Source organism: Polaromonas sp. 39-63-25, from assembly GCF_002278925.1.
Classification (GTDB): Bacteria; Pseudomonadota; Gammaproteobacteria; order Burkholderiales; family Burkholderiaceae_C; genus Polaromonas.
Genome location: NZ_NCJH01000004.1, coordinates 1 through 53,575, shown reverse-complemented (window position 1 = coordinate 53,575; position 53,575 = coordinate 1). Strand labels below are relative to the sequence as shown.

The following is a 53,575-nucleotide window of genomic DNA, read 5'->3' as shown; positions in this document are numbered from 1 at the left end:
CCAACCGTTTTTTCTTTTTCATGACTCTCAAAATCTGCGTTGCCCAATTGAACTACTGCGTTGGCGACATGCCGGGCAACGCGCAAAAAATCATTGACGCCGCCCGTCTGGCCTATGCCGACGGTGTGCGCCTGTTGCTCACCCCCGAGATGGCGATCTGCGGCTATGCCGCCGAAGACCTGTTTTTGCGCCGCTCCTTCATCGCAGCCTGTGATGATGCCGTGAATCTGGTGGCCCGGGAGCTGGCCGGGTTAAAGGGACTGACGGTGGTGGTGGGCACGCCGACCCACGGTGACAGTGGCCGCGGCGTGCGCACCAGAAGTGTCGAGGTGCACCAGCGCCACAACGCCGCCCGCGTGCTGCGTGAAGGTGCGGTAATAGCCACTTATGCCAAGCGCGAGCTGCCCAACTACCAGGTGTTCGACGAGCGCCGCTATTTCACGCCGGGGCAGGGCGTTTGCGTGTTCGAAGCCGGCGAGGGCGCCGACGCGGTCCGGGTCGGCCTGCTGATCTGCGAGGACGCCTGGTTCGAGGAACCCGCGCGGCTGGCCAAAGAGGCGGGCGCCGAGCTGCTGGCCGTCATCAACGCCTCGCCTTTCCATGTGGGCAAGGGCGGCGAACGCGAACGCATGATGCGCGAGCGTGTGCTGGCCACCAGCCTGCCCATGGTGTATGCGCACCTGGTGGGCGGACAGGACGAAATTGTTTTTGAAGGCCATTCCTTTGCCCTGCAGGCTGACGGCGCGCTCGCCGGCCGGGCCGAAAGTTTCAGGGAAAATCTGTTCCTGGCCCAGGCGGAACGTTCGCCAGGTGCTATTAAATTGATAGCTAGCGAAGCGCCGCTGCGCAGCGCCGAAGCCGACTTGTGGGACGCGCTGGTGCTGGGCGTGCGCGATTACCTCGGCAAAAACGGTTTTCCCGGCGCCATCCTCGGCCTGTCGGGCGGCATCGACTCGGCGCTGGTGCTGGCGATTGCGGTTGATGCGCTGGGCGCCGACAAGGTGCGCACGGTGATGATGCCGTCGCCCTACACCGCCGACATCTCCTGGATAGACGCACGCGAAATGGCCGCGCGCATGAAGGTGCGTTACGACGAGATTTCGATTGTTCCCGAGTTCGAGGCCTTCAAGGCCTCGCTGGCCGGCGAGTTCAAGGGCTTGCCGGAAGACACCACCGAAGAGAACATCCAGGCGCGTATCCGCGGCGTGTTCCTGATGGCGCTGTCCAACAAGTTCGGTGCTATCGTGCTGACCACCGGCAACAAGAGTGAAATGGCGACCGGCTACTGCACGCTGTACGGCGACATGGCGGGCGGCTTTGCCGTCATCAAGGACCTGCTGAAAACCACGGTGTTCCGGCTGGCGCAGTGGCGCAACGAGAACGACCCCTACGGCACCGGCAGCAAGCCGATTCCCGAGCGCATCATCACGCGTCCGCCCAGCGCCGAACTGCGCGCCGACCAGACCGACCAGGACAGCCTGCCGCCTTACGAGGTGCTCGACGCGATCCTGCAGCGCTACATGGAAAACGACGAGAGCATAGAGGCCATCGTGGCGGAGGGGTTTGACCGTGCCGTGGTTGAACGTGTGACCCGGCTCATCAAGATCAACGAGTACAAGCGCCGCCAGGCACCGATAGGCATCCGGGTTACCCACCGGAGCTTCGGCAAGGATTGGCGCTATCCTGTCACCAATAAATTTCATGCATGAACTTGTTAGCCCCCACGCTCCCCACTGCGTGTGGTCGCTGCCCCCCGAGGGGGCGCTGCGCCTGCGGGCCGGCGGAGCCGGACCCGCGGCCCCTGCTGGACTTGGGGGGACATGGCCTCGCGCTTTTGACGATATTTAAAACCAACGGAGATATTCAGTGAAACAAATTACCGCCGTTCTCAAACCTTTCAAGCTCGAAGAAGTCCGCGAAGCCCTGGCTGAATGCGGCGTGACCGGCCTGACGGTCACCGAAGTCAAGGGTTTCGGCCGCCAGAAAGGCCACACCGAGCTGTACCGCGGCGCCGAGTACGTGGTCGACTTCCTGCCCAAGGTCAAGGTCGAGGTGGTGGTGAAAACGGAGGATGTGGAACGCTGCGTGGACGCCATCGTGCGCGCCGCCCGCACCGGCAAGATCGGCGACGGCAAGATTTTCATCACCAGCGTCGAGCGTGTGGTGCGCATCCGCACCGGGGAAGAGGACGAAGCGGCGGTCTGAGAATGTGGCCCCCACGCTCCCCACTTCGTGTGGTTCGCTGCCCCCCGAGGGGGCCGCTGCGCCTGCGGACTGGCAAAGCCAGATCCGCGGCCCTGGCTGGTGAAGACAGGGCCCCAATGGCCAGCTCGGAGCGACTGCCTTAAATCTGGTCCAGACGCAGCGCGTCGGGCGCCACGCCCGCTGATTGCACGAGTTGCTCCAGCAACTGTTCGGCATCATTGGCGACGTGAATCAGGTCCATCTGCCAGTCGTTCATGAAACCACTGGTCACCGAGGTCGCCAAAAAAGCCAGCAAGTGGTTGTAATAGCCGTTCAGGTTCAGCAGGCCGACCGGTTTGGCGTGGTAGCCCAGCTGGCGCCAGGTCCACACTTCAAAAAACTCTTCCAGCGTGCCTATGCCGCCTGGCAATGACAGGAAGGCGTCGGCGTGTTCGGCCATGATGCGCTTGCGCTCGTGCATGGTGTCCACGATGTGCAGTTCGGTGCAGCCGGTGTGGGCCCATTCCTTCTCCACCAGCGCCTTCGGGATGACGCCGACGACGCGCCCGCCCGCGGCCAGGGTGGCATCCGCGACGATGCCCATGAGCCCGTTGCGCCCGCCGCCATACACCAGCTGGCCGCCATGCTCGCCTATCCACTGGCCGACCTGGCGTGCGGTTTCGGAAAATCCGGGGTCCGCGCCCGGTCGCGAGCCGCAATAAACGCAGACCGAAAAAGCCGGCTTCATGCGAAAAACCTCTGAAACAATGCCATGACCCAGATGCCCGCGCACAGCAGCAGGCTCAGCAACACGGCGGCACTTCCCATGTCCTTGGCGCGTTTGGACAGGTCGTGCCATTCCGGGCCGATGCGGTCGATCGCGGTTTCTATGCCGGTGTTGAGCAGCTCGATGATCATCACCAGGATCACCGAGCCAGCCAGCAAGGCGGTCTCCACCCAGCTGCGGCCCAGCCAGACGGCGGCGGGAAGCAGCACCAGCGCGGCAATGGCTTCCTGGCGAAACGCCGTTTCCTGCCAGCCGGCGCGCAAGCCCGCCACAGAATAGCCGAAGGCATGCCAGACTCGGTTGATGCCTTTGCGGTCTTTTTGGGGATTGGCGGGAGGCGTGGCTGCCGGGTGGCCTTGAAGCGCAGGGGGGGAGGCGGTGGATACGTGTTCGGGCATGGGCCGATTGTCGCGCAGCTCTGTGACGGTGTGATGCGGCTCTTGCATGGCGAGGGCGCCGCGAGGCTTCAGGCGGCCCGGGCAGGCGCGCCAGCGGGCAGGCTGGATACCAGCCGGGTGCCGGCCAGCGCATCGTGCCAGAACTGCCGGTCCGGGTGAAAGCGCGACAGGATTGCCCAGATGGCGATCCACCCGCCGGCCAGCACGAGCGCCTGCCGCACGTCCAGCCCCAGCAGCCAGCTCACCGCCAGCGGCGGCAAAAACCAGAGCCAGCTCAGGGTGTAGCGCAGGAAGGCGCGCTTCTGGGTGACGGCCTGTCCCTGCAGGTCGGTCAGGCGGATGTTCCAGGTCTTCATGGCCAGGGTCTGGCCTTTGGCCCAGAACCAGACGAAGTAGATGCCGAACACGACAAACAGGAAGGCCTGCTGGGCATTGCGGTTGTCCATGGCGTTGCGCGTCTGGCTCAGGGTGCTGAACAGGTAGTCAGCGATGAACACCACGCCGAACATCAGCATGCCCTCATACAGCCAGCAGGCCATGCGCCGACGCAGGGAGGGAGTGGGAAGGCTTTTGGCTTGCAGGGCTGTCAATTTGTGGTCGCGTTCAGGTCAGGTCGGTTAAATGCGCCCGAAGGAGCCGCAGCCAGACCCGCAGGCGGATCGTGTCGGGCCGGCACGGAAGCCGGGCCTTGCTGGTTACGGTTTTTCCGGTGCCGCGCCAGGCGTGGCAGGCGGCGCGGTGGCGGACAGGAGGTCCGGCTGCCCGGCCGGGGGTGGCGTCACCACGATTTTAGTCGCTAGTTTGGCCTTTGGCTTGTCGGCGCGCGAAGGCACCGTCGCCAGCTTTTGCGCTGCAACCGGTTTGGCCGCCGGGGCGGCGCCCGCCGGCCTGGGCGGTGCCTTGGCGGCCAGTTTGCGCTTTTCCTCGGCGCTGAGGGCCTGGTAGGCCTGCCACTTGGCCTGTTTTTCTTCAGCGGTGAGCTCTTTGGACAGCTCTTTGGTTTTTGCAAAATTCAGCCGCGCCTGGGCGCGCTGCTGGGGGCTGAGCGCCACCCAGGCCTTCATCCGCCCCTGCATCTTGACCTGTTCTTCGGTGGAAAGCGCCGGATAACTTTTGGTCATCTGAAGCCATTTGCGCTTGTGGGTCTGGCTCAGTGTGTTCCAGGTGGACGCCAGCGGCTTGAGGATCTCGCGTTCCACCGGACTCAACTCGGTCCAGATGGGACTGGAAAACGCGGCCTGGGCGATCACGGTTTTGGCTGGCCGCGCTGGCGCTGCTGCGGAGACGGGCGTCTGGGCGTGGGCTCCGGTCGCCAGGGCACCCAGGAACAGGCAGAGCAGCCCCACCCATCCCGGCAGCGCGTGGGACAGGCGGGCATGGATCAAGGTACCGCGTACGGTTTGCAGACGCGCAGGAGGGCGGGACAGGGTCACAGGCATCGAAGTAGACGTCTTTCTGCGCAAGGGCAAACCCGGACCTAGCGGCTAACCTTGAGGAATTGCACAAATCCGGGATCGGAAAAGGCGTCGGGCGGCAGGTCGTCGGTCAGCAAGGCGGAATCGACCTCGGCCAGTTCCTCGACGAAGCTGTCGGTTTGCAGGGAGTTGATGACCAGCAGGCCGGCGACCAGGGCGATCAGGGGCAGCACCGATCCGATCCGGTACCACAGGCCGAACCTCTCGCCGGATCCCCAGGTCAGCACCGAACCTGTGCCGTTGGCTGCGGTGACCGGAGAGGTTTGAACCCTGGCCACCTTGCGGGCGGCCACGGCCTGCGCACGGGCGGCCCGCAGCCGCTCGGAAATGTCGTACGGCAGGTCCGCCGCGCCAGCGGAAAGGTAGGAAGCGGTTTTCAGGCCATAGCGGTCCTGCAGGATCTCGGTGCGTTTTTGCAGTGTATGGTTCATAGTTTGATTCCCTTGGCGGCCAAAGCCTTGCTGAGTGCGTGGACGGCTCTCGAACAATGCGTTTTCACACTGCCCTCGGAGCAACCCATGGCGGCAGCTGTTTCAGCAACATCCATTTCCTCCCAGTAACGCATCAGAAAGGCTTCCCGTTGACGGCCCGGCAGTTCCTTGATCTCGACCTCAATCTGTCGCAAGATTTGCGCCCGTTCGGTGGCTTCCTGGGCGCTTTCTGTTCCCTCTGAGTTGGTCGAGGACTCCAAAGTTTCAAGCAGATCGAAATCGCCATCGTCCCCGGCGGATTCAAAGTCGCTCATGTTGGAAAACAGGGCGTTGCGCGTCTTGCGGCGCCGGAACCAGTCCAGCGTGGTGTTGGACAGGATGCGCTGGAACAGCATGGGCAATTCGGCCGCAGGCTTGTCTCCGTAATGGTGGGCCAGCTTCATCATGCTGTCCTGAACGATGTCGAGTGCCGCCTCGTCGTCGCGGACATGGTAGACGCTGCGCTTGAAAGCGCGCTTTTCAACGTTTTTCAGGAAATCGGAGAGTTCTTGTTCAGTTGCCAAGGGGATGCATCCCGATTCGTCCCAGCGTCGTCATTGTTGTGTTTTTCAGGCGCAGTGAAGCGTCCAAAGCTGCAAAATTATCGCATCAAGCATGGTGCCGGCCGGACTTTTTTGCACGCTCCGCTGGCCACGCGCCGCCTGATGCCATAATATGCATTGCAATTCAAACAGCAAACGGGTCATGACCCGGCGGGATATGTTTCCGTCCATGGTTTTGGCCTCAAGTCTCGACGCTACTCCACAAGAGTGGGCGAAGAGGCACCCAAGGTATTTCGTTAGAGAAATTCACAAAGGTTCATCATGGAAATCACAAAGGCCGAACTCGCTTCGGCAGCGGCGGCAGCTTCTGCCCCAACAACCCCGCAAGAACTCCGCGGCGCGGAAATCCTCATCAAGGCCCTGCAGGCCGAAGGCGTCAAGCACGTCTGGGGTTACCCCGGCGGCGCCGTCCTGCATATCTACGACGCTTTTTACAAGCAGGACACCATCCAGCACGTCCTGGTGCGCCACGAGCAGGCGGCCGTGCATGCGGCTGACGGCTACGCCCGCGCCACCGGCGAGGTGGGCGTGGCCTTGGTCACTTCCGGCCCCGGCGTGACCAATGCCGTCACCGGGATTGCGACGGCCTACATGGACAGCATCCCGATGGTGATCATCACCGGCCAGGTGCCCACGCACGCGATTGGCCTGGATGCCTTCCAGGAGTGCGACACGGTCGGCATCACGCGTCCCATCGTCAAGCACAACTTCCTGGTCAAGGATGTGCGGCAGATGGCCGAGACGCTGAAGAAGGCCTTCCACATTGCACGCAGCGGCCGGCCCGGGCCGGTGGTGGTGGACATCCCCAAGGACGTCTCGTTCAACAAGACGTCCTACAGCGGTTACCCCCAGACCGTCGAAATGCGTTCCTACAACCCGGTGCGCAAGGGCCATGGCGGGCAGATCCGCAAGGCGCTGCAGTTGTTGATGACGGCCAAGCGCCCCTACATCTACACCGGCGGCGGCGTGTTGCTGAGCAATGCCTCGCAGGAGCTGCGCACGCTGGTGGACATGCTGGGTTACCCCTGCACCAACACGCTGATGGGCCTGGGCGCCTACCCGGCCACCGACAAAAAATTCCTCGGCATGCTGGGCATGCACGGCACCATCGAAGCCAACAACGCGATGCAGCACTGCGATGTGCTGCTGGCGGTCGGCGCGCGTTTTGACGACCGTGTGATCGGCAACCCGAAACACTTTGCGCAGAACGAACGCAAGATCATCCACATCGACATCGACCCGTCGAGCATCTCCAAACGCGTCAAGGTCGACATCCCCATCGTCGGCGACGTCAAGGATGTGCTGACTGAACTGATAGCGATGATCAAGGAGTCTGGTCTCAAGCCCGACGGCAATGCCCTGGGCGGCTGGTGGGAAACCATTGAAGGCTGGCGCAAGCGCGACTGCATGAAATACAGCCTGGGCAAGGGCGACGTGATCAAGCCGCAGTACGTGGTTGAAACCCTGTGGAACATGACCAAGGACGCCGACACCTACATCACGTCCGATGTCGGCCAGCACCAGATGTGGGCGGCGCAGTACTACAAGTTCGACGAGCCGCGCCGCTGGATCAACTCCGGTGGCCTGGGCACCATGGGTGTGGGCATACCGTACGCCATGGGCATCAAGCTGGCCAAGCCTGACAGCGAGGTGTACTGCATCACCGGCGAAGGCTCGGTGCAGATGTGCATCCAGGAGCTGTCAACCTGCCTGCAGTACAACACGCCGATCAAGATCGTCTCGCTGAACAACCGCTACCTGGGCATGGTGCGCCAGTGGCAGGAAGTCGAATACGCCGGCCGCTACAGCAGCAGCTACATGGACGCACTGCCCAATTTCGTGAAGCTCGCCGAAGCCTATGGCCACGTCGGCATGCTGATCGAAAAACCGCAGGACGTCGAACCGGCGCTGCGCGAGGCGCGCAAGCTCAAGGACCGCACTGTGTTCATGGACTTCCGCACCGACCCCACCGAGAACGTGTTCCCGATGGTGCAGGCCGGCAAGGGCATCACCGAGATGCTGCTCGGGTCCGAGGACCTGTAAGCGGCGTACGCCATTTCATCAACCGTCACCTGACGAATCTATTGCCTGCCGAGCCCGCGCATTACCGTGCGCGGGGGAGGGCAGCGAAAAGAGGAATCTTCACATGAAACACATCATTGCAGTTTTGCTGGAAAACGAGCCGGGCGCTCTTTCCCGCGTGGTCGGCCTGTTTTCGGCGCGCGGCTACAACATCGAAAGCCTGACCGTGGCGCCGACGGAAGACGCCAGCCTGTCGCGCATGACCATCCAGACCACCGGTTCCGACGACGTGATCGAGCAGATCACCAAGCACCTGAACCGTCTCATCGAGGTCGTCAAGGTGGTGGACCTGACCGAAGGCTCCTACACCGAGCGCGAGCTCATGATGGTCAAGGTGCGTGCCGTCGGCAAGGAGCGCGAAGAGATGAAGCGCATGGCTGATATATTCCGCGGGCGGATCATCGATGTCACCGAAAAGAGCTACACGATCGAGTTGACCGGTGACCAGTCCAAGAACGACGCCTTTCTGGAAGCGATTGACCGCAGCGCGATTCTGGAAACCGTGCGTACCGGCTCAAGCGGCATAGGGCGCGGCGAGAGGATTCTGAGAGTCTGATTTTCAGTGGTCCGTGCGCGCGTTTCGACAGGCTCAACGCGAACGGACGGAAGTGGCGATGTGTGTTTACCGTTCGCCCTGAGCCTGTCGAGGGGCATTTCGCCAGAACCATCAACGATATTTACGGAGAGAAAAATGAAAGTTTATTACGACAAAGACTGCGACCTGAGCCTGATCAAGGGCAAGACCGTCGCCATCATCGGTTACGGCAGCCAGGGCCATGCCCACGCGCAGAACCTGAACGACAGCGGCGTCAAGGTCGTGGTCGGCCTGCGCAAGGGTGGCGCTTCGTGGCCCAAGGTCGAAAAGGCCGGTCTCAAGGTCGCTGAAGTGGCCGATGCCGTCAAGGCGGCCGATGTCGTGATGATTCTGCTGCCCGATGAGCAGATCGGCAAGGTCTACGCCAATGACGTGGCCCCCAACATCAAGCAGGGCGCCTCGCTGGTGTTTGCCCACGGCTTCAATGTGCACTACGGTGCCGTGATTCCGCGTGCCGACCTCGACGTCTGGATGGTCGCGCCCAAGGCCCCCGGCCACACCGTGCGCAACACCTACACCCAGGGCGGCGGCGTGCCCCACCTGGTGGCCGTCCATCAGGACAAGAGCGGCAAGGCCCGTGACCTGGCGCTGAGCTACGCCATGGCCAACGGCGGCGGCAAGGCCGGCATCATCGAAACCAACTTCCGCGAAGAAACCGAGACCGACCTGTTCGGCGAGCAGGCCGTCCTGTGCGGCGGTACCGTCGAGCTGATCAAGGCTGGTTTCGAGACGCTGGTGGAAGCCGGCTACGCGCCGGAAATGGCCTACTTCGAGTGCCTGCACGAGCTCAAGCTGATCGTTGACCTGATTTATGAAGGCGGCATCGCCAACATGAACTACTCGATCTCCAACAACGCCGAATATGGCGAATACGTGACCGGCCCGAACATCGTGACCTCGGCCACGAAAGAAGCCATGCGCAAGTGCCTGAAGGACATCCAGACCGGCGAATATGCCAAGAGCTTCTTGCTGGAAAACCAGGCCGGTGCGCCAACCCTGTTGAGCCGCCGCCGCCTGAATTCGGAGCACCAGATCGAGATCGTGGGCGAAAAACTGCGCGCCATGATGCCCTGGATTGCCAAGAACAAGCTGGTTGACCAGACCCGCAACTGATACCCGGCGGGGCTTACCGGCCCCGTTTGGTCCAGTCCTCAAGCCGCGCAAGACATTTGCGCGGCTTTTTTATTTCTGATGGCCTCCGTTTGGTATCCTCACAGCATGAATCATTCACTATCGGCGCAGCGCGGTTGGCGCGAAAACGGTCCTGACACCGGGAGCACCCAGCATGCATGACGGTCACGACGCCGCGCAGGAGTCCGACGAACTCGTTCCGCGCAAGCGGCGCAAGGGTATTTACATCCTGCCCAACCTGTTCACGCTGGCAGCGCTGTTTGGCGGTTTTTACGCCATCGTGATGGCCATGAATGGCCGCTTCGACCAGGCCGCCATCGGTGTGTTCTGTGCCATGGTGCTCGACAGCCTGGACGGCCGCGTGGCGCGCATGACCAACACCCAGAGCGCGTTCGGCGAGCAGATGGACTCGCTGTCCGACATGGTGTCCTTTGGCGCAGCGCCCGCATTGATTGCCTACGTCTGGGCGCTGACGAGCCTGGGCCGCTGGGGCTGGATTGCGGCTTTTGTCTATTGCGCCTGCGCCGCACTGCGGCTGGCCCGTTTCAACGTCAACACGGCGGTGGTCGACAAGCGTTTCTTCCAGGGCCTGCCTTCACCGGCGGCGGCCGCGCTGGTCGCGGGCTTCATCTGGCTGATGACCGAGGCCGGCGTGCGCGGCGAGGAAGTTCGCTGGCTCATGTTTGCGCTGACCCTGTACTCGGGCCTGACCATGGTCACCAACGTGCCGTTTTACAGTTTCAAGGATGTGAGTCTCAAGCGCAGCGTTCCGTTTGTCGTCATCGTGCTGATTGCCCTGGGCATCGCCGTGATCAACATCGATCCGCCCACCGTCATGTTCGGTCTGTTCGTCATCTATGGCTTTTCCGGCTACGTGCTGTATGGCTGGCGCAAGGCCAAGGGGCAGCAGACCAGCGTGATCTCGACCTCAACCGACGAGCCGGATGAGCGCGGGCTGCACAAGTAGGCGTCGCCCCATTCCCTCCGGCCTGGGCCTGGCCACAATTTGTGGTACATTGATTTCCATGAAACGAATTTCGCTTGCACTATCGCTACTGGACCGACACGGGCACAGGCGATAGCGCACGCGCGCGATTCCAAACGGCCCGTATGCAAACGCAGCGGGCCGTTTTGTTTTGGGTTGCGTTTTTTGACTATCAGATCGACCTCTCAGGAGAACAAGCATGGCAGATAAATTGATCATTTTCGACACCACCTTGCGGGATGGTGAGCAGTCGCCCGGTGCCTCGATGACGCGCGATGAAAAACTGCGCATTGCCCGCCAGCTCGAGCGCCTGCGGGTCGATGTGATCGAGGCCGGCTTTGCCGCCAGTTCCAACGGCGACTTCGAGGCGGTGCAGGCGATTGCCAATGCCATCAAGGACTCGACCATCTGTTCGCTTTCGCGTGCCAACGACCGGGACATTTCCCGCGCGGCCGAAGCGCTCAAGGGTGCCAACAGCGCCCGCATCCACACCTTCATTGCCACCAGTGCCCTGCACATGGAAAAGAAGCTGCGCATGAGCCCGGAGCAGGTGCTGGAACAGGCCAAACTCTCGGTGCGTTTTGCACGCAACCTGGTGGCCGATGTCGAGTTCAGCCCGGAAGACGGCTATCGCAGCGATGTCGACTTCCTGTGCCGCGTCATCGAGGCCGTGATCGCCGAAGGTGCGACCACGATCAACGTGCCCGACACGGTCGGTTACGCCGTCCCCGAGCTCTACGGCAATTTCATCAAGACGCTGCGCGAGCGCGTCCCCAACAGTGACAAGGCCATCTGGTCGGTGCATTGCCACAACGACCTCGGCATGGCGGTGGCCAATTCGCTGGCGGGCGTGAAGATTGGCGGTGCGCGTCAGGTCGAGTGCACGATCAACGGCCTGGGCGAACGTGCCGGCAACTGCTCGCTCGAGGAAATTGTCATGGCCGTGCGGACACGCAAGGACTATTTCAACCTGGAGATGAACATCGATCCGGTGCATATCGTGGCGGCTAGCCGCATGGTCAGCCAGACCACCGGGTTTGTGGTGCAGCCCAACAAGGCCGTGGTCGGGGCCAACGCCTTTGCTCATGCCTCGGGCATCCATCAGGACGGCATGCTCAAGGCGCGCGAGACCTACGAGATCATGCGCGCCGAAGACGTGGGCTGGAGCTCCAACAAGATGGTGCTGGGCAAGCTCAGCGGCCGCAACGCCTTCAAGCAGCGTCTGCAGGACCTGGGCATCCAGATGGAAAGTGAAGCCGACACCAACACCGCTTTCGCCCGGTTCAAGGAACTGGCCGACGGCAAGAGCGAGATTTTCGACGAGGACATCCTGGCGCTGGTCAGCGACGAAAGCGTGACCCACGAGAAAGAGCAATACGGCTTTGTCTCGCTGTCCCAGCACAGCGAAACCGGTGAGCGTCCGCAGGCGACGGTTGTTTTCACTGTTGACGGCAAGGAAGTCCGCGGCGAATCGGATGGCAACGGCCCGGTGGACGCCTCCCTCAAAGCCATTGAAACCCATGTCAAAAGCGGGGCAGAGATGGTGCTTTATTCCGTGAACGCGATCAGCGGGTCCACGGAGAGCCAGGGAGAAGTCACGGTGCGTCTGCAAAACAGCGGCCGTGTGGTCAACGGCGTCGGGGCCGATCCGGACATCGTGGTCGCCTCTGCCAAGGCTTATTTGAGCGCCTTGAGCAAGTTACAAAGTAAAGCTGATCGGGTTGCTGCCCAGGGTTGAGGCCGGAAGGTTTCAAAAAAACCTTTTATATTCAACAGTTTAGTAAGTTTTTGTGGGTTGGCGTGGGCTGAAAAGCCGCATGGACCGATCTCTTCACTGTTGCGTTTAGGAAAGTCACGCAAGCTTTTGATATTGCGTGACTTTTTCTATTTGTATACACTGCGGTTTCGTACTAATCGCATCTGGAGACGAATCAATGTCCATCACGCTGAATTCGATTTTCAAACAGACCTTACAGGTCGTTGGAATTCTTACCTTTTCGGCGGCCTTGATTTCGCCCGCGGCAGACGCCGCCACGGCGAAGCGCCAGATCGTTAAAAAGTCACACGCCGCCAAGACGGTGTCGAAAAAGGTGATTTCCAGCCGGAAAAGTGCCCGCTTCGTCTCCAAATCCTCGCGCAGGTCCGTGGTGATCGTGGCCTCGCCGCCCCGGCTGTCATATGGCCAGCTGGCGGGCCTGCATGGTGCACAGGACCCGCTTGACCTGAAATCCAGCGTGGCCCTGGTGATTGACCAGGACACCCAGGAAGTGCTGTTCAGCAAAAACGACCATGCGGTGCTTCCCATCGCTTCGCTGACCAAGTTGATGACGGGCGTGATCGTCAGCGGCGCGCATCTGCCGATGGACGAAACCATCACCATCACCCAGGACGACGTCGACACCGAAAAGGGCAGCAGCTCCCGCCTGCGCGTGGGCGCCAGCCTGACACGTGGCGAGCTGCTGCATCTGGCGCTGATGTCCAGCGAAAACCGCGCCGCGCATGCGCTTGGCCGCACTTACCCGGGCGGCCTGGCTACCTTCGTGGGCTTGATGAACGCCAAGGCCAGAATGCTGGGCATGAAAGACACCCGTTATGTGGAGCCCACAGGGCTGTCCAGCCAGAACCAGTCGAGCGCTCAGGACCTGGCGACGCTGGTCAACGCGGCCCATGCCGATCCGGTTCTGCGCGAGTTGTCCACCTCGACCGGCTACCAGGTTGCTGTCGGCCGCCAGACCCTGCAGTACAACAACACCAACCGGCTCGTGAAAAATCCCGAGTGGGAAATCGGCCTGCAAAAAACCGGCTACATCTCCGAAGCCGGCCAGTGCCTCGTGATGCAGACCAAAATCGCAGGGCGCAAGCTGATCATGGTTTTTCTTGATTCGGCCGGCAAATTGAGCCGCCTCGGTGACGCAGAGCGCGTCCGCCGCTGGGTGGAGTCCCAACCGGTCAACGCCCCCAAAATCAGCGCAAGCACCCAGCCGAATAACGGCTGAGGCCCACTTTTTTCACTGATCGGTAGACCGGCCGGTCCGCTGAATTGCTATAAAAAACGTAGCTACCAGCGCAATAGGGACAAGGGCTAGGGCCCGTTTTTACTTGAAATTGTTGGGCTTGTAGCCCAGCGCCGCCGAGATCTCGCTCGCGGTGGACTGCAGTTTGGGCAGCCAGTTTTCATCCAGCCGGTCGGCCGGTGCAGAAATCGACAGTCCCGCCACCAGCTTGCTCTGGTCGTCGTAAATGCCGGCGGCCATGCAGCGCACCCCCAGCTCCAGTTCCTCGTTGTCGCGGGCAATGCCGTACTGGCGTGCCTTGGACAGTTCGCGCTCCAGAACCGCCAACTGGGTGATGCTGTTTTTGGTCTGGCCCGGCAAACCGGTGCGGGTGGCATAACTGCGCAATCGCTGGGGATCGTCAAAAGCCAGAAACAGTTTGCCTACCGAGGTCAGGTGCAGCGGTGCGCGCCCACCGATGGCGCGTACCACCTGCATGCCGGAGCGTTCGCTGTAGGCGCGTTCGACATAAATGATTTCATCGCCCTGGCGCATGCTCAGGTTGACGGGTTGCTGGATCAGCCGGTGGAGCTCGCGCATGGGCGTCAGCGCCGCGTCCCGCACGCTCAGGCGCGCCTTCACCAGGTTGCCGAGTTCCAGCAGGCGCATGCCCAGCCGGTAGCTGCCCGCCACCGGCCGGTCTACAAACCGGCCGGTGGCCAGGTCGTTCAGGATGCGGTGCGCTGTCGAGGGGTGCAGACCGGATTTTTCGCTGATTTCCTTGAGCGAGACGGCCTCCTCCCGGCCCGCCAGAATCTCCAGCAGGGTGAACATGCGTTCAATGACCTGAACCGTGGGTTTGGCGGGTGATGCGAGGGAATCTTGCTTTTTCATGGGGGTAACCTTCACCAGATTTTAGCTGGTGAAATCAGCACGCCGCTATTGGACGCCGCTTCGTCTTGACCTGCCTCACAGACGGTGCTCTCAGGCGGCGCTCGCTGGGCCCGGGGTGGCAGAGTTCACCCATTGCCCATCGACCAGGATCTGGTTCGGCAAAAACTTGGCCTTGTAGCTCATCTTCGGGCTTTCGGCGATCCAGTAGCCGAGATACACATGCGGCAAGCCCAGCTGCCGGGCCTGCTCAATCTGCCAGAGCACGCTGTAGGTGCCATAACTGGTGTGCACGTCGGGCTCGTAAAACGTATACACCGCCGACACACCGTCTTCCAGCACGTCGAGGATGGACACCATTTTCAGCGCCCCGGCCTCGCCATTGGGCAGGGTGTCGCGAAACTCCACGAGGCGCGAGTTGACCCGGCTTTGCAGCAGAAACTGCGTGTACTGGTCGATGCTGTCGTGGTCCATGCCGCCGCCCGCGTGCCGGCCATTCTGGTAGCGCAGGTAGAGCTGGTAGTGCTCGGGCATGAAACACAGCTTGAGCACGCGAACCTGCAGCGTCTGATGCTGCTTGCGGGCGCGGCGCTGGCTGCGGTCCGGCTGGAAAGTTGCCACCGGCACGCGCAGGGGCACGCAGGCCTGGCAGCCGTAGCAATAGGGGCGGTAAGTGAACATGCCGCTGCGGCGAAAGCCGTTGGTCACCAGCTCCGAGTAGGCGGCGTTGTGAATCAGGTGGCTGGGGGTGGCGACTTGCGAGCGGGCCTGCCTGCCCGGCAGATAGCTGCAGGGGTAGGGCGCTGTCGCATAAAACTGCAGCGTCTGGAGGGGCAGGTCTTTGAGGTGCGTCACGTCGTCAAGTCATTCTGCGGTCTGGCCGTCAATAGCTGCTGCCAGTATAGGGCGTCAAACTCCCAGCGGGGTGGCGCTTGAGCCACGAGGGTGGCCACCTGCCGGGCAAATTCCGCGCGGGGAATTTCCGCAGCGCCCAGCGAGGCCAGGTGCCGCGTGTTTTGCTGGCAGTCAATCAGGGGCAGGCCCTTGGCCCGGCAGAAAGCCACCAGTGCCGCCAGCGCCATCTTGGACGCATCGGTCTGGTGGGCAAACATCGACTCGCCAAACACCATGCCACCCAGGTTGACGCAGTACAGCCCGCCGACGAGCCGGCCGTTCACCCAGGTTTCCACGCTGTGGGCATGGCCCGCGCGGTGCAGGGCGGTATAGGCCTGAACCATGTCCGGCACGATCCAGGTGCCCGGCTGGCCGTCGCGCGGCGTGCTGGCACAGGCGTGGATCACCTCCGGAAAAGCCGTGTCAAAACGAATCTCATGACCGGCTGCGCCGATGAAACGCAGCAGGCTTTTGCGCAACGAGCGGTGCAGCTTGAAATTGTCGGTACGCAACACCATGCGCGGGTCGGGGCTCCACCACAGGATGGGCTGGCCGACCCCGAACCACGGGAAGATGCCCAGCGCATACGCCTGGCGCAAGGTTGCCACATCGAGCGAGCGCCCCGCAGCCAGCAGGCCGGGCGCCGGATCACCCTCGGCCCACGCCGTTTCCACCGGCGGAAAAAGTTCGTCCGCATCCAGCCAGGGCAGGGGGTGGGGTGACTTGCGCATGGCAGGAGGGTGGGGCAAGGGTGTGATTTGGCGTGCTGAGCGCATGCGCCGGTGGCGCAAGAACCGCACCCACAAATGGTAACCCCGCCAACGAAAAAAGCCTGGACGTTGTGCACGTCCAGGCTTCAAATCTTGGCTCCTCAACCTGGGCTCGAACCAGGGACCTACGGATTAACAGTCCGGCGCTCTACCAACTGAGCTATTGAGGAATACAGCCTAAGATTATAGCCTGACTTTTTCGGACTTCTGGCGCAGCTTTGAACTCTGGGCCGAGAATTCAGGCGCTGATCCCCGGGGCGCAAGGCGCCAAGCGGCTTCCCCGATAATCCGGCATCGCCTTCGCAGGGCCTGAACCACCGGGAAACACTTTTCTCCATGAGCAACGACACTTTTGAATTCGAGTACCCGCGCGTGTTGTCCATTGCGGGCTCGGACAGCGGCGGCGGGGCGGGCATCCAGGCGGACCTGAAGACTTTTGCCGCGCTCGGCTGTTACGGCATGACGGCCATCACCGCGCTGACGGCGCAGAACACCCAGGGCGTGCGGGCCATTCATGGCGTGCCGCCGGCCATGCTGCGCGACCAGATCGATGCGGTGGTCGAGGACATCGGTGTGGACGCCGTGAAGATAGGCATGCTGCATGCGCCCGAGATCGTGCTGGCCGTGGCCGAAGCCATTGACCGCCATGCGCTTGAAAAGATCGTGCTCGACCCGGTGATGGTGGCCACCAGCGGCGCGGTGCTGATTGACAACCCGGCCATTGAAGTGCTGGTGCGGGAGCTGTTTCCGCGCGCGGTGCTGGTCACGCCGAATCTGGACGAAGCTGCCCTGCTGGTCGGGCGGCCGCTGAACAATGCAGATGACATGGAAGCGGCCGCCCACGAACTTTTGGGTAAGGGCGCACGCGCGGTGTTGCTCAAGGGCGGGCATCTGCCGGGCGACACGGTGATGGACCTGCTGCTGACGGCAGCGGGCGAAAGGCACTGGATGCATGCGCCGCGCATTCACAGTGCCAACACGCACGGGACGGGCTGCACGCTTTCTTCCGCCATTGCGGCCGGACTGGCGTTGGGGCAGCCCTTGCGGGAAGCCGTGGAAATGGCCCGGGCCTACGTGCGTGCGGCACTGCTGGCCGGCGCCAAGGTAAAAACCGGCGCCGGCAGCGGGCCGCTGAACCACGGGCATGCGCCGCTGGCCATGCGGCTCAAGCCCTTGAAGCCGCTCAAGCCGCGGGGCTGAGTACGCGTTCTCCGGTAGCCGGCCCGGAATGGGCACGGGTCACACGGGCGAGCAAAAAGGTCAGCGCCAGCGTGGGCAGCGCCGCGCCCCACTCGGGCGCGAGTTTGGCGCACAGGTGGTAGGTGGCCACGCCCAGCACCCAGATCACGACCGCGCTGACATTGACTTTTTTCGTTCCCACCAGCGCGGCCACATTCTGCGCACCGCCCAGGCGCGCCAGGATCACGCCGTAGAGCGGCACAAACACCGAACTGAGCATCAGCAGAAACGGCTCCAGGCTGTGCATGGGCAGCACCAGCGCCAGGCCGGTGCACAGGACGGCGAGGGCCATGCCCCAGCGGCGCAGGCTCCAGCCGGGTTTCAGGCTGTGGCCCGCGACCGAACCGGAGTACAGGTCGCCATAGGCGTTGTCCACCTCGTCGATCAGGATCAGGCCCAGGGCGATCAGCCCGCCTTGCGCCAGCAGCAGGGCGGCAACCAGGTCGGTGCTTGGTGTGGTCAGCGCAATCAGCACGCCCAGGCCGTAACACCAGGTGTTGGCAATCGCGTAACCCAGCCAGGTGCCGCGCAGCGCGCTTTTGCCGTCGCGGCCATGGCGTGCGAAATCGGCCACCAGCGGCAACCACGACACTGGCATGGCAATCACCAGGTCCAGGGCCGACAGCGTGCTCATGCCGCCGGTGCCGGGGCGATTCCAGATGTCCTGCCAGCCTTGCGCGTGGGCGCGTCCGAGGAACTGCCAGGTCAGCCACAGCAGCGAGGCAATCACCAGCGGCAGGCCATAACGGCCTATGAATTTGCGCACCAGCTTGACCATGGAGCCCGAGAGCAGGGCAATCAGCACGCCGCCCCAGAGCAGGGTGGCCAGCACCGGCCAGAAGGACGCGACAAACGAGCCCGACTGCCGGGCGATGGCGACCGTACCGTCGCGCATGACCACCAGTTCAAACGTGGTCCAGCCGATCAGCTGCACGATGTTGAGCAGCACCGGCAGGCGCGCAAAGCTGCTGCCGTAGGTGGCATGCATCAGGCCGGCACTCGACAGGCCGCTGTCGCAGCCGATCTTCGCGGTCCAGGCCAGCAGGCCGGCGCCGAGGATGGATCCGACCACAATCACGGCCATGGCGGCTTTGGCGCCGAGCGCCGGGACCAGGTAGGCGCCGATCTGCATGACCAGCAGGCCGACGCCCAGGCTGAGCCAGAGTGCGGCGTGTTCGCGCCAGCCGAACAGGCGGTCTCCGGGGGCCAGGGGCGTGAGTGCGGTGTTGGGGGTAGCGGGTAGGGTGGCCATCAACTTTTCCTTGTGTCAATGGCAGGTCGGCTTGCGAGGGCGCGTGCGCGGTCGAAAAACCTGCAGCGCGCCTTGGACATGCTTCCCTGCGCGAGGATTACCTCAGTCAGGTTCAAAGGGACTTTCTCAGTCGCCACTTGCGTGGCAACACCCCCAGCGAATGCGCTCCTCCGGGAACGCGAGTTGGATTCTACGGCAGGACCCGCATGACGCGCCGCCGGCTCACAGCCGGCGGATCGGCTTGTGTTGCCACACCAGCCGGTAGTAAGCGGTCTGCATCACCAGCATGGCGGTGAACGCTACGGGGTAGGCCACCCAGATGCCGTTGAGGCCGATGGAGCGGCTCAGCAGCCAGGCGACGGGCACCTCGATTGCCAGAATGGCGGTGATGGAAATCGCGGTGGGCACCAGCACGGAGCCGCTGGCCCGCATCACACCCGAGATGGCCGCCGACATGCCGAAGATGACCGTGCTCCACAGCATGATGTGCAGCAGGGTCTGGGCCGTTTCGATGACCGGTGCGCTCGTGATGAACAGGCCGATGATGCTGCGCGAGAACAGGTAGGCCAGCAACACCAGACCGCCGGTCACCACCAGATTGAGCATGATGGCCGTGCGCGCGATGGTGCCCAGGCGCTCGGCATGGCCCGCGCCTATCGCGTGCGCCCCGAGGATGGAGGCCGTGATGGCGATGGAGATCGCCGGAAACTGCACATAGGCCACGATCTGGTTCACGGCGCCGTAGGCGGCGGTGGCATCGGAGCCGAAGCGGTTGACCAGGAACAGCACCGCCACTTCGGCAAGCGAGACGATGACCATCTGCATGCCGGTGGGCAGGCCGATGCGCAGGACTTTCCCGAGGATGGCGCGGTCGATCTTCATGTGCTGCAGAAAGCGGGCGTCGGGTGCCAGCGCGTGGCCCTTGCGCCGCAGGTACCAGGCCAGCCAGGCCAGCGCCACTGTGAAGGACAGCACCGCACCCCAGGCGCCGCTGGCGACCCCCAATTGCGGCAGGCCGCCCCAGCCACGGATCAGCGCCGGCGTCACGACCAGGCCTACCGCGGTGGACAGCAGCAGTGCCAGCAATGGCGTCAACGTGTCGCCCACGCCGCGCATCATGGAGGTGACCAGCAGGAACACAAACAGGCCGGGCATGGCGATCAGCATCACGCGGGCATAGGCGATGGAACCGGGCAGGATATCAGCCGGTGTTCCCAGCAGGGTGAGCAGCCGGCCGGTGAAGGTTCCGCCGAACACCGCGACGGCCAGCCCGGCCAGCAGGCCGACGCTCAGCGCGGTGCCTGCAATGGCCTTGACCCGGTCCGGCTCCTGGGCACCCCAGGCCTGGCCGATCAGCACCGAGGCCCCGGCGCCGAGTCCGATGACAAAGGCAATGAAGAAGAACATCACGGGAAAGAAGGCCGACACCGACGCCATGGCGCTGACACCAAGCATCTGGCCGAGGTAGACGTTGTTGATCGTGCCCGACAGCCCCTGCAGGATGTTGCTGGCCATCATGGGACCCAGGAAGACGAGGAAGGCCTTCCACATCAGCGGAGGTCGTGTTGTCATGCCACGCCCTTTTTTTCTTCCGGTGCCATGAACGCCTGCCGGGCCAGGCCTTGCGCGTGGCTGCGCAGGTCGGGCGGCCAGGCTTGGGTTTGCGCATCAAAGCGGTCGCTGTCTCCCGCGAACAGGGCGCGGGTGGCCTCTTCAAACCCTGGAAGACTGCTGGCGATGGCCGACATGAAACGGTAGGCCACCTCCTGCGCCCGGCGCGCGCGGTCCTTGCCCTCGTGGGTGCGGCGTGCTTCCTCGACCAGCTTGCGCAGGGCCACCGAAGCGCCGCCGGGCTGGCTGCCCAGCCACTCCCAGTGCCGCGGCAGCAGGGTCACCTCGCGTGCGATCACGCCCAGCCGGGGCCGGCCGGGGCCGCGCGGTGCGTCCTCCGGCTCCGGCGTGGCCGGGACATCGCCGCCCTCCGCAAGCCCGGGCGCTTGCAGGCGGTCCAGCACATCGGCGTCGCTGCCGCGCAGGTCCAGCTCGACCAGCTCGCTCGTCAGGTCGTCAAACACCAGAATGGTTTTCTGCCGGCCCTGGTCGGCGACGGCCTTGACCTTCAGGGCGACCTCGCGCAAGGGGCCGGTGGCGATACGGCGGCTTTCCTCGAAGGCCGTGCAACACCGCTGCGGGGAGGTGCTGGCCATGGGGCCGGACGATGGGGGCATGGTTTCTTTCAGTGTGAATGGAACACGGTGGCACTGGCCAGCTCCTGCTCCGTGGGCGGCTCGAACTCGCGTTCCATGAAATCGAACATGGGCGCGCTGACCTCGAAAGAAAAGGTGTCGCCCTTGTCACTGTTCCTCTGGAGCACGCGCTGGCGCCTGACATCGAGCGGGGCGTTGACAAAGTGAAGCTGCGCCGGATGCTGGCCGGCGCTGGCCAGCGACAGGAATTCAGTCCGGTTTCTGACCTTCATGAATCCGAGGTCCAGCACCACGTGGCCGCCCGTGCCGGCAATTTCTGCCGCGGTGGCCCAGATGCGCTTCTCGCACCTCTGGACGCGTTCCATGATCCACGCAAAGTTCATGGGTGTGGGCAGGTCGGGGCCATACAGCTGGCCCATCCAGTCGTCGATCGACAGGCGGACGCCCTTGAAGCTCGCTGCGAGTTGGCGCGCATAACTTGACTTGCCGGCGCCTTGTGGTCCGAAGACCAGATGAAGGGTTCCCATGATGTTCTCTCCTGACAGGACCAGATGGAAGAGATGCCTGACCTGCCGTGGTCGCCGGCCTGTCCTCTTTTTCAATGGACTGGATATTACCCGGGTAAAAATAGGCTGTCAATATTACCCGGATAAAATTGCATCGAAAAAACGACAGACAAAGAAAAGGCCCGCACTTGGCGGGCCTGACAGGGGGTTGTAGCCCGGTGTTCAGTCGAAAACGGGCGTCTCCACCCCGAGTACCTTGTGCAGTTTCGGGCTGGTGGTGGTGTACTGCAGGTGGATTTTCTTGTCCGGGAAGATGAAAGGCGCCGCGCCGAAAGCCGCCAGCGCGCATTCATGAAAGCCGCTGAGGATCAGCTTTTTCTTGCCAGGGTAGGTGTTGATGTCGCCGACCGCAAAAATGCCGGGCACATTGGTAGAGAATTTTTCGGTGTCGACCTTGAGCTGCTTGCGCTCGATGTCCAGGCCCCACTCGGCGATCGGTCCGAGCTTGGGCGACAGGCCGAAGAAGACCAGCATCACGTCGAGTGGCACCACGCGGGTCACGCCGTCGGCACCGGTGACCTTGGCGCCGGTGAGCTTGCCGTCCTTTTCCTCGTAACCTGTGACCTGGCCGACGATGAACTGCATCTCGTAGTTGTCGCACAGCTCCTTCATCTTTGCGACGCTGGCCGGGGCGGCCTTGAAACCGTCGCGGCGATGGATCAGGATCACGCTTTCGGCCTTGTTCGGGCCTTCCTTGGCGAAGTTGAGCGCCCAGTCGAGCGCGGAGTCGCCGCCACCGACGATCACCAGGTTTTTGCCGGCAAAGTCAGCCGGTGACTTGACGCGGTAAAACAGCTGCGTGTTGTCAAACTTCTCCAGGCCGTCGACCTTCAGCAGGCGCGGCTGGAAAGCCCCCACGCCGGCCGCAATAAAGATGGTTTTGGTCAGGAACTGCGTGCCTTTGGCAGTCTGGACGAAAAAGCGGCCGTCGTCCTGCCTTTCGACGGTGCTGACTTCCTGGCCGAAGTGGAAAGTCGCGCCAAAGGGCTCGATCTGCTTGAGCAGGGAGTCGGTCAGTTCCTTGCCGGTGCACATGGGCACGGCGGGAATGTCGTAAATTGGCTTGTCCGGGTAGAGCTCGATGCACTGGCCGCCGGGGTAGGCCAGCGAGTCGATGACATGGGCCTTGATTTCCAGCAGGCCGAGTTCAAACACCTGGAACAGCCCGACCGGTCCCGCACCGACGATGACCGCATCGGTCTCTATCGGGCCATCGTGCGCGACAGCCGTGTTGATCACTTCCTGGTTCAGTTGAGGTTCCATGGGGCTTTTTTGGGGGTTGCAGTTTGAAGAGGGCAGGCAGGCGCGTAATCCGCGGCGGGTACGTCTCAGCGAACGAGCTGGTCCAGTTTGCTGGTGACGTCTTTCCACTCTTCGGCATCGGGCAAGGCTTCCTTGCGCTTGGTGATGCTTTTCCAGCCCGGCGCGTTGCTCAGCTCGACATTGATCTTGATGAAGTTGACCTGGTCGGCCGGCACGTCTTCCTCGGCATAAATGGCATTGACCGGGCACTCCGGGATGCAGACCGCGCAATCGATGCACTCGTCCGGATCGATCACCAGCATGTTGGGGCCTTCGCGGAAGCAGTCCACGGGACAGACATCCACACAGTCGGTGTATTTACAGCGGATGCAGGATTCGGTAACGATGTGAGTCATGTTGTTCTTGCGGGATCGGTGGAAACCCTCAATTTTAAGAGGATTCCGTGAGCAGGGTTAAGTCGGGTGCTTGATCGGGGCTGATCCTGATCAAAGAATCAGCGCGGCGCCCGAGGTCTTGTTCGATGCCGTGTCCACCAGCACCAGCGAGCCCAGGACCCGCGAGCGGGCATATGGCAGGGTGGCCAGCGGGGCCTGCAGGCTCAGCTCGATGTGGCCGATGGCGTTGGGCGGCAGCTCGCTGGCGTCTTCCTCGGCCAGGGTATTGACGTCGAGCTTGTGCACGATGCGTTTGACCTTGGCCTTCACCCAGCGGTGGCCGTGCAAGGCCCAGTAGACGCGTCCGGCGACCAGCGGTTCGTCGTCCATCCAGGCGATGGTGACCGACAGTTCGCGTGTGGGTTCAAAGGTGTCGGCAGCCAGCAGCCAGTCGCCGCGCGACACGTCCACCTCGCGGTCCAGCACGATGCCGGCGCTGTGGCCGGCCAGAATGGAGTTGGGCTGGCGGGCGTGGTCGAGCACCTGGGCCACCACGGCGGTCTGCCCGCTGGGCAGCACGGTGACGCTCTGGCCGGGCTGTACGCCGCCGGTGGCGACACGGCCCCAGAAGACGCGGCGGCCTTGTGAGGTGTCCGCAGAGGACGAGAATTTTTCCACCCACTGCACCGGGAAGGCAAACGCCTCGGTGCTTTCGGCCGGGGTGGCCGGCAGGTGCTCCAGCAACTGGAGCAGCGACAGGCCTTCGTAGCCGCACCAGCCGGGCATGGCGTCCACCACGTTGTGGCCCTTGAGTGCGGAAATCGGCACGATGGCCCTGACCGGGATCTGCGCAGCGCCCGCAAAAGCCGTCAGCGCTGCGCTGATGTTTTTGAAGGCCAGCGCGGGATCTTCCACCGCGTCGAGCTTGTTGACCGTGAACACAATGGATGGCACACGCAGCAGGTTGACCAGCAGCGAATGGCGCCGCGTTTGCGGCAACAGTTCCATGGACGGAGTTTTCCAGTCCAGCTTGGTCGCATCGACCAGCACCACGGCGGCGTCGGCACTCGACGCGGCCGTGACCATGTTGCGCGTGTACTGCTCGTGGCCGGGCGCGTCGCCGATGATGAACTTGCGGTGCTCGGTGGCGAAATAGCGGTAGGCCACGTCGATGGTGATGCCCTGTTCTCGTTCGGCCGACAGGCCGTCGGTCAGCAAGGCCAGGTCGGTTTCGCCGCCGCGCTGCACACCGGCCAGGTGGTCCTGCAGCACGGCCTTGCTGTCCACCAGCAGGCGGCCAATCAGCGTGCTCTTGCCGTCGTCGACCGAGCCGCAGGTGATGAACTTCAGCGCGGATTTCAGGTCATTTTGGCCTGCAGCGCCCGCCAGTGTTGCGCCGCCAGCTATCAAATCAGTAGTGTTCATCAGAAGTACCCGTCTTTTTTGCGCTTTTCCATCGAAGCGTCGGAAGTCTTGTCGTCCATGCGTGTCGCGCCGCGCTCGCTCACATCGGCGGCCAGGGTCTCGATCACGATCTCGGCGGCGGTGGCGGCCGGGCTGTCCACCGGGCAGGTGCAGGTGATGTCGCCCACGGTGCGAAAACGCACGGTTTTCTCGATCACTTCCTCACCCTCGCGGGCCGGCGTCAGTTCGGTCACCGGGACCAAGAGGCCCTTGCGTTCGACCACCTTGCGCTGGTGCGCGTAGTACAGCGAGGGCAGGGCAATGGCTTCGCGTTCGATGTACTGCCAGACGTCGAGTTCGGTCCAGTTGGAGATCGGGAACACGCGGAAGTGTTCGCCGGGCTGCAGCCGGGTGTTGAACAGGGTCCAGAGTTCGGGCCGCTGGGCCTTGGGCTGCCACTGGCCGAAACTGTCGCGGTGCGAGAAGATGCGCTCCTTGGCGCGGGCTTTCTCCTCGTCGCGGCGCGCGCCGCCGATCAGCGCGTCGAAGCGGAACTCGTCGATGGCTTCCAGCAAGGTCACCGACTGGTGCACATTGCGCGATTCGCCGGGATGCGCCAGCCGCACCGTGCCGCGTTTCATCGAGTCTTCGACGTTGCGCACGATCAGCTCGGCGCCGAGCTCTTTCGCGCGCAGGTCGCGGAAGTCGGTCACTTCCTGGAAGTTGTGGCCGGTGTCGATCATCAGCAGCGGGTAGGGGATGCGGCCCACGCCGAAGGCCTTCTCGGCGCACTTGAGCATGACCAGCGAGTCCTTGCCACCTGAAAACAGCAAGGCCGGGCGCTCGAAGGCCGCGGCCACTTCGCGCAGGATGAAAATCGTTTCCTCCTCGAGCGCGTCGAGGTGGGCGTTGGACAGCCGAGCGATGGAGGTCGCCGGGTCGGCTGGCAGCAGATTGGATGGTGTGCGGGCGTTCATAAGTCAGTGTGCGAGATGCAAACCGCATTCGCGGTTGTCCTCGCCCTTGGTGGGGTCCACGTAGTCGAAGTTGTTGGGCAGGCCGTTGATTTCACAGTACTGGTAAAGCTCTTTGGACGACCAGTGCAGGAGAGGTGCGACCTTGATCAGCCCATCCGGATTGACGCTGACCGCATCCATCTGGGCGCGCACGGCGGTGTCGGTGGCGCGCAAGGCGGTGAACCAGACCTGGGGTGCAGTTTCGCGCAGGGCGCGGGCAAAAGGCTCGAGTTTCACTTCTTCAGTGAAGGCCGCATGGCGCGGATCGTCCAGCGCCGGAGTCGGGCCTTCCACGGCCTCGCGGTGCGCACGCGAGCGACGCGGCAGATAGATGTGCAGGTCCAGCTTGAGCAACTTCGTCACTTCGTCGGCGAAGCGGTAGGTGGCCTCGGTGTTGTAGCCGTTGTCCATCCAGACCACCGGAACTTTCGGGTTGGCGCGCGTCACCATGTGCAGGATGACTGCCTCGAAGGGGCGGAAATTGGTGGTGACGATGGCTGGCCGGCCCAGTCCCACGGCCCAGTCCACCAGGCCCTGTGCGTTGTGGCCGAGTTCTGCGTTGATTTTTGCGAGGTCGAGGGTCATGGTGTTCAGGCCGTAGCCCCTTCCTCTGCTTCCTTGAAATGGGGTTGTACGTCCACAGCATCGCCCTGGTATTTGCCAACGCCGTAACCAGGATAGGCCGCCAGCACGCGTTCGGCAGTCGCCATGTCCTGGTCGGCGCGCAGCACGGCAACGTCAAAGCCGCTGCGCTCCATCTGCGCGAGCTGGTCGGCCAGCACGTCGCCGGTGGCGCGTATCTCACCCTCGAAGCCACGTCGGCGGCGCAGCAGAAAGGCCTGGCTGAAGGCGCGGCCATCGGTGAATTTCGGGAAGTGCAGGTCGATGCGTGTCACGCCTTCGAGCGAAGCCTGCAGTGGGTCGGCGTCGTTCGCGAGCACCAGGACGGAGCTGTTTTCAATGACGGCGTGGTCGGCAAAGGGCAAAAGTTTCATGCGGTTTTCCTCAGGCGGCCACAGCAGTGGCGGCAAAACGCGCACCTTTGGCGGCTTCCTTGAAAGGGTCCATGCCGACGCGGCGCAACGTTGAAATAAAGGTCTCACCGGCCTCTCGCTGGCTGCGGTAGGTGTCGAGCACGGCTTCAATCACTTCGGGTACTTCTGCCGCGGAGAAAGAAGGGCCGACGACCTTGCCGGGCACCGGCGCGCCGCTCAGCGTGGAGCCGTCGGAGCCGCCCAGCGTGACCTGGTACCACTCCTTGCCGTCCTTGTCCACGCCCAGGATGCCGATGTGGCCGCTGTGGTGGTGGCCGCAGGAGTTGATGCAGCCGCTGATGTGCAGGTCGATCTCGCCGAGGTCGTGCAGCTCGTCCATGTCCTGGTAACGCTCGGTGATGGCTTCGGCGATCGGGATGGAGCGCGCATTGGCCAGCGAGCAGAAATCGCCGCCGGGGCAGGCGATCATGTCGGTCAGCAGGCGGATGTTGGGGCGCGCAAAACCGGACTTGCGCGCCGCGCGCCACAGCTCGGGCAACTCGTCGCAGCGCACCCAGGGCAGCAGCAGGTTCTGGTCGTGCGTGACGCGCACCTCGCCGGCACTGAAACGGTCGGCCAGGTCGGCCGCCACGTCGAGCTGGTCGGCGGTGGCATCGCCGGGCGCCTGGCCCAGGCGCTTGAAGGACAGGGTCACGGCGCGCAGGTCGGGGTTCTGGTGCGGTGCCACGTTCTGCTTGAGCCAGCGGCCGAACTCGATGTCGTCCTCGGCGGCAGCGCGCAGGATGTTGGCGATCTTGGCATCGGCGCTCTTGCGGTCGCACTGGAGTGTGGGCGGCACAAACGAGGCCGTCACGCGGTCCAGCTCGGCCTGCGTGATGGTGTGCGGGCCGCCGTCGTGCTCCATGATCTGCCGATACTCGGCTTCCACGTCGTCGATGTAGCGCTGGCCCTCGGCCTTCACCAGGATCTTGATGCGCGCCTTGTACATGTTGTCGCGGCGGCCGTAGCGGTTGTACACACGCACGATGGCCTCGATGTAATTCATGACCTGGTGCCACGGCAAAAACTCGCGGATCACGGTGGCAATGATGGGCGTGCGGCCCATGCCGCCGCCAACCAGCACCTTGAAGCCCAGCCCGCCTTCGGCATTGCGGATCAGGTGCAGGCCCACGTCGTGCCAGGCGGTGGCGGCGCGGTCTTCCCTGGCGCCGCTGATGGCGATCTTGAACTTGCGCGGCAAAAAGGCGAACTCGGGGTGCAGCGTGCTCCACTGGCGCAGGATTTCGCCAAAGGGCCGCGGGTCGGCGATTTCGTCGACCGCAATGCCGGCGCGTTCGTCGCTGGTGATGTTGCGTATGCAGTTGCCGCTGGTCTGGATGCCGTGCATGTTGACGCTGGCCAGCAGGTCCATCACGTCGGCCGACTTGTCCAGCGGAATCCAGTTGTACTGGATGTTCTGACGCGTCGTGAAGTGGGCATAACCGGCGGTCAGTTTGGAAGCCACCGACAGGCCGCTTTTCAGTTCGACCGGGCCGAGTTTGTCCTGCGTGGCCTGCGCGTCGTTGAACAGCGCGGCGTTGGGCTGGTCATACTCGCGGGCGATTTTCGCCAGCACACGCACCTGCGCGCTGGAGAGTTCGCCATACGGCACGGCGACGCGCAGCATGGGCGCATAACGCTGGACGTACCAGCCGTTTTGCAGGCGCAGCGGACGGAAGTCGTCTTCGGCCAGCTGGCCGGCCTGCCAGCGGGTCAGCTGGTCGCGGTACTGGTCGGCGCGGGCTTTCACAAACTCGCGGTCAAATTCGGTGTATTGGTACATGGCGGTCGGGGATCAGGTGATTCAGGGGGTCAGATGGCGATGAGTTTGGCGCCGGCATAAGCCAGCAGCACGGAAAGCAGGGAGCGTATCCAGCGGTCGGGCGTGCTGTTGACCAGGCGTGAGCCGAGCCAGATGCCGGGCAGCGAGCCGGCCAGCAGTTTGGCCAGCAGCAGCCAGTCAACCGAGCCGATGGACGCGTGGCCGAAGCCGGCCACCAGCGTCAGCGGAACGGCGTGGGCAATGTCGGCGGCCACGATGCGCGGCAGCGGCAGGGCCGGGTAAAGCAGCATCAGTACAATCACCCCGATGGCGCCGGCGCCCACCGAAGTCAGTGTCACCAGGGCGCCAATGACGGCGCCAAACAGCACCGGCAGGGCCCAGTGGCGCGCCTGCGTGGCCGCGGTCAGGGCAGCCGGGTCAATGTGGCGCGGCGCGGCCTTGCCATAAACGGCCTTGTAGAAGGTGGCGCTCGCGGTGAGCAGCAGCGCCACGCCGAGCGTGGTGGTCATCACGGCTTGGGCTGCGGGACTGGCCGGTCCGACAAGATGCAGCACATACAGCGTGGCCAGCGAGGCCGGAATGCTGCCCGCGGCCGTCTGGCCGACAATTTTCCAGTCCACCAGCCGGGCCCGGGCCAGGCCAACCGTGCCGCCCAGCTTGGTGAAGGCGGCAAACAGCAGGTCGGTGCCGATGGCCAGATGCGGTTTGACGCCGAAAAAGAAAATCAGCAAGGGCGTCATGAGCGAGCCCCCGCCCACGCCGGTCAGTCCCACCACGAGACCGACGGCAAAACCCGCAAATACAAAAGCAAAATCATGCATAAGCCGCAGACTTTAGGGTGAGGGCTTATGAAAACAAACTACAGATTCGTTGTTCGCTTATGCGAATAAGCTTATTCGCCAGTGTTCATGCGGCTTTCCGGGCCGGATCACTGTGAATTCCGTGTCATCGGGACAACGCCATCAGCAACATCTGGACACAAGCCCCGTATCATCCACGGCAATAACAACAAGGGGCGGGACAGTGAAGCGGATATTCGTCAAGTTCTTCGGTTTCAGCGGCACCGAGCGCCAGGCGCTGGATCTGGTGTACCGCCTGTCCGAGTCGCGCGACGTGGTGTATTCGGCCTGGACAGCACAAACCGCGGAGGCGATGGAAGCGCCCGATGTCCTGATCATCGACGGGGACAGCTGGGAGGCCGTGCTGGCACTGGCCAACCCGGCCCACGACGGCCTCAAACTCATCTGGATCGGAAACGACGCGCCTGCCCAGGCCTGGCGGGTGTTTCCGGGGCCGGTCAAATGGTCGGGCGTGCTGGAGGCGATGGACGAGGCCTTTGGGCTCCGGCCCCTGCCTTCTTCTCCTGAACCCCAGGCTTCGCTGCCGATCGATCTGGACCTCGCCCACGATGAAGACATCGATGTGGTGCTCGACGACGGCGACGCCACCGAACCCCTGTCGCTGGAGCCGGGCACCCTGCCGGTGGTGGGGCGGCGGGTGCTGGTGGTGGACCCCGGGCGCGATGACCGCCTGTATCTTCGTGCCAAGCTGGCCGCCGCCGGCCTGCACGAGGTCGATGAAGCGGCCACCGGCACCGAGGCCCTGATTCTGCTGAACACCCATGCCTACCTGCTGGTCACGGTGGACTTGGGGCTGACCGACATGGACCCCTGGGAACTGATCAAGGCGGTGGACAACACCCGGCCGGCCATTGCCCACATGTTTGTGACCGGCACGGCGCCGGCCTGGCAGCAGGGGCTGCGGGCCCGTTTTTCCGGTGCGCAGGTCTACCTGCGAAAACCCCTGCACCCCGGGCAGCTCAAGAAATTGCTACTAAATATATAGCTGCCTGCGCAGGCCCATCAAGGGCTGGATCTATAAAAGGCTTCAAATCACGGGGTCCACGGGTGCCACCCGTTGTTTGAGCAGGCTGGCGCGCTGCGGCGCCAGCGCCTGCAGCATGCGGTTTTCCAGCGGCAAAGGCTCGCCATGCAGGCGCGCGGCGAGCAGTTCGCCGCCGAGCACGGCAAACGTCAACCCGCGCGAACCCATGGCCGTGTTCACCCAGAGCCCCGGTTGCCGCACGGGCTGGAGCGGGCCCACCAGCGGCAATCGGTCCGGTGAGGCGCATCGCACGCCGGCCCAGGCCCGGGGGGTACCGTCCTGAAAATCCGCTGCCAGTTGCTGCGCCGCGTGCGGCAGCAGGGTCTGCAGGCGCTCCAGGTTGGCCTGCTGGTCGGCCGGGTCGGGCCGGCTGTCGTTCCGGTCGCGCTGAAAACCGGCGCCGGCCATCCACGCCACGCCGTCATCGACAGGCACGGCGGGCAGCAAGCTGCCGTGCCCGTTGACCGGGAAGGCGGGAAACACCTTGTCGTCGCCAGGACGCCGCAGGCCCCAGGAGACCTGGCCGCGAATCGCCTGCAGCGGCAGGCCGCCGTCCACCAGCGGCCCGCTGGCGTGCGCCGCGGCCAGCACCACCAGATCGGCCCGCGCGATGACCTGCTCTTGAGTGTCGAACACCTGCCATTGGCCCGTGGCGTCGCGGTCCAGCCGCGTGACCTGTACGCCGCCGCGCCAGCTGATGCCGGGCTGCGCGAGCAGCGCCTGCACCAGCCGGGCCGGCTTGACCCAGCCCGCCCTGTGATGCCAGGTGGCCGGCGATGCCGTGTCCAGCCCGGCCTGTTCGAGTTGCGCGGCGCTAGCCGGCTCGCTCCAGTCGCGGCCGGCGTCAGGCCAGGCGGCGGGCAGGCCACCGCTGCTCTCCAGCCGCCGCTCCAGCACTCCGCTGGCCTGCCAGTCGCTGCCATCGTGCAGCAGCGCCTGGGCCTGCTGCAGCGTGGCGCGCACGCCGCAGCGGGACAGGCGCGACAGCAGGCTGTCATCGGGCGAAACATGCGGCACCAGCACGCCGGCCGGCAGGCCGGAGGCGCCGCCGGCCGGTGTCTCATGCGCATCCAGCACCAGCACTTGCCAGCCGCGCCGCGCCAGGCTGGCGGCCGTGGCTGCACCGGCCAGGCCGGCGCCGATAACGACACAGCTGGATGGCAGGACCGGCGCCAGGGGAGCACTGCCGGCGACCTTGCGCGGCACCCAGCGGGGGGCGAACTCGCCCTGCAGGTTGTCGCGTTTGGGCGGCAGGCCCGGGGTTTTCTGCACGACGAAGCCGCACTGGGCCAAGCCGTCGAGCACGCTGCGCGCCACCGTCCAGCTGGCGATGCGGGTGCCGCGGCGGCAGCAGCGCGCCACCGCCTTGAGCGTGTGGAGGTCCCACATACCGGGGTTTTTGGCGGGGCTGAAGCCGTCGAGGTAAACCGCGTCGGCTGCCAGGGTCTGTTCGCGCAGCACGGCCTGGGTGTCGCCGATACACAGGGTCAGCAGCACATGGCCGCCCTCGAACACCAGCCGGTGTGTACCGGGCAGCAGGCCCCAGCACTGGGCCTGCAGTTGTTCGGCCAAAGGCAGGAGTTCAGGGTGGGCCGCGGCGGCACGCAGGATGTCGGCGGCGCCGGCCGGGTGCGCCTCGGTGGCCACAAAATGCAGCAGCCGTGGTCGCGCGGGGTCGGCCTTCCAGGCCTGCCAGGTCACCAGGAAGTTCAGCCCGAGGCCAAAGCCGGTTTCCAGGATGCACCACTGCGGCTGGCCGGCCCAGGCGGCAGGCAGGCCGCAACCGTGCAAAAACACCTCGCGCGACTGCGCCAGCCCACCGAGTTCGCTGCGGTAGCGGTCACCAAAACGCGGGCTGTAAGGCGTGCCGTCGGCCAGCCACTCGATCACTTCAGCCATAGGCTACAAGCGTGAGTTCTCCAGATCCGGACCAGCCGGGGCCGCGGATCTGGCTTTGCCAGTCCGCAGGCGCAGCGGCCCCCTCGGGGGGCAGGGCGCTACACGCAGTGAGCAACCGTGGGGGCCTTATTCCGTCGGGGGCACGTAGCCTTGGACCTTGTCGGCGCCGGTGCCAAAAAAGTGGTTTTCCATCTGGCGCGCCAGGTACTGGCGGGCGCGGGCGTCGGCGAGGTTCAGGCGGTTTTCATTGACCAGCATGGTCTGCTGCTTCATCCACTCTGCCCAGGCTTCCTTGCTGACTTCTTCCCACAGGCGCTTGCCCAGCGGGCCGGGGTAGGGGGGGAAGTCCAGACCTTCGGCTTCCCGGCCCAGTTTGATGCATTTGACGGTGCGTGCCATGTGATTGCTTTCGTGAGATGTCGTTATAGATGTTTTGGGTATGAAGAACTGAAATCTAATTCGTCCTTGTTTGGCCTGCGGCTCTTCAGACTTCAGACCGGAACGCAGACCATGACCCCACGCCGTCATTTTATGAATGTTTCCAGCTGCCCGGGATTAGCCGTTGCGCTGGCAGGGTCGCGCAAGCAGGACCCGTGCACCACCAACCAGATTCGCACCCGGAAACGGTGCTCCCACCAGGTCACCGGACGCGAAGCTGGTGGCGCCCTGCATTTGATGCAAAATAGGCCTTCACCCCTTGTCAGACAAGCGCTGCCAGCTATCAAAAGCATAGTGATCTTCGGGGCCAGGGCATGTTGGCTTGTTTTTCGGCCAAAAGCCCCCAGTTTCAGAGGCATGAACACGACCCAAACCCCTTCTTTCAGTCCCGACCTGACCGTGACCCACGTGCTGGCTGAGCTGCTCGAGCGGCTGGAGCACAGTACCGTGCCGGTCGGTCCGGAGCAATACCGTTCGGTGGTGACGCACCTGGTTCAGGCCTTGGGCGGCGTAGCGCCCGGTCGCGAATTGGGTGCTTTGCTGGACACTCACCCGGCCGCGGCCGAATTGTACGAAAATGTCTATTACCAGCATGCGGGCCTGTGCCGCTCGCCGCTGGATCCGGCGCTGGCTGCCGAACGGCAGGCCAGGCAAGCCATAGAGCGCGCAATGCGCCAACCCAACCAAGGAAACACCCATGGCCAGAGCTGATGCCAAAACCACCGTCCTTGCCGACGGACTGCGTTACAAATCCAAGGTATCGGGCTCCCCGTTTGTCGCGTCCGCTTCTTTCGGTGCTGCCACGATGTCGTGCTTCATGTGCGGAAAACACCGTCCCCGCTCGCAGATGGGCACACGCAAGGTGCTGGGCAAGTCCCACGCCGTGTGCGCGCCGTCGTGCAAGGCGCTGGACGAAGCCAACAACAACTGATTCAGGATGTTGACGAGGTACAGATGACGGATTCCCTGCATATCGTTTGTCCGCACTGCCACACGACCAACCGCGTCAAAAGCGCGGACCTGGACAAGGCGCCCGACTGCGGCAGCTGCCATCAGGCGCTGTTCACCCGGCACCCGGTCAACCTCGACGAAGCGGCGTTTGACCGCCACATCACGCGCAACCAGATCCCGGTACTCGTCGATTTCTGGGCGCCGTGGTGTGGCCCCTGTCTGCAGATGGCGCCGGCCTATGAGCAGGCCGCCGCGCAGCTCGAACCCATGGTTCGCGTGGTCAAGGTGGACACCGAGGCCTCCCCGAACCTGGGCGCACGCTTCAACATCCGCAGCATTCCCACGCTGGCGCTGTTCGTGAACGGCCGCGAGGTCGCGCGCCAGCCCGGCGCCATGGGCGCCGCCGACATCGTGCGCTGGACGCGGTCGCACATCGGCTGAAGCCCATGCTGCCGGCGCGGACCGTGTCTCCCGGTTCCGCGTCTGGCCCTCAACTTGTCAGGCAGCCTGCCGTTAAGCATGCATGGCTCTGCTGCTTGTCCTTCAAAAAATCACGCTTGTTGTCCCGGCGCATTGCCGCCGGTATGGATGCAGGCGGGGGCACGGGTTGACAGGCCTGCCGCTGGTTGATTTTTCTGGAGAACCCTCATGATCCGCACCCACACCCTTGGCCTCAAAGAGGCTTGCCTCACCGCTGTTTCCGCGCTCGACGAGCTGGTGTTCGAGCTCGTCTGCGGGAGCCCGCAGAAGTTGTCGCCGGTGTTCCTGGACTGGGTGGCCGACGAAGCCACGCCTTTTGTCGAGCGGCAGGTCGCCAGGTCCTTTGCCACACCGCATTTTGCGGCCAGCCTGCGCATGGGTGACCAGCGTGTGGCCATGGCGCGCTGGGTGCGGCTGTGGGTCGGGCCGCGCATCGTGGCCGGTTTTGAGGAGCTGGCTGTTTGCCTGCCGGAGTTTGCCGGTAGCCAGCCCGCAGGCCACCCGTCTGTGCCGGTGGCTGCCGCGCGATCCGGCGCCGGCACGCTCGGCCAGCGCTTTCTTGCCCTGCTGGGGCTGGACGGCGCAGGCAGCACCGGCATGCACGGTTCCCCGCCACGCTATCAATAAAGTAGCTGTTGGCGCCCGTCTACATTGGGCTGGAGGCCAATTTCATGCATGAACCAGGGCGCCTCGGCACCCTGCGATAAATCGGCGGGATGTCCGTTTCCGGCGAGCCTGGCCACGGCTCCCGGCCTACGCTTGAGTTTTTCCCAGGACACCCACCCGCCATGAACACCTTGTTGATGCACAGGCCGGCTGAAACCGGCTGGCCGGCACTGGCCGTAGAACTGCAAAGACGCGGCAGCGCCGTGTTGCCGCAGCTGCTGAGCCCTGCCCAGTGTGCGGCAACCGCCGCGCTTTACCGGCAAAAAGCGCTGTTTCGCAGCCGCGTCGTGATGGCGCGCCACGGCTTTGGCCAGGGCGAATACCAGTACTTCAATTACCCGCTGCCCGACTTGGTTCAGCAACTGCGCAGCACGCTGTATCCCCGGCTGGTGGACGTGGCCAACCGCTGGAACGAAGCCATGGGCATCGCCGTGCGTTACCCGCCAGGCCATGCGGATTTTCTGGCGCGTTGCCACGCGGCTGGCCAGACGCGGCCCACGCCGCTGCTGCTCCAGTACGCCGAAGGCGACTACAACTGCCTGCACCAGGACCTGTATGGAGAGCATGTGTTTCCACTGCAGGTGGCGGTGCTGCTGTCGCGGCCGGGGGACGACTTCACCGGCGGCGAGTTTGTGCTGACCGAGCAGCGCCCGCGCATGCAGTCGCGCCCTGAGGTGATTCCCCTGGCGCAGGGCGACGCCGTGGTGTTTGCCGTGCACCACCGGCCGGTGCAGGGCAGCAGGGGTTTTTACAGGGTCAACATGCGCCACGGCGTCAGCACGGTACGCTCGGGCCATCGCCACACGCTGGGTGTGATTTTTCATGATGCACAGTAGCGCCCGAATTTGCGCAGGAGAAAGCTTGACCGCTGATCTTTTTGACGAGTTGCCCGTGGCGGTGTCGCGTGAAACGCTGGCACCCGGTGCCATGTTGCTGCGCAGTTTTGCACGCGAGGACGCCGCAGCCCTGCTGCAGGCCGTCGCTGAGGTCACCAGCCAGTCGCTGTTTCGCCATCTGGTCACGCCGGGCGGGCGCACGATGTCGGTGGCCATGAGCAATTGCGGCGCGCTGGGCTGGGTGTCGGACCGCAGCGGCTACCGCTACGATGCGCGGGACCCGCTGTCGGGCCAGCCCTGGCCCGCCATGCCCGCGATCCTGCGCAAGCTGGCCGTGCGCGCGGCAGCGCAGGCCGGCTTTGCCCACTTCGAGCCCGACGCCTGCCTTGTCAACCGTTACGAGCCGGGTGCACGGCTCTCGCTACACCAGGACCGGGACGAGCAGGACTTTTTCGCCCCCATCGTCTCGGTGTCCCTGGGCCTGCCCGCGGTGTTTCTGTTCGGTACGCCCAGCCGCAAGGACAGGCCGCAGCGCCATCGTCTGCAGCATGGCGACGTGGTGGTCTGGGGCGGACCGTCGCGCCTGGCCTTCCACGGCGTGGCACCGCTGGCCGATGGCGAACACACGCTGCTGGGCCGGCGCCGCATCAACCTGACGTTTCGTCGGGTGGGCTGAGTTTTACGAGCAAAATCGGCCGCCGGCCCTTGTCACGCGGGCGCGAGCAGCTATAAAAAGCGGAGCAAAGAACGGAGTGTTCACAGCCTCCCCGGCACATGCGGTATCCGCCGGTGCAGGCCCCTAGCCCAGCTATGGGACAAAAAGACAGTGAAAATGGGTCGCTGCGGTCGATTTGCAGCCGACGATTCCTGAGCCCGACAGGCTCCTAGAAGTGTTCGGGTCCCAGCACCAGCGGATGGTCCGGCGTGTAGCTGGCGCCCGCCACGATGTGGTCGGCCGCACGGGCATGAATCATCTCGGCGTCGAGTGCATAGGCCTTTTTCAGCGAGTCCGGCCCCTGGGTCGCGTCGAAATGCTCCTCCATCGCTGCCCGGGAAATTTTGACCGGAATGGTGCTGCCGGCATGCGACATTCCGAAGCTGAGCCACTCGCCGTGGTCTTCGACGTTCAAAGACGATTCCATGCATCCCTCCTGAAAAAAAAGCAAGAATAGCGGAGCATCTGCAATGCGTACAGACTGGGAGAAACCACTAAGCTCCGATTTTTTTGAGAGGATGGGCGAAAGGTGTTCCTGAAGTCGAGCAGCTGCTGGTCCATGTGTCACGTGCAAGCCCTACAAGACGCTCACGTCGCACCGGGTTCCGGCAGCACCGACCACTCGGGCTCTTCAAACTCGCCGATCACCGTGACGTTGCAGTGCTGGGCATGTTTGTCGAGGATGGCGCGTACGGTGGCGTCGCGGCGGTCGTCCTTGGCATCGCGGTGCGCCTTGGTGTCCCAGGTGGCAATCGCCAGCAGGGTGTCGGGCGAACCGATCTTGCGGTGCAGGTAAGTGCCACGCGCGCCCGGCGTGCGCTGGATGATTTCACTGGCACTGATCCACGCGGCGGCATACTCGTCCACCGTGTAGCCGGGTTTCATGCGGACTTCGAAAATGAACTTCATGCAACTGTCCTCCGGTAAACGGTGACACGGCCCGGCATGGCGCAGGCCGTCCCTAGTTCTTGATTTCTTTTTCCAGCGCCAGGCGGAACTCCTCGAGCTTGGCGTGGTAGTCGGGTGCTTCGCCGTAGGCCAGAAACCGCTCGTAGCGCGAGTGGGAACTGAACAGCTGGCGTGCGTGTTTGATGGGGCAGAAATACTGCTCGGTCCGTGCCACGATTTCAGCCGCGTAGGCGATCAGCCCGTTGGCGTAGGCGCAGTAGGTACAGTGAAAACGTTCGAAGCCATTGAGGTAGGCCAGGTGCTGGCGATCAATGGCGATGTAGTCGGCGCGCCGGACCTTGGCAATTTTGTAGATCGGGAAGCAACTGGCCTGGTAAAACGTGACGCAGAGATCAAGCACAGCCAGCGGAACAATCAGGCTGTAGATGATGGGCCCGGTCAGGAAGTTCTGCGGGCGGTCCGTCACGATCCAGCGCCACAGGCTGCGTTTGAGTTTGCGGTGCGTCTCGCGGATCGAGCCCTCGAACTCGACCCGTTTGCCCTTGAACTGGTAGAGCAGCTGCGTTTCCTGTTCACGCAGCGCGGCGCGCAGCTCGTCTTCCAGCGTGGTGATCTGGCCGAGCAGCTCTTTGATTTTGGGATTCACGTTTTTTCCAGTAGAGGGTCGGGGCGCAAGGTGGTGACGATCCATTATTGATGGTTTCCCGGGCGCCAGGCCATCGCGGCATCCGCTTGTCGTTTAGTCCTCACGCCGCGCAATGTCAAACCGTCTTCGCATAATGGTTGAATCCCTTTACGGGTCCCGCCAGCCAGTCTGACCATTTTCAGGAGAACTCCATGGCTCAATACCGCATCGCCGTTGTCGTCGGCAGCATCCGCAAGGATTCCTTCAACAAAAAGCTCGCGCTGGCGCTGGAAAAGCTGTTCCCGGCAGACTTCAGCTTTACCCATGTGCGCATCGACGACCTGCCGCCCTACAACCAGGACGACGACGGCAACCCCCCGGCGCAGGTGACGCGCCTGAAGGGCGAGATCACGGCGGCCCAGGGGCTGCTGTTCTTTACGCCTGAATACAACCGTTCGATTCCCGGCGTCCTGAAAAACGCGATTGACCATGCCTCCCGCCCCTACGGAAAAAGCGTGTGGAACGGCAAGCCTGCGGGTGTGCTGGGTGCGTCCGCAGGTCCCATTGGCACGGCGCTGGCGCAGCAGCACCTGCGCAACATCCTGGCCTACCTGAACGTGCCCACGCTGGGCCAGCCCGAAGCCTTCATCCACAACAAGGAAGGGCTGTACGACGCGGCCGGCAACATCGGCGAGGCCAGCCTGGCGTTTTTGCAGGGCTGGGTCAACGCCTATGTGGACTGGGTCAAGAAACACGCCTGATCTTCTGCCGCCCGCAAAGAAAAAAGCCCGCGATGCGGGCTTTTTTCATGTTGGCAAGTCAGGCCTGAGACGCCTGCGCCAACCGGGTTCAGGCGGCCAGGGCGGCCTGCGCTTCGTTGGCTGCCTTGGCCTGTGTTGCGATGTCAGCGGTGGCGGAAGCCAGGGCTGCGGCTTTCGCTGCGTCGCCCATGGCCAGGCCTTCGGCGCGTACAAAACGCACGTCGGTGATGCCGAAGAAGCCGAACACGGTCTTCAGGTAGCTTTCCTGGTGCTCCATGGCATTGCCGGCGTCGCTGGTCGAATAGACACCGCCGCGGGCGGACGCCACGATCACCGTCTTGCCGCCGGCCAGGCCGACCGGGCCCTTGTCGGTGTAGGTGAAGGTGCGGCCGACCTGGGCGATGCGGTCAATCCAGGCCTTGAGCTGGCTGGGGATGGAGAAGTTGTACAGCGGTGCACCGACCACAATCACGTCGGCGGCGAGGAACTGGGACACCAGCGCTTCGGAAACCGCGTTTTCGCGCTTTTGCGCGTCGCTCAGGTCGCTGCCGGCGGGCATGCGGAAACCCAGGGACTCGGCCGACAGGTGGCTGGGGGTTTCCACGGCCAGGTCGAGGTAGCTGACGTCGGTGGCCGGGTGACCGGCGCGCCAGGAGGCGACGATCTGGGCGGTCAGTTGGCGCGACACGGAGTTGCCGCCGAGGATGCTGGAGTCGATGTGCAGAAGTTTGGTCATGATGGGTTCCTTGAGGGGGTGAATCGGGGATGGATAGCTTGTTGGCCGTATTCACCATGAATCGCAGCCATGGATAGAGTGTGCGGATGAATCCATTCATTGATAAGACGGCAAAAATGCGATACATCGTCCTGTTTATAGGACAATCGACGTGAAGACCCCCGGCTCAACGCCGGGGTGACACATCAACCAACCGGGAACCGGGGAGCCGCCCATGCAGGACCTGAACGACATGCTGTATTTCGCCGAGGTGGCCGAGCGCGGCGGCTTTGCGGCGGCAGGCCGGGCGCTGGGCCTGCCCAAATCACGGCTCTCGCGCCGGGTGGCCGAACTGGAAGCCCAACTTGGGGTGCGGCTGCTGCAGCGCACCACGCGCAAGCTGTCGCTGACCGAGGCGGGCGAGCTCTACCTGCGCCACTGCGTGGCCATGCGCGACGAGGCCCTGGCCGCCGGCGAGGCGGTGGCGCAGATGCAGAGCGAGCCGCGCGGGACGCTGCGCATCAGCTGCCCGGTGACGCTGGCGCAGGGCACGCTGGGCTACCTGATTCCGCAATACCTGGCCCAGCACCCGCATGTGAAGCTCGACATGCGGGTGACCAACCGGGTGGTGGACCTGGTGGAAGAGGGCATGGACGTGGCGCTGCGGGTGCGCCCCACGCTGGACGACAGCGGCAGTCTGGTCGTCAAGCAACTCGGCGCCTCCTGCAGCTACCTGCTGGCGAGCCCCGAGCTGCTCAGGCGGCAGGGTGCGCCAGCCACGCCCGATGAGCTGAAAAACCTCGACACGGTGGCCATGTCGGCCAACGAGGGGCGCAGCGCCTGGGAACTGGTGGGCCCGCAGGGGCAGGAGTTTGTGTTGCAGCACCAGCCGCGCTACGTGGCCGATGACCTGCAGACGCTCAAGCTGGCGGTGCTGGCCGGCACCGGCATGAGCTTTTTGCCGGAGATGCTGTGCACGGCAGAGCTGCAGGCCCGGCTGCTGGTGCCGGTGCTGCCCGGCTGGGCATTGCGGCCCGGCATGGTGCATGCCGTGTTTCCCTCGCGCCGTGGCCAGGTGCCGGCGGTGCGCAGCTTTCTGGACTTTCTCGGCGAACACCTGGAGGCCGAGGAGCTGGCTTCCTGAATCGCTCTTTTTTTGATAGCTGGTGGCGCAAGTGGGACAAGGGCTAAGGGCCGATTTGATGCATATATTTCCTGGCAAGCGGCGTGATAACACCGCGCAACGCGCGGGTGTTTGTGGAGGAGGGGGCGGGGATTTGAGCGCGCTGGCCCATCATTGAGCCGGACCGAACCTCATCGCTGACCGCGCGCGCCCGTTCGGCCTCAACTTCGCGGTTGCGCGGTTCAGCGTTGGTGACCAGGGAACCGATAAGGTGTCGTGCGGAAGCCGCCACCTCTTCTACCGCGCGTTCGAACGCGGCTTCATTGGCCTTGGACGGAACGCTGAACCCGCTGAGCTTCCTGACAAACTGCAGTGAAGCATCGCGGATTTCCAGTTCCGTGGCCGGTGGTTCGAAGTTGAACAGGGTCTTGATGTTGCGGCACATGGCGGCTCCTTGAGACTGGGGGATTTTTCACTTGATGACGCAGATGCCACATGGCGTCAGGCCGCGCTGGCATGACGATTGAATAAAAAATCAGATCATGCGCGGGCCGGCGTTCGGCCGGCCATGTCCCGCAATGCAGCGACCTGCCAGGAGTTCTCCGGCTCGAACGCCTCGCGTTCAGAGACTGCTCCGTACCCGCCATCGGCGTAGACAGTCGCGTAGGCTGCATAACTCGCGGCCTGTAGCGCCTTTCCATTGATCGCATTGGCCACCGCGTAGCTTGCCGAGACAGCCGCGTGACCACAGCCATCGATCGACTTCGACCCTCGATGTTGATTGGCCAGGCGGTCTGCTTCCCTTTGCGAATGTTCCAGGGCGTCACGACTGACGCGACCCTCCAGGTAGCGGCCCAGTACGTCCAGGCACTCGATGACTTCCGGTTCTTCGAGCAGGTGTCTGATCCGGATGACACAGGCGTGAGCGAAGGCCAGCCGAAGCCGCTCGTTTTCCGGTGCCAAAAGGCCTGTTTCCGATGCAAGTTGCTCCAGCGCCTGGTTCATGCACACCTCCGGTGACGGATGGGGTTTCGTCAATTTCTGGTTTATATCAGTCTTTTTCAGGCCGGCATGGGCGCTCGTCGGGAACAAATCCACCCGCTGCGCGAAGGCATCAACACCTGACGCGGTTCGCCGGTAACCGGGAGGGCTACTCCGGATTTCCCAGCCGGGGAACTTATCTCCGCCTGAACGCCCGAACCATCGGACAATCCGTACATCGATCGAAAAAAAGGACCCTGATGTTGTTGAGCTATGTCGAAACCGCGCCGCGCCGTGTGCTGGCCCTGGTGTCTGCCGTCTGCGTCGCCATGCTGGCGTTTGGCCTGTACCTGCAGCATGTCGTCGGCCTGGAGCCTTGCCCCATGTGTATCGTGCAGCGTTATGCGCTGGTGCTGGTGGCGGTGGTGACGGGGGCCACGGCTTTTGCGCGCGGCAAAGGGCTGCTCATGACGGGGTCAGCGGTGACGCTGCTGGTGGCCGGCTTCGGCGCTTTTGTCGCCGCGCGCCAGAGTTTCCTGCAGTGGTACCCGCCCGAAGTTGTTTCCTGTGGGCGCGACTTTTACGGAATGATCGAGACCTTTCCGCTGCAGCGTGTGATCCCGATGATTTTCAAGGGCAGCGGCGACTGCACCAGGATCGACTGGACTTTTCTGGGCCTGTCGATCGCCAACTGGTCGTTTCTCTGTTTTGCCGGCATCTCGCTGCTGATGCTGGCCCTGCTGGTGGTGCAGGGCCGCAGGGCGCAAGCCGCACGCCGCTGATCCGGTCGTTCAGGGCGGCAGCGGTGCCACCCGCGCCGGCACCAGCACAATTTCGATGCTGCCGCCCGGGTTGTGGCTTTTGAGCCGCAGTTCTTCATGGCTCAGGCTCAGGATGTCGGTTTTGTACTCCTGCGCTTCCTCGATCATCGTGAGCTTGCCGTTTTGGTAGGTCCAGGCACCGAAGGCGGCCTTGCTGTTGGGCGAGGTGACCACCAGCGTGCCGTCCGACAAAAACGCGTACAGCGTGCCGGGCGCGACCCCGGTGGACAGGCTGACCTCCCACACCTTGTTGATGAAACCCGGCTTCACGTTGGCGGGGTAAGGCTTGGACGTGTCGGCCAGGTCGACGGGTTCGGTCTCTTTCGAGCAGGCCGCGACCAGCAAAAACACAGCCAGGCAACAGGCCCGCCGCAGTGAATCCTTCATCGTGCGCTACTCCAAAGGAAAGTCCAAAAGAAAGGATTCTCCTCTGAGGCCGGAAAAGGTGTAATACTGTACATATCAACAGTATTTTATGTCTTTTTCCTTCATGAACCCGCTTTCTTCCGCCATGTCCACGCCGCCTGGGTCTGCGGGCCGGGCGCTGGACGCCATGCCCGCCGGCCTGGCGCAACACGCCGACGTCTGGCGCGCCGCCGAGCTGGGCTGCCACAGCCTGCCGGCCCTGGACACCGGGTATGCGGCGCTGAACCAGGTGTTGCCCGGCGGCGGCTGGCCGCAGGGCGCGCTGGTGGAAATGCTGCAGCCGCAGGCCGGCCTGCACGAGTGGGGTCTGCTGGCGCCTGCACTGGCCGCCGTGCAGGCCGCGGCGCCCGCCAAGCTGGTGGTGCTGGTGGGCGCACCCTGGTTGCCGTTTGGCCCGGCGCTGGGCGCGCGCCAGCTCAACATGCAGCGCGTGCTCTGCGTGCGCGGCCAGGGGCCGGCGCTGCTGTGGGCCACACGCGAAGCGCTGCAGTGTGCCGACGTGGCCGCCGTGCTGGCCTGGCTGCCCGATGCGCGCAGTGCCCATTTGCGCCGCCTGCAGATGGCCGCGCATGCGCACAGCCAGCTGTTGTTTGTGTTCCGGCCTCTGCGTGCGCAGCTCGAGTCTTCACCCGCGCCGCTGCGCCTGCTGCTCGAAGGTGCGGCGGCCGAAGACGGCAACCTGCGGGTGCACGTGCTCAAGCGGCGCGGCCCGCCGCTGGCCGCGCCGCTGCTGCTGGCCACCCGGCCGGCGCGCCTGACGGCCTTGCTGGCGGCCAGCCGCGAACGCGTGCGCCGCCGCCGCGAGGAAGCCGGTGTGCTGCTGCCCAGGCTGCAGCCGGCCCCGGCCGCTGTTTCCGCCGCATCAGGAGAGGTGCATGCCTTGCTGGATCGCATTGCAAACAGCCATCACCACTGAGCCGGGGCCGGCGTTGATGGACGAGGCCGCGCTGCAGCGCAGCGTGGCCAGCCTGGCGCTGGGTTTCACGCCGCGCGTGGCGCTGGTCGACGAGGCCGTGCTGCTGGACGTGACCGGCAGCCTGCGCCTGTTTGGCGGGCTGGCGCGGCTGATGCAGCTGCTGGAGCAGCGTTTGATCGAATTTTTTGAAGCAAATCGGGCGGTACCCCTTATACGGCGTTCGCAAGGCGCTACATCCTTGATAGCACTGGGGCGCTTGCGTCACGCGGCCGGCAAGCCGGGGCAGGGCCGCACGCGGGTGGCCGACCTGCCCATGCACACCTTGACTGCGGCGCGCCCGCACCTGGGCGTGCTCGAGCGCATCGGTTGCCGCAGCTGGGACGACCTGCTGCGACTGCCGCGCGACGGCGTGGCCCGGCGTTTCGGCGCGGAACTGCTGGAGGCGCTGGACCGCGCGCGCGGCAGCCTGCCCGACAACCACGACTGGCTGGTGCTGCCCGAACACTTCGAGGAAAAAATCGAGCTCAACGCGCTGGTCACGCACGGCCCGGCGCTGATGGCCGGGGCCGAACGCCTGCTGGCCAGCCTGCACGCCTGGCTGCTGGGGCGCCAGAGCGGCATCTGCGCACTCCGGCTCACCTGGCACCTGGACAAGCGCCGCGACGTGGCGCCCACCGGCGAGATGGAAGTCCGCACCGCCCAGCCCGCGCAGGACCTGCGCCACGTCACACGCCTGATCGCCGAGCAGCTCGCGCAGCAAAAGCTGCCGGCGCCGGTGTTTGCCCTGAGCCTGCGTTCGCTGGTCACCGAGCCACTGGTGGACGCGGCCGCCGCCACCACCAGCCTGCTGATGGAAGCGCGCCAGCAGGGCGACAGCGCGGTGGAACTGATCGAGCGCCTGAGCGCCCGCCTGGGGCCCGCGCAGGTGCAGGCCTGGCAGCCCTGCGCCGACCACAGGCCCGAGCAGATGCAGCGCTGGGTCAGCGCCCAGGGCGCTATGCAATCCATAGCTGGTGGCGCCCGCCAGACAAGGGCCAGAGGCCAGAAAGGCTTGAAGAAATCGGAAGAGGCGGCCAGAATCGATGCCCTCTACCCGACCTGGCTGCTGCCCGAACCGCTCCGGCTGGCGGCGGTGGGCGACAGCCCGGTCTACCAGGGCCCGCTGCTTCGGCTGGCCGGCCCGCAGCGGCTGGAGGCCAGCGGCTGGCTGATGACCGGTGACGCGGCCGGCGATGGCACGGGTGTGCGAAGCAAGCCCGCGGCGATCCGCGACTACTTCATCTACCGCAGCCAGCAGGCGGGTTTGCTTTGGATTTTCAGCGAGCGTTTGCCGGTGCCGCAGCCGGCACATACGCAGCGCCAGGCCTGGTACCTGCACGGTTTTTTTGCCTGAGTTGCTGGATTGGAATTGTCATGTTCAGCGGACCGCTTCCCGACTATGCCGAGCTGCATGCACTGAGCAATTTCAGCTTCCAGCGCGGCGCCTCGCATGCCGAAGAGCTGGTCGAACGGGCCGCCGGTTTAGGCTACCGCGCGCTGGCCATCACCGACGAATGTTCGGTGGCCGGCGTGGTGCGTGCCCATGTGGCGGCCAAAAAACACGGGCTCAAGCTGCTGCCCGGGGCGGAGTTTTTCGTGCAGGCCAGTCCTCCGTTCCGGCTGGTGGTGCTGCCGCACAACGCGACTGGCTGGGGCAACCTGTGCGAGTTCATCACCGCGGCCAAACAGGCCGGTGACGTGATCGACAAAGGCAGCTACCGCGTGGCGCTGGGCGAAAGCGATTTTTCGCTGCTGGCCGATTGCGAGGTGCTGCTGTTGCCTTTGCCGGATGCTATCGATACAGAAGCGCTCTGTGCCCATGCCGCCTGGGCTGCAGGCCTTTTTGGCATGTATGCCTGGCTGGCCGTCGAGCTGCTGCAAGGCCTGGACGACGCGCTGCGCCTGCTACAGCTGCAAACGGTGGCGCAGCGCACCGGCATCCGCCTGGTGGCGGCCGGCGGGGTGCGCATGCATGTGCGTTCGCGCAAGCCGCTGCACGACGTGATGACGGCCATCAAGCTGGGAAAAACCGTGCATGAGTGCGGCTTTGCCCTGCAGGCCAATGCCGAAGCGCATTTGCGTCCGCGCATGCGCCTGGCCGACCTCTACCCGGCCGGGCTGCTGCGCGCCACGCTGGCGGTGGCGGCGCGTTGCAACTTCAGCCTGGACGAGATCCGCGACCTGTATCGCTACCCGCTGGGCGACATGGTGCCCGAAGCGGAAACGCCCGCCCAGTGCCTGCGCCGGCTCACGGCCGAAGGCGCACGCGAGCGTTACCCGGGCGGCGTGCCGGAAAAAATCCAGACGCAGATTGACTACGAGCTGGTCCTGATCGAGGAACTCGGCTACGAGATGTACTTCATCACCGTGCATGACATCGTGCGTTTTGCCCGGCAGCAGGGCATCCTGTGCCAGGGGCGCGGTTCGGCCGCCAACTCGGCCGTCTGTTTCTGCCTCGGCGTGACGGCCGTGAATCCGGCGGAAAGCCAGCTCCTGTTCGAGCGTTTCATCAGCCGCGAACGGCGCGAGCCGCCCGACATCGATGTGGACTTCGAGCACCAGCGGCGCGAGGAAGTCATCCAGTACATCTACGCCAAATACGGCCACGACCGCGCGGCGATTGCCGCCACCGTGATCAGCTACCGGCCGCGCAGCGCCATCCGCGACGTGGGCAAGGCGCTGGGCGTGGCGCCCGAACTGGTCGAGCAACTGGCCAAAGAGCATTTCTGGTTTGACGGCAGCGAAGCGCTGGAGAAAAAACTCGCCGAAGCCGGCCTGCAGCAGGACCCCGGGCCGGTGCTGCAGTGGCTGGACCTGTCGGTACAACTGATCGGTTTTCCGCGCCACCTGAGCCAGCATGTGGGCGGCTTTGTGCTGACCCAGGGCAAACTCACGCGCCTGGTGCCGGTGCAGCCCGCGTCCATGGAGGCGCGCCGCATCATCCAGTGGGACAAGGACGACCTCGACGCCATGGGCCTGCTCAAGGTCGATGTGCTGGCGCTGGGCATGCTCTCTGCCATTCGCCGCTGCCTGCAGCTGGTGGACCAGCTGCGCGGCGGCGAACTGCAGATGCACCAGATTGCCGGCGACGACAAACCCACCTACGACATGATCTGCGCGGCCGACACGGTGGGTGTGTTCCAGATCGAAAGCCGCGCGCAGATGTCCATGCTGCCGCGGCTGCAGCCGCGCAACTACTACGACCTGGTGGTGGAAGTGGCCATCGTGCGGCCCGGGCCTATCCAGGGCGGCATGGTGCACCCCTACCTGCGCAACCGCGAGATGGTCCGCAAGGGCGGTGACATTGCCTACCCTTATCCGGAACTCAAGGACGCGCTGGGTCGCACCCTGGGTGTGCCGATTTTCCAGGAGCAGGTGATGCAGATCGCCATGATCGCGGCCAAATTCACCGCCGACGAGGCCGACGATTTGCGCCGTTCCATGGCGGCCTGGAAACGCAAGGGCGGCGTCGAGCGTTTTCACGACCGCCTGGTCAACGCGATGACGGCGCGCGGGTATGACGCCACTTTTTCGGAAAACATCTTCAGCCAGATCCGCGGTTTTGGCGAGTACGGTTTTCCGGAAAGCCATGCCGCCAGTTTTGCCAAGCTGGTCTATGTGAGCTGCTGGCTCAAGTGCCACGAGCCCGCGTGTTTCCTGGCGGCCATGCTCAACTCGCAGCCCATGGGGTTTTATGCGCCCTCACAGCTGGTGCAGGACGCGCGCCGGCACGGGGTGGCCGTGCGCGCGGTGGACGTGACCTGCAGCGCGTGGGATTGCACGCTGGAAAAATCTTCCGCTTCCTCTGAGGCTGAAACCGTTCTCCCTGAGCACTTACCCGTTCGGGTTGATGCTCTCTCCGTTCGGGCTGAGCCTGTCGAAGTCGTCCCTGAGGAACATCGAAGAACCCTTCGACAAGCTCAGGGCGAACGGATTGGGTCTCAGCCCGAGCGGAGAAAAAAACAACCCGCCGTCCGCCTGGGCCTGCGTCTGGTGGCGGGCCTGCCTGAAGCGGCGGCACTGCGCATCACGCAAGCCCGCGCGCTAGCGCCTTTCACCTCGACCGAAGACCTGGTCGCGCGCGCGCAGCTCGGCACCCGAGAGATCAACGCGCTGGCCGCCGCCGATGCGCTGCGGCCCCTGGCCGGCCACCGGCGCCAGCAGGTCTGGGAAGCCTCGGCCATCCAGCCCGCGCCCGCCTTGCTCAAGGCTGTGCCCACGCATGAAACATCGCTGGTGTTGCCGGAGACGCCCGAGGGCGAAAACATCCTGTTCGACTACCAGTCCACCGGCCTCACGCTGCGTCGCCATCCGCTGGCCCTGCTGCGCCCGCGCCTGGCCCGCCGCGGCCTGCTGAGTGCCGGTGAGCTCAATGCCCTGCCCAGCGGCCGGGAGGTGGCGGCCTGCGGCATTGTCACAGTGCGCCAGCAGCCGCAAACCGCCAAGGGCACCATCTTCGTGACGCTCGAAGACGAGACAGGCCCGGTCAACGTGATTGTCTGGAAATCACTGCGCGACACCCAGCGCCACGAGGTGCTGCATGCGCGCCTGCTGGCGGTGTACGGCGTCTGGCAGCGCAGCGAGGAAAGCGACACCCGGGAAGGGTATGGCGCTGTGCGCAACCTGGTGGCGCACCGGCTCGAAGACCTGACGCCGCTGCTGGGGCGGCTGGGCACCTCCAGCCGCGATTTCCATTAAGGCCAAAAAACCTACATCCCCGACGGGAAGGTCTCGGGTGCCTCGCCGGTATGCCACACCGGGCCCCGGTCCAGCGGTTCCAGCGCATGGGTTTCGTCGATGTGGATCAGCGCGTCGAACTGCTGGCTCAAGTGGGTGTGAAAGTAGTGGCTCTGGCGTTCGGTGTCGGGCCGGTAGATCACGCCGATGGCGCGCTGCAGCCGCTGCGGCTGCGCCAGCTCGCCCAGCGCGGCGTTGTCGCGCAGGTTCAGCCAGAAGCGGCTGGTACCGGTCTGGTGGAAGACTGCCTCCCAGCTGCCGGGCAGGCCGGCGCGCACCCGCTTGTGCTGCGGCGGTTCGTCCCAGTTCGACGCGGCCGTCACCGAACCGTGGTGGGTGCTGAAGCCCACCAGCACCGCGTCGCCGTCATGGCGGTCGCGCACGAGCTGGCCCACATTCCATTCCCCGCGGTCACCCATTTCGGTGGCGGCCGCATCGCCGAGGTGCGAGTTGTGCGCCCAGACGGCCATGCGCGGCGGCTCGCCGCCGGCGCCCAGGTGGCGGTCCAGCGCCTGCAGCGTTTCTTCCATGTGGCTGTCGCGCAGATTCCAGGACGACACACGGCCGTGGAACATGGTGCGGTAGTACTCCTCGGCATTGCGCACCAGGCGTGCGTTCTGCTGCGCGTAAAACATCTCGTCGCGTTCCAGCCCGGGCGTGGACGGCAACTGGGCGAAGCGCCGGGTCATGGCGCGCAGTTGCTGCACCACCTCGTCTTCGCAACTGCGTGCCAGGCCGAAATTGGCGGCGTAACCGTAAGCCTGGCTGTCTTCGGCCGCGTGGTCGAAACAGGCATAGCGGTCGCGCGCCCGCTGCGCCGCCGGCGGGTCGGTGTGGTCCAGGTAGGCCAGCACTTCCTGGATGGAGGTGAACAGGCTGTACAGGTCCATGCCGTAAAAGCCGACCTGGCTGGCAGCGCTGCGCCCGGCGTTGTACTCGCGCAGCCACTCCACAAAATCGCGCACCACGGTGTTGCGCCACATCCAGGCGGGAAAACGTTCAAACCCCGACAGGGCGTCGCCGGCGTTGCGCTCGTCGGACAGGCCGCGCACATAACGGTTGACGCGCCAGGCGTCGGGCCAGTCGGCCTCCACCGCGATGGCGGTGAAGCCTTTTTCGATGATGAGCCGCTTGGTGATGTTGACGCGCTCCTGGTAGAACTCGCGCGTGCCGTGCGAGGCTTCACCGAGCAGCACAAACCGCGCCGGGCCGATCATCTGCAGCAAGCCGTCGTGGTCGTGCGTGCTGCCAGTCAGGGGGTACAGGTGCTGCCGCAGGCCCTCGAGCAGGGCCGTATCGGTGTGCAGGGTGGAATGCTGCGGGGTCATGGCAGGGTCCTGGTGGGTTGTCAGGGGGAAGGCGCGTGCACGCGGGCGTCGTCAAGCAGCGTGCGCACCTCGTCGTCGCTGGTCTGGGGAAACTGCCGGTACCACAGGCCAACGGCGCGAAACGGTTCGGGCATGGCGACGCAGACCACCTCATCGGCCACACCCTGCAGCGCGTCGCAGCTGTCCGCGGCGCCCACCGGCACGGCCATCACCAGATGCGCCGGTTGCTGCTGGCGGATGGCCAGCAGCGCGGCGTGCATGGTCGCGCCGGTGGCCAGCCCGTCGTCAACCACGATCACCGTGCGGCCGTGCAGATCGGGCGCCGGGCTCTGGCCGCGGTAGAGCTGCTCGCGCCGCTGCAACTCGGGCTGTTCGCGCGCCACCGCGGCGGCCACCTCTTCGGGCGTGACGTGCATGCCCGGCATCGGGTTCATCACGCGCACGCCGCCGCTGGCAATCGCCCCCATGGCGTATTCCTCGTGGCCCGGAAAGCCGAGCTTGCGCACCACAAACACATCCAGCGGCGCCTTCAGCGCGCGGGCCACCTCGTAAGCCACCGGCACGCCGCCGCGCGGCAGGGCCAGCACCAGCACGCCGGGGCGACCGCGGTAGTGCGCCAGCGCGCCGGCCAGCACGCGGCCCGCCTCGCGGCGGTCCTCATAGGGAAGGCGTGTGTCTCTCATGGTGAACCCCCGTGTGTTTGGCAGGAGCCAGCCAGGCACTGAACCAGTCGGCCGCCAGTTCGGCCACCTGCTCCAGGGTGCCGCGTTCCTCGAACAGGTGGGTGGCGCCCGGCACGATCGCCAGCCGTTTTTCGCAATGCAAATGCGCGTAGGCCTGCTCATTGAGCGTAATCACCTCCTCGTCGTCGCCGCCCACAATCAGCAGGGTGGGCGCGCTGACCGCCGCCAGCGCCACCGGGCCGGCCAGGTCGGGGCGGCCCCCGCGCGAGACCACGGCCGCAATACGTTTGCCGAGCCGGGCCGCGGCAATCAGCGCCGCCGCGCTGCCCGTGCTGGCGCCGAAGTAGCCGATGGGTGCGTGTTTCAGGTCCGGCTGGGCAGACACCCACTCGGTGACCTCCTGCATGCGCCCGGTCAGCAGGGCGATGTCGAAACGGTGTTCGCGGGTGTGGGTGTCGACCTGTTCTTCCTGTACGGTGAGCAGGTCGAACAGCAGGGTGGCAATGCCCGCCTGCTGGAGTTTTTGCGCCACCTGGCGGTTGCGGGCGCTGTGCCGGCCGCTGCCGCTGCCATGGGCAAACAGCACCAGGCCTTTGGCCCCGGCCGGCAGGACGAGGTCGCCGTACAGCCAGGTGTCACCGCAGGGAATGCGGACTTCCCGGCTCGTCGGGGCAGAGGTGGGACGGTTCATGGACATCTCCGTTAGAGAAACCCACCATAGTCCTGCGCGGCGCGCCCTGCTATCAGACAAGTCCTATTTGACGGTCAGACGGGCCTGGCCTTGATCTGGAACAAAAACAGGCACCAGCCCAATCAGGACGGGCGCAACACGCTATGAAATCAGGAGTTCCCGGCGCGGCGGTAGAAAGCCAGTGAGCCGGCCAGGCCCAGCAGGGCGCCGCCGCACAGGCGGTCCAGCCAGCGTGTGGCACCGGCCTTGAGCAGCCGCAACGCCCGCGCGCCGATGACGGCATAGGCCAGCATCACGGTGAAGTCCAGCCCCCCGAACACCAGCGCGATCGTGATGTACTGCGGCGCCTGCGCGGCGGCCGGGTCGATGAACTGCGGCAGCAGGGCGGAGCAAAACAGATAACCCTTGGGGTTGGTGGCGGCCACCAGAAAGGATTTCATGAAGATGGCCCGGCCATTGCGTGGTTCGGCATCGGCCTCGCCGGCGGGCAATTCAAAACCGCCTTTCGAGCGCAGCATGCGCACGCCCAGCCAGGCCAGGTAGAGGGCCCCTACCCATTTGAGCACCGAGAACCAGAACTCCGAAGCCGCCAACAGCGCGCCCAGACCCAGCGCCACCGCACCGACCAGCACGAAGTCCGAGGCCACGGCCCCCAACATGCCGGGCACGGAGCGGCGAACGCCGTAACGCGAGCCGTTGATCAGCGCCAGCAGCACCGTGGGACCGGGCGTGGCGATCACCGCCAGCGCGACGGCTGCAAACAGCAGCAGGCTGCTGCTGGTCATGCCGCGGCTCCGCAACCGGCCGGTTTGAAGACACGCTCGGTCGATGCCGGGTAGCGGGCCAGTTTGTCAGCCGGCCGGCGTGGCCGGGTGACCAGTTCGCCGCCGCAGTTGGGGCAGATGCCGTGGAGCTTGCTGCTGGCGCAATCGCTGCAGAAGGTGCATTCGAAGGTGCAGATGCGGGCCTCAGGGGACTCGTTGGGCAGGTCTTTGTTGCAGCATTCGCAGTTGGGGCGGAGTTGGAGCATGGTGTGTCCTGTTCAAAAGCGGGTGGGAGGAGCTTGGCCCCTGCCGCGCATTTTGGGGTATTTTCCCTCAGAAGGGTCTTCACCTATCAGCCCGGTGGCCTGCGGGGTTGCCCGATTGTCACTACCATTGGCCTGATTTCCCACCCCTCTGACAAGGACACACGCATGAGCACCCCGGCACCGACAGCAATGAAAATCGACTTCGTCTCCGACGTGTCCTGCCCCTGGTGCGTGATCGGCCTCAAGTCACTCGAAGACGCGCTGGGCCGGGTCGCAGGCGAAGTCCAGGCCGAGATACATTTCCAGCCTTTCGAGCTGAACCCGAAGATGCCGGTCGAAGGCCAGGACATCGCCGAACACCTGACCGAAAAGTACGGCTCCACGCCCGAGCAGTCGCAGCGCAACCGCGAGATGATCCGGGCGCGCGGGCAGGACGTGGGTTTCACCTTCAGCATGGACAAACGCAGCCGCATCTACAACACCTTTGACGCCCACCGCCTGCTGCATTGGGCCGAGGAAGAAGGAGAAGGGCGCCAGCTGGCGCTCAAGGAGGCGCTGTTCAAGGCCTATTTCACCGACGGCGAAAGCCCGGGCTCGCACGAGGTGCTGGCGCGCGTGGCCGGCGAGGTCGGCCTGGACATGGCGCGCGCGAAAGCCATTCTGGCCTCGAACGAGTACGCCGACGCCGTGCGTGAGCGCGAGCAGTTCTACCTGCAGCAGGGCATCCACGCGGTGCCGGCCGTCATCATCAACGACAAACACCTGATCTCGGGCGGCCAGCCGGCCGAGGTGTTCGAGCAGGCCTTGCGGCAGATCGCGGCAGGTGTCTGAAGCGCATCGGTTTTCAGGTTTTTCAGACAGTGGGGGCCTGTTTTGGCGATGCGGGTTGAATGCGCGGAAGCGTCAGTCGGGCCTCCAGTCCGCCGTCGGAGCGCCGCCGCAGTTCAAACGATCCGGAAAAACGCTCGACAATGGCGGCGACGATGGACAGGCCCAGGCCGCTGCCCCGGCCTGACCGGCGCCGCCAGAATCGTTGCGTCGCCAGTGCCAATTCGTTGTCGCTGAGTCCCGGCCCGCGATCAAATATGTGAAAGCTGACCGCTTGCGGCGAGCTGCGTATTTCCAGCCTGACGCTGTTGGATGCAGGGGAATGGCGCAGGGCGTTGTCAAGCAGGTTGCGCAGCGCGGTGACAGCCAGCGCCTGGGGCAGCGCCAGCTCGGCACGGATGCCGTCGCTGTCGAGCGTGATCCGCTCGGGCGCATGGGGTGCTGCATCGCGCATCGCGAGGCGGGCCACTTCGCTGGCATCAGCGACCGATCCGTCCTCCCACGAAAAGGCGCCCTCGACCTGCGACAGCGTCAACAGCTGGGAAAGGGTGTGTTGAAGCCGCGCCACACCCTCTTCAGCGTAATCCATGGCCACCTCGGCGTCCTTGCCCTGGGTGATGCGCGTGACCTGGAGATGCGTTTTTATCGCGGTGAGCGGCGTGCGCAATTCATGCGCAGCATCGCTGGTGAAGCGGCGTTCGCGGCTGATGGTCTCGCTCATGCGCGCCAGCAAATGG

Annotated in this window: 59 protein-coding genes, 1 tRNA gene and 1 riboswitch; of the genes, 23 read left to right on the top strand and 37 right to left on the bottom strand. The window is 64.4% G+C overall.

Annotated features, from left to right (window positions below):
- The first annotated feature begins 20 nt into the window (after positions 1-20).
- A complete protein-coding gene (locus B7X65_RS05515) occupies positions 21-1,709 on the top strand; it encodes an NAD+ synthase (RefSeq protein ID WP_293593299.1) in 1,689 nt (562 codons plus the stop codon).
- Between the two features lie 157 nt (positions 1,710-1,866).
- Positions 1,867-2,205: a P-II family nitrogen regulator gene (locus tag B7X65_RS05510; RefSeq protein WP_007869659.1), complete on the top strand. Its 339-nt coding sequence runs from the start codon at positions 1,867-1,869 to the stop codon at positions 2,203-2,205.
- A 139-nt stretch (positions 2,206-2,344) separates the two neighbouring features.
- On the opposite strand, the gene B7X65_RS05505 is transcribed toward B7X65_RS05510, so the two are convergent.
- From B7X65_RS05505 to B7X65_RS05480, 6 genes are all read right to left on the bottom strand, one after another.
- The gene (locus B7X65_RS05505) at positions 2,345-2,932 is read right to left on the bottom strand and encodes a TIGR00730 family Rossman fold protein (protein ID WP_293593298.1); all 588 of its coding nucleotides are present in this window, start codon (positions 2,930-2,932) and stop codon (positions 2,345-2,347) included.
- Complete coding sequence (locus B7X65_RS05500) at positions 2,929-3,369, bottom strand: diacylglycerol kinase (RefSeq protein WP_293593297.1); 441 nt, start codon at positions 3,367-3,369, stop codon at positions 2,929-2,931. The genes B7X65_RS05505 and B7X65_RS05500 overlap by 4 nt, the downstream gene beginning before the upstream one ends.
- Before the next feature lie 68 nt (positions 3,370-3,437).
- A complete protein-coding gene (locus tag B7X65_RS05495) occupies positions 3,438-3,959 on the bottom strand; it encodes an RDD family protein (protein WP_293593296.1) in 522 nt (173 codons plus the stop codon).
- 105 nt (positions 3,960-4,064) lie between these two features.
- The gene (locus tag B7X65_RS05490; RefSeq protein WP_293593295.1) at positions 4,065-4,808 is read right to left on the bottom strand and encodes a DUF3106 domain-containing protein; all 744 of its coding nucleotides are present in this window, start codon (positions 4,806-4,808) and stop codon (positions 4,065-4,067) included.
- Positions 4,809-4,846: 38 nt separating this feature from the next.
- Entirely contained in the window at positions 4,847-5,275 is a 429-nt protein-coding gene (locus B7X65_RS05485) for a DUF3619 family protein (protein ID WP_293593294.1), read from the bottom strand.
- The gene (locus B7X65_RS05480) at positions 5,272-5,838 is read right to left on the bottom strand and encodes an RNA polymerase sigma factor (protein WP_293593293.1); all 567 of its coding nucleotides are present in this window, start codon (positions 5,836-5,838) and stop codon (positions 5,272-5,274) included. Before B7X65_RS05480 ends, B7X65_RS05485 begins: the two co-directional genes overlap by 4 nt.
- Before the next feature lie 300 nt (positions 5,839-6,138).
- Between B7X65_RS05480 and B7X65_RS05475 the strand changes: the two genes are divergently transcribed.
- The 6 genes from B7X65_RS05475 (at position 6,139) to pbpG (ending at position 13,666) form a co-directional block, all read left to right on the top strand.
- Entirely contained in the window at positions 6,139-7,920 is a 1,782-nt protein-coding gene (locus B7X65_RS05475) for an acetolactate synthase 3 catalytic subunit (protein WP_293593292.1), read from the top strand.
- A gap of 103 nt (positions 7,921-8,023) precedes the next feature.
- Positions 8,024-8,515 carry an acetolactate synthase small subunit gene (gene ilvN, locus B7X65_RS05470; protein WP_096665291.1) on the top strand — a complete coding sequence of 164 codons (492 nt, stop codon included), beginning with the start codon at positions 8,024-8,026 and terminating at the stop codon, positions 8,513-8,515.
- Positions 8,516-8,650: 135 nt separating this feature from the next.
- On the top strand, positions 8,651-9,667 hold the full coding sequence (gene ilvC / locus B7X65_RS05465) for a ketol-acid reductoisomerase (RefSeq protein ID WP_096665288.1): 1,017 nt from the start codon (positions 8,651-8,653) through the stop codon (positions 9,665-9,667).
- A gap of 172 nt (positions 9,668-9,839) precedes the next feature.
- A complete protein-coding gene (pssA, locus tag B7X65_RS05460; protein ID WP_293593291.1) occupies positions 9,840-10,652 on the top strand; it encodes a CDP-diacylglycerol--serine O-phosphatidyltransferase in 813 nt (270 codons plus the stop codon).
- Positions 10,653-10,869: 217 nt separating this feature from the next.
- The gene (locus B7X65_RS05455; RefSeq protein ID WP_293593290.1) at positions 10,870-12,408 is read left to right on the top strand and encodes a 2-isopropylmalate synthase; all 1,539 of its coding nucleotides are present in this window, start codon (positions 10,870-10,872) and stop codon (positions 12,406-12,408) included.
- A 196-nt stretch (positions 12,409-12,604) separates the two neighbouring features.
- Positions 12,605-13,666, top strand: a complete 1,062-nt coding sequence (pbpG, locus tag B7X65_RS05450) for a D-alanyl-D-alanine endopeptidase (RefSeq protein WP_293593289.1) — start codon at positions 12,605-12,607, stop codon at positions 13,664-13,666.
- A 99-nt stretch (positions 13,667-13,765) separates the two neighbouring features.
- Here pbpG and B7X65_RS05445 read toward each other — a convergent pair whose 3' ends face one another.
- The 4 genes from B7X65_RS05445 to B7X65_RS05430 all read right to left on the bottom strand — a co-directional run bounded on the left by B7X65_RS05445 (position 13,766) and on the right by B7X65_RS05430 (position 16,388).
- Positions 13,766-14,557 carry an IclR family transcriptional regulator gene (locus tag B7X65_RS05445; protein WP_293593288.1) on the bottom strand — a complete coding sequence of 264 codons (792 nt, stop codon included), beginning with the start codon at positions 14,555-14,557 and terminating at the stop codon, positions 13,766-13,768.
- Between the two features lie 90 nt (positions 14,558-14,647).
- The gene (locus tag B7X65_RS05440; protein ID WP_293593287.1) at positions 14,648-15,409 is read right to left on the bottom strand and encodes an arginyltransferase; all 762 of its coding nucleotides are present in this window, start codon (positions 15,407-15,409) and stop codon (positions 14,648-14,650) included.
- Positions 15,406-16,179, bottom strand: coding sequence for a leucyl/phenylalanyl-tRNA--protein transferase (gene aat / locus B7X65_RS05435; RefSeq protein ID WP_293593286.1), 774 nt, complete (start codon positions 16,177-16,179; stop codon positions 15,406-15,408). The genes B7X65_RS05440 and aat overlap by 4 nt, the downstream gene beginning before the upstream one ends.
- Before the next feature lie 133 nt (positions 16,180-16,312).
- A tRNA-Asn gene (locus B7X65_RS05430) sits at positions 16,313-16,388 on the bottom strand.
- A gap of 166 nt (positions 16,389-16,554) precedes the next feature.
- On the opposite strand from B7X65_RS05430, the gene thiD reads away from it, so the two are divergent.
- A complete protein-coding gene (thiD, locus tag B7X65_RS05425) occupies positions 16,555-17,418 on the top strand; it encodes a bifunctional hydroxymethylpyrimidine kinase/phosphomethylpyrimidine kinase (protein WP_293593285.1) in 864 nt (287 codons plus the stop codon).
- Here the strand turns inward: thiD and B7X65_RS05420 are convergent.
- The 12 genes from B7X65_RS05420 to B7X65_RS05365 all read right to left on the bottom strand — a co-directional run bounded on the left by B7X65_RS05420 (position 17,402) and on the right by B7X65_RS05365 (position 29,177).
- Positions 17,402-18,709 (bottom strand): cytosine permease, encoded by a 1,308-nt coding sequence (locus tag B7X65_RS05420; RefSeq protein ID WP_293593284.1) that lies wholly within the window; start codon positions 18,707-18,709, stop codon positions 17,402-17,404. The two genes, thiD and B7X65_RS05420, sit on opposite strands and share 17 nt — an antisense overlap.
- 66 nt (positions 18,710-18,775) lie before the next feature.
- A riboswitch (TPP riboswitch) is annotated at positions 18,776-18,874 on the bottom strand.
- Positions 18,875-18,931: 57 nt separating this feature from the next.
- A complete protein-coding gene (locus B7X65_RS05415) occupies positions 18,932-20,281 on the bottom strand; it encodes an MATE family efflux transporter (RefSeq protein ID WP_293593283.1) in 1,350 nt (449 codons plus the stop codon).
- Positions 20,278-20,937, bottom strand: coding sequence for a DUF2239 family protein (locus B7X65_RS05410; RefSeq protein ID WP_293593282.1), 660 nt, complete (start codon positions 20,935-20,937; stop codon positions 20,278-20,280). The genes B7X65_RS05415 and B7X65_RS05410 overlap by 4 nt, the downstream gene beginning before the upstream one ends.
- Positions 20,938-20,945: 8 nt before the next feature.
- Positions 20,946-21,443: an ATP-binding protein gene (locus B7X65_RS05405; protein WP_293593281.1), complete on the bottom strand. Its 498-nt coding sequence runs from the start codon at positions 21,441-21,443 to the stop codon at positions 20,946-20,948.
- Positions 21,444-21,644: 201 nt separating this feature from the next.
- Positions 21,645-22,745 (bottom strand): NAD(P)/FAD-dependent oxidoreductase, encoded by a 1,101-nt coding sequence (locus B7X65_RS05400; protein ID WP_293593280.1) that lies wholly within the window; start codon positions 22,743-22,745, stop codon positions 21,645-21,647.
- 65 nt (positions 22,746-22,810) lie between these two features.
- On the bottom strand, positions 22,811-23,140 hold the full coding sequence (gene fdxA, locus B7X65_RS05395) for a ferredoxin FdxA (RefSeq protein ID WP_293593279.1): 330 nt from the start codon (positions 23,138-23,140) through the stop codon (positions 22,811-22,813).
- A 90-nt stretch (positions 23,141-23,230) separates the two neighbouring features.
- Positions 23,231-24,544, bottom strand: a complete 1,314-nt coding sequence (locus B7X65_RS05390; protein WP_293593278.1) for a GTP-binding protein — start codon at positions 24,542-24,544, stop codon at positions 23,231-23,233.
- Positions 24,544-25,500, bottom strand: coding sequence for a sulfate adenylyltransferase subunit CysD (cysD, locus tag B7X65_RS05385; RefSeq protein WP_293593277.1), 957 nt, complete (start codon positions 25,498-25,500; stop codon positions 24,544-24,546). The genes B7X65_RS05390 and cysD overlap by 1 nt, the downstream gene beginning before the upstream one ends.
- 3 nt (positions 25,501-25,503) lie before the next feature.
- On the bottom strand, positions 25,504-26,124 hold the full coding sequence (locus B7X65_RS05380) for a phosphoadenosine phosphosulfate reductase family protein (protein ID WP_293593276.1): 621 nt from the start codon (positions 26,122-26,124) through the stop codon (positions 25,504-25,506).
- A 5-nt stretch (positions 26,125-26,129) separates the two neighbouring features.
- On the bottom strand, positions 26,130-26,534 hold the full coding sequence (locus tag B7X65_RS05375; RefSeq protein WP_293593275.1) for a DUF934 domain-containing protein: 405 nt from the start codon (positions 26,532-26,534) through the stop codon (positions 26,130-26,132).
- A gap of 10 nt (positions 26,535-26,544) precedes the next feature.
- A complete protein-coding gene (locus B7X65_RS05370) occupies positions 26,545-28,356 on the bottom strand; it encodes a nitrite/sulfite reductase (RefSeq protein ID WP_293593274.1) in 1,812 nt (603 codons plus the stop codon).
- A 29-nt stretch (positions 28,357-28,385) separates the two neighbouring features.
- Positions 28,386-29,177 carry a sulfite exporter TauE/SafE family protein gene (locus B7X65_RS05365; RefSeq protein WP_293593273.1) on the bottom strand — a complete coding sequence of 264 codons (792 nt, stop codon included), beginning with the start codon at positions 29,175-29,177 and terminating at the stop codon, positions 28,386-28,388.
- A gap of 202 nt (positions 29,178-29,379) precedes the next feature.
- Here B7X65_RS05365 and B7X65_RS05360 point away from each other — a divergent pair, with 202 nt between their 5' ends.
- Positions 29,380-30,201 carry a response regulator gene (locus B7X65_RS05360; protein WP_293593272.1) on the top strand — a complete coding sequence of 274 codons (822 nt, stop codon included), beginning with the start codon at positions 29,380-29,382 and terminating at the stop codon, positions 30,199-30,201.
- A gap of 42 nt (positions 30,202-30,243) precedes the next feature.
- Here the strand turns inward: B7X65_RS05360 and mnmC are convergent, their stop codons facing one another.
- Both mnmC and B7X65_RS05350 read right to left on the bottom strand, forming a co-directional pair.
- On the bottom strand, positions 30,244-32,139 hold the full coding sequence (mnmC, locus tag B7X65_RS05355; protein WP_293593271.1) for an FAD-dependent 5-carboxymethylaminomethyl-2-thiouridine(34) oxidoreductase MnmC: 1,896 nt from the start codon (positions 32,137-32,139) through the stop codon (positions 30,244-30,246).
- 126 nt (positions 32,140-32,265) lie between these two features.
- On the bottom strand, positions 32,266-32,538 hold the full coding sequence (locus B7X65_RS05350; RefSeq protein WP_293593270.1) for an oxidative damage protection protein: 273 nt from the start codon (positions 32,536-32,538) through the stop codon (positions 32,266-32,268).
- 396 nt (positions 32,539-32,934) lie between these two features.
- Here B7X65_RS05350 and B7X65_RS05345 point away from each other — a divergent pair, with 396 nt between their 5' ends.
- From B7X65_RS05345 to alkB, 6 genes are all read left to right on the top strand, one after another.
- Positions 32,935-33,288, top strand: a complete 354-nt coding sequence (locus tag B7X65_RS05345) for a hypothetical protein (RefSeq protein ID WP_293593269.1) — start codon at positions 32,935-32,937, stop codon at positions 33,286-33,288.
- Positions 33,275-33,508 (top strand): hypothetical protein, encoded by a 234-nt coding sequence (locus B7X65_RS05340; RefSeq protein WP_293593268.1) that lies wholly within the window; start codon positions 33,275-33,277, stop codon positions 33,506-33,508. The genes B7X65_RS05345 and B7X65_RS05340 overlap by 14 nt, the downstream gene beginning before the upstream one ends.
- Positions 33,509-33,531: 23 nt before the next feature.
- Positions 33,532-33,969 carry a thioredoxin TrxC gene (trxC, locus tag B7X65_RS05335; RefSeq protein WP_293593267.1) on the top strand — a complete coding sequence of 146 codons (438 nt, stop codon included), beginning with the start codon at positions 33,532-33,534 and terminating at the stop codon, positions 33,967-33,969.
- A 207-nt stretch (positions 33,970-34,176) separates the two neighbouring features.
- Positions 34,177-34,635 (top strand): hypothetical protein, encoded by a 459-nt coding sequence (locus B7X65_RS05330; RefSeq protein ID WP_293593266.1) that lies wholly within the window; start codon positions 34,177-34,179, stop codon positions 34,633-34,635.
- A gap of 176 nt (positions 34,636-34,811) precedes the next feature.
- Positions 34,812-35,510 (top strand): 2OG-Fe(II) oxygenase, encoded by a 699-nt coding sequence (locus B7X65_RS05325; protein WP_293593378.1) that lies wholly within the window; start codon positions 34,812-34,814, stop codon positions 35,508-35,510.
- Positions 35,511-35,535: 25 nt separating this feature from the next.
- Positions 35,536-36,186, top strand: coding sequence for a DNA oxidative demethylase AlkB (alkB, locus tag B7X65_RS05320; protein ID WP_293593265.1), 651 nt, complete (start codon positions 35,536-35,538; stop codon positions 36,184-36,186).
- 208 nt (positions 36,187-36,394) lie between these two features.
- Here alkB and B7X65_RS05315 read toward each other — a convergent pair whose 3' ends face one another.
- The 3 genes from B7X65_RS05315 to B7X65_RS05305 form a co-directional block, all read right to left on the bottom strand.
- A complete protein-coding gene (locus B7X65_RS05315; protein WP_293593264.1) occupies positions 36,395-36,652 on the bottom strand; it encodes a hypothetical protein in 258 nt (85 codons plus the stop codon).
- Between the two features lie 161 nt (positions 36,653-36,813).
- Positions 36,814-37,134 (bottom strand): antibiotic biosynthesis monooxygenase, encoded by a 321-nt coding sequence (locus B7X65_RS05310; protein WP_293593263.1) that lies wholly within the window; start codon positions 37,132-37,134, stop codon positions 36,814-36,816.
- A 52-nt stretch (positions 37,135-37,186) separates the two neighbouring features.
- Positions 37,187-37,780: a hypothetical protein gene (locus B7X65_RS05305; protein ID WP_293593262.1), complete on the bottom strand. Its 594-nt coding sequence runs from the start codon at positions 37,778-37,780 to the stop codon at positions 37,187-37,189.
- A gap of 191 nt (positions 37,781-37,971) precedes the next feature.
- Here B7X65_RS05305 and B7X65_RS05300 point away from each other — a divergent pair, with 191 nt between their 5' ends.
- Positions 37,972-38,520: an NAD(P)H-dependent oxidoreductase gene (locus B7X65_RS05300; RefSeq protein ID WP_293593261.1), complete on the top strand. Its 549-nt coding sequence runs from the start codon at positions 37,972-37,974 to the stop codon at positions 38,518-38,520.
- 88 nt (positions 38,521-38,608) lie between these two features.
- Here B7X65_RS05300 and B7X65_RS05295 read toward each other — a convergent pair whose 3' ends face one another.
- Positions 38,609-39,256 (bottom strand): NAD(P)H-dependent oxidoreductase, encoded by a 648-nt coding sequence (locus B7X65_RS05295; protein WP_293593260.1) that lies wholly within the window; start codon positions 39,254-39,256, stop codon positions 38,609-38,611.
- Between the two features lie 214 nt (positions 39,257-39,470).
- Between B7X65_RS05295 and B7X65_RS05290 the strand changes: the two genes are divergently transcribed.
- On the top strand, positions 39,471-40,379 hold the full coding sequence (locus B7X65_RS05290) for a LysR substrate-binding domain-containing protein (protein ID WP_293593259.1): 909 nt from the start codon (positions 39,471-39,473) through the stop codon (positions 40,377-40,379).
- 43 nt (positions 40,380-40,422) lie between these two features.
- Here B7X65_RS05290 and B7X65_RS05285 read toward each other — a convergent pair whose 3' ends face one another.
- Positions 40,423-40,803, bottom strand: coding sequence for a DUF2277 domain-containing protein (locus B7X65_RS05285; RefSeq protein WP_293593258.1), 381 nt, complete (start codon positions 40,801-40,803; stop codon positions 40,423-40,425).
- A 95-nt stretch (positions 40,804-40,898) separates the two neighbouring features.
- Positions 40,899-41,363 (bottom strand): hypothetical protein, encoded by a 465-nt coding sequence (locus tag B7X65_RS05280; RefSeq protein ID WP_293593257.1) that lies wholly within the window; start codon positions 41,361-41,363, stop codon positions 40,899-40,901.
- Positions 41,364-41,599: 236 nt separating this feature from the next.
- On the opposite strand from B7X65_RS05280, the gene B7X65_RS05275 reads away from it, so the two are divergent.
- Positions 41,600-42,121 (top strand): disulfide bond formation protein B, encoded by a 522-nt coding sequence (locus tag B7X65_RS05275; protein WP_293593256.1) that lies wholly within the window; start codon positions 41,600-41,602, stop codon positions 42,119-42,121.
- Positions 42,122-42,130: 9 nt separating this feature from the next.
- Here B7X65_RS05275 and B7X65_RS05270 read toward each other — a convergent pair whose 3' ends face one another.
- Positions 42,131-42,547 carry a hypothetical protein gene (locus tag B7X65_RS05270; protein WP_293593255.1) on the bottom strand — a complete coding sequence of 139 codons (417 nt, stop codon included), beginning with the start codon at positions 42,545-42,547 and terminating at the stop codon, positions 42,131-42,133.
- Between the two features lie 88 nt (positions 42,548-42,635).
- Here B7X65_RS05270 and imuA point away from each other — a divergent pair, with 88 nt between their 5' ends.
- The 3 genes from imuA to B7X65_RS05255 are packed head-to-tail and all read left to right on the top strand — an operon-like array spanning position 42,636 to position 48,239.
- Positions 42,636-43,502, top strand: a complete 867-nt coding sequence (gene imuA, locus B7X65_RS05265; RefSeq protein WP_293593254.1) for a translesion DNA synthesis-associated protein ImuA — start codon at positions 42,636-42,638, stop codon at positions 43,500-43,502.
- Positions 43,462-44,895: a DNA polymerase Y family protein gene (locus B7X65_RS05260; RefSeq protein ID WP_293593253.1), complete on the top strand. Its 1,434-nt coding sequence runs from the start codon at positions 43,462-43,464 to the stop codon at positions 44,893-44,895. Before imuA ends, B7X65_RS05260 begins: the two co-directional genes overlap by 41 nt.
- A 20-nt stretch (positions 44,896-44,915) precedes the next feature.
- Complete coding sequence (locus B7X65_RS05255) at positions 44,916-48,239, top strand: error-prone DNA polymerase (RefSeq protein ID WP_293593252.1); 3,324 nt, start codon at positions 44,916-44,918, stop codon at positions 48,237-48,239.
- An 11-nt stretch (positions 48,240-48,250) separates the two neighbouring features.
- Here B7X65_RS05255 and B7X65_RS05250 read toward each other — a convergent pair whose 3' ends face one another.
- The 5 genes from B7X65_RS05250 to B7X65_RS05230 all read right to left on the bottom strand — a co-directional run bounded on the left by B7X65_RS05250 (position 48,251) and on the right by B7X65_RS05230 (position 52,010).
- The gene (locus B7X65_RS05250; RefSeq protein WP_293593251.1) at positions 48,251-49,606 is read right to left on the bottom strand and encodes an erythromycin esterase family protein; all 1,356 of its coding nucleotides are present in this window, start codon (positions 49,604-49,606) and stop codon (positions 48,251-48,253) included.
- A 20-nt stretch (positions 49,607-49,626) separates the two neighbouring features.
- The gene (locus B7X65_RS05245) at positions 49,627-50,289 is read right to left on the bottom strand and encodes a phosphoribosyltransferase (protein ID WP_293593250.1); all 663 of its coding nucleotides are present in this window, start codon (positions 50,287-50,289) and stop codon (positions 49,627-49,629) included.
- Positions 50,264-50,980, bottom strand: a complete 717-nt coding sequence (locus B7X65_RS05240) for an alpha/beta family hydrolase (RefSeq protein ID WP_293593249.1) — start codon at positions 50,978-50,980, stop codon at positions 50,264-50,266. The genes B7X65_RS05245 and B7X65_RS05240 overlap by 26 nt, the downstream gene beginning before the upstream one ends.
- Positions 50,981-51,129: 149 nt before the next feature.
- Positions 51,130-51,765 carry a LysE family translocator gene (locus B7X65_RS05235; RefSeq protein WP_293593248.1) on the bottom strand — a complete coding sequence of 212 codons (636 nt, stop codon included), beginning with the start codon at positions 51,763-51,765 and terminating at the stop codon, positions 51,130-51,132.
- Positions 51,762-52,010, bottom strand: a complete 249-nt coding sequence (locus B7X65_RS05230) for a DUF1272 domain-containing protein (protein WP_293593247.1) — start codon at positions 52,008-52,010, stop codon at positions 51,762-51,764. Before B7X65_RS05230 ends, B7X65_RS05235 begins: the two co-directional genes overlap by 4 nt.
- A gap of 165 nt (positions 52,011-52,175) precedes the next feature.
- Between B7X65_RS05230 and B7X65_RS05225 the strand changes: the two genes are divergently transcribed.
- The gene (locus B7X65_RS05225; RefSeq protein WP_293593246.1) at positions 52,176-52,841 is read left to right on the top strand and encodes a DsbA family oxidoreductase; all 666 of its coding nucleotides are present in this window, start codon (positions 52,176-52,178) and stop codon (positions 52,839-52,841) included.
- Between the two features lie 22 nt (positions 52,842-52,863).
- Here the strand turns inward: B7X65_RS05225 and B7X65_RS05220 are convergent.
- On the bottom strand, positions 52,864-53,575 hold a 712-nt coding region (locus tag B7X65_RS05220; RefSeq protein WP_293593245.1), incomplete at its 5' end, for an ATP-binding protein.

What these genes read in the sequence shown, in the direction of transcription:
- trxC (WP_293593267.1), top strand. Translation starts at nt 33,532, where the DNA reads ATGACGGATTCCCTGCATATCGTTTGTCCGCACTGCCACACGACCAAC.
- B7X65_RS05255 (WP_293593252.1), top strand. Translation starts at nt 44,916, where the DNA reads ATGTTCAGCGGACCGCTTCCCGACTATGCCGAGCTGCATGCACTGAGC.
- B7X65_RS05315 (WP_293593264.1), bottom strand. Translation starts at nt 36,652, where the DNA reads ATGGAATCGTCTTTGAACGTCGAAGACCACGGCGAGTGGCTCAGCTTC.
- B7X65_RS05325 (WP_293593378.1), top strand. Translation starts at nt 34,812, where the DNA reads ATGCACAGGCCGGCTGAAACCGGCTGGCCGGCACTGGCCGTAGAACTG.
- B7X65_RS05515 (WP_293593299.1), top strand. Translation starts at nt 21, where the DNA reads ATGACTCTCAAAATCTGCGTTGCCCAATTGAACTACTGCGTTGGCGAC.
- B7X65_RS05300 (WP_293593261.1), top strand. Translation starts at nt 37,972, where the DNA reads ATGGCTCAATACCGCATCGCCGTTGTCGTCGGCAGCATCCGCAAGGAT.
- B7X65_RS05345 (WP_293593269.1), top strand. Translation starts at nt 32,935, where the DNA reads ATGAACACGACCCAAACCCCTTCTTTCAGTCCCGACCTGACCGTGACC.
- B7X65_RS05500 (WP_293593297.1), bottom strand. Translation starts at nt 3,369, where the DNA reads ATGCCCGAACACGTATCCACCGCCTCCCCCCCTGCGCTTCAAGGCCAC.
- B7X65_RS05340 (WP_293593268.1), top strand. Translation starts at nt 33,275, where the DNA reads ATGGCCAGAGCTGATGCCAAAACCACCGTCCTTGCCGACGGACTGCGT.
- B7X65_RS05420 (WP_293593284.1), bottom strand. Translation starts at nt 18,709, where the DNA reads ATGGCCACCCTACCCGCTACCCCCAACACCGCACTCACGCCCCTGGCC.
- pbpG (WP_293593289.1), top strand. Translation starts at nt 12,605, where the DNA reads ATGTCCATCACGCTGAATTCGATTTTCAAACAGACCTTACAGGTCGTT.
- B7X65_RS05410 (WP_293593282.1), bottom strand. Translation starts at nt 20,937, where the DNA reads ATGCCCCCATCGTCCGGCCCCATGGCCAGCACCTCCCCGCAGCGGTGT.
- B7X65_RS05330 (WP_293593266.1), top strand. Translation starts at nt 34,177, where the DNA reads ATGATCCGCACCCACACCCTTGGCCTCAAAGAGGCTTGCCTCACCGCT.
- thiD (WP_293593285.1), top strand. Translation starts at nt 16,555, where the DNA reads ATGAGCAACGACACTTTTGAATTCGAGTACCCGCGCGTGTTGTCCATT.
- B7X65_RS05370 (WP_293593274.1), bottom strand. Translation starts at nt 28,356, where the DNA reads ATGTACCAATACACCGAATTTGACCGCGAGTTTGTGAAAGCCCGCGCC.
- B7X65_RS05445 (WP_293593288.1), bottom strand. Translation starts at nt 14,557, where the DNA reads ATGAAAAAGCAAGATTCCCTCGCATCACCCGCCAAACCCACGGTTCAG.
- B7X65_RS05365 (WP_293593273.1), bottom strand. Translation starts at nt 29,177, where the DNA reads ATGCATGATTTTGCTTTTGTATTTGCGGGTTTTGCCGTCGGTCTCGTG.
- B7X65_RS05295 (WP_293593260.1), bottom strand. Translation starts at nt 39,256, where the DNA reads ATGACCAAACTTCTGCACATCGACTCCAGCATCCTCGGCGGCAACTCC.
- B7X65_RS05390 (WP_293593278.1), bottom strand. Translation starts at nt 24,544, where the DNA reads ATGAACACTACTGATTTGATAGCTGGCGGCGCAACACTGGCGGGCGCT.
- B7X65_RS05280 (WP_293593257.1), bottom strand. Translation starts at nt 41,363, where the DNA reads ATGAACCAGGCGCTGGAGCAACTTGCATCGGAAACAGGCCTTTTGGCA.
- cysD (WP_293593277.1), bottom strand. Translation starts at nt 25,500, where the DNA reads ATGAACGCCCGCACACCATCCAATCTGCTGCCAGCCGACCCGGCGACC.
- B7X65_RS05290 (WP_293593259.1), top strand. Translation starts at nt 39,471, where the DNA reads ATGCAGGACCTGAACGACATGCTGTATTTCGCCGAGGTGGCCGAGCGC.
- B7X65_RS05380 (WP_293593276.1), bottom strand. Translation starts at nt 26,124, where the DNA reads ATGACCCTCGACCTCGCAAAAATCAACGCAGAACTCGGCCACAACGCA.
- B7X65_RS05235 (WP_293593248.1), bottom strand. Translation starts at nt 51,765, where the DNA reads ATGACCAGCAGCAGCCTGCTGCTGTTTGCAGCCGTCGCGCTGGCGGTG.
- B7X65_RS05310 (WP_293593263.1), bottom strand. Translation starts at nt 37,134, where the DNA reads ATGAAGTTCATTTTCGAAGTCCGCATGAAACCCGGCTACACGGTGGAC.
- B7X65_RS05475 (WP_293593292.1), top strand. Translation starts at nt 6,139, where the DNA reads ATGGAAATCACAAAGGCCGAACTCGCTTCGGCAGCGGCGGCAGCTTCT.
- B7X65_RS05225 (WP_293593246.1), top strand. Translation starts at nt 52,176, where the DNA reads ATGAGCACCCCGGCACCGACAGCAATGAAAATCGACTTCGTCTCCGAC.
- B7X65_RS05240 (WP_293593249.1), bottom strand. Translation starts at nt 50,980, where the DNA reads ATGAACCGTCCCACCTCTGCCCCGACGAGCCGGGAAGTCCGCATTCCC.
- B7X65_RS05270 (WP_293593255.1), bottom strand. Translation starts at nt 42,547, where the DNA reads ATGAAGGATTCACTGCGGCGGGCCTGTTGCCTGGCTGTGTTTTTGCTG.
- fdxA (WP_293593279.1), bottom strand. Translation starts at nt 23,140, where the DNA reads ATGACTCACATCGTTACCGAATCCTGCATCCGCTGTAAATACACCGAC.
- aat (WP_293593286.1), bottom strand. Translation starts at nt 16,179, where the DNA reads ATGCGCAAGTCACCCCACCCCCTGCCCTGGCTGGATGCGGACGAACTT.
- B7X65_RS05455 (WP_293593290.1), top strand. Translation starts at nt 10,870, where the DNA reads ATGGCAGATAAATTGATCATTTTCGACACCACCTTGCGGGATGGTGAG.
- B7X65_RS05350 (WP_293593270.1), bottom strand. Translation starts at nt 32,538, where the DNA reads ATGGCACGCACCGTCAAATGCATCAAACTGGGCCGGGAAGCCGAAGGT.
- mnmC (WP_293593271.1), bottom strand. Translation starts at nt 32,139, where the DNA reads ATGGCTGAAGTGATCGAGTGGCTGGCCGACGGCACGCCTTACAGCCCG.
- B7X65_RS05415 (WP_293593283.1), bottom strand. Translation starts at nt 20,281, where the DNA reads ATGACAACACGACCTCCGCTGATGTGGAAGGCCTTCCTCGTCTTCCTG.
- pssA (WP_293593291.1), top strand. Translation starts at nt 9,840, where the DNA reads ATGCATGACGGTCACGACGCCGCGCAGGAGTCCGACGAACTCGTTCCG.
- B7X65_RS05245 (WP_293593250.1), bottom strand. Translation starts at nt 50,289, where the DNA reads ATGAGAGACACACGCCTTCCCTATGAGGACCGCCGCGAGGCGGGCCGC.
- B7X65_RS05405 (WP_293593281.1), bottom strand. Translation starts at nt 21,443, where the DNA reads ATGGGAACCCTTCATCTGGTCTTCGGACCACAAGGCGCCGGCAAGTCA.
- B7X65_RS05505 (WP_293593298.1), bottom strand. Translation starts at nt 2,932, where the DNA reads ATGAAGCCGGCTTTTTCGGTCTGCGTTTATTGCGGCTCGCGACCGGGC.
- B7X65_RS05250 (WP_293593251.1), bottom strand. Translation starts at nt 49,606, where the DNA reads ATGACCCCGCAGCATTCCACCCTGCACACCGATACGGCCCTGCTCGAG.
- B7X65_RS05490 (WP_293593295.1), bottom strand. Translation starts at nt 4,808, where the DNA reads ATGCCTGTGACCCTGTCCCGCCCTCCTGCGCGTCTGCAAACCGTACGC.
- ilvN (WP_096665291.1), top strand. Translation starts at nt 8,024, where the DNA reads ATGAAACACATCATTGCAGTTTTGCTGGAAAACGAGCCGGGCGCTCTT.
- B7X65_RS05285 (WP_293593258.1), bottom strand. Translation starts at nt 40,803, where the DNA reads ATGTGCCGCAACATCAAGACCCTGTTCAACTTCGAACCACCGGCCACG.
- B7X65_RS05400 (WP_293593280.1), bottom strand. Translation starts at nt 22,745, where the DNA reads ATGGAACCTCAACTGAACCAGGAAGTGATCAACACGGCTGTCGCGCAC.
- ilvC (WP_096665288.1), top strand. Translation starts at nt 8,651, where the DNA reads ATGAAAGTTTATTACGACAAAGACTGCGACCTGAGCCTGATCAAGGGC.
- B7X65_RS05230 (WP_293593247.1), bottom strand. Translation starts at nt 52,010, where the DNA reads ATGCTCCAACTCCGCCCCAACTGCGAATGCTGCAACAAAGACCTGCCC.
- B7X65_RS05260 (WP_293593253.1), top strand. Translation starts at nt 43,462, where the DNA reads ATGCCTTGCTGGATCGCATTGCAAACAGCCATCACCACTGAGCCGGGG.
- B7X65_RS05375 (WP_293593275.1), bottom strand. Translation starts at nt 26,534, where the DNA reads ATGAAACTTTTGCCCTTTGCCGACCACGCCGTCATTGAAAACAGCTCC.
- B7X65_RS05275 (WP_293593256.1), top strand. Translation starts at nt 41,600, where the DNA reads ATGTTGTTGAGCTATGTCGAAACCGCGCCGCGCCGTGTGCTGGCCCTG.
- B7X65_RS05485 (WP_293593294.1), bottom strand. Translation starts at nt 5,275, where the DNA reads ATGAACCATACACTGCAAAAACGCACCGAGATCCTGCAGGACCGCTAT.
- imuA (WP_293593254.1), top strand. Translation starts at nt 42,636, where the DNA reads ATGTCTTTTTCCTTCATGAACCCGCTTTCTTCCGCCATGTCCACGCCG.